At 64.6% G+C, this 57384-nt stretch carries 46 protein-coding genes, 1 pseudogene and 1 riboswitch; of the genes and pseudogenes, 32 read left to right on the top strand and 15 right to left on the bottom strand.

The annotated features are described in order from the left end of the window. The first annotated feature begins 400 nt into the window (after positions 1-400). The 6 genes from AACW18_RS01710 (at position 401) to cbl (ending at position 6380) form a co-directional block, all read left to right on the top strand. Positions 401-1402 carry a sulfate ABC transporter substrate-binding protein gene (locus AACW18_RS01710; RefSeq protein WP_042653331.1) on the top strand — a complete coding sequence of 334 codons (1002 nt, stop codon included), beginning with the start codon at positions 401-403 and terminating at the stop codon, positions 1400-1402. A gap of 39 nt (positions 1403-1441) precedes the next feature. Then, the gene (locus AACW18_RS01715; RefSeq protein ID WP_218330123.1) at positions 1442-2017 is read left to right on the top strand and encodes an RBBP9/YdeN family alpha/beta hydrolase; all 576 of its coding nucleotides are present in this window, start codon (positions 1442-1444) and stop codon (positions 2015-2017) included. A gap of 289 nt (positions 2018-2306) precedes the next feature. Then, entirely contained in the window at positions 2307-3146 is an 840-nt protein-coding gene (gene cysT / locus AACW18_RS01720; protein WP_218389979.1) for a sulfate ABC transporter permease subunit CysT, read from the top strand. Beyond that, positions 3143-4030, top strand: a complete 888-nt coding sequence (gene cysW / locus AACW18_RS01725) for a sulfate ABC transporter permease subunit CysW (protein WP_218389980.1) — start codon at positions 3143-3145, stop codon at positions 4028-4030. Before cysT ends, cysW begins: the two co-directional genes overlap by 4 nt. A 97-nt stretch (positions 4031-4127) precedes the next feature. Next, positions 4128-5195: a sulfate/molybdate ABC transporter ATP-binding protein gene (locus tag AACW18_RS01730; protein ID WP_218389981.1), complete on the top strand. Its 1068-nt coding sequence runs from the start codon at positions 4128-4130 to the stop codon at positions 5193-5195. 237 nt (positions 5196-5432) lie between these two features. After that, on the top strand, positions 5433-6380 hold the full coding sequence (gene cbl / locus AACW18_RS01735; protein WP_218389982.1) for an HTH-type transcriptional regulator Cbl: 948 nt from the start codon (positions 5433-5435) through the stop codon (positions 6378-6380). Positions 6381-6447: 67 nt separating this feature from the next. Here the strand turns inward: cbl and gbpA are convergent, their stop codons facing one another. After that, the gene (gbpA, locus tag AACW18_RS01740; RefSeq protein WP_218389983.1) at positions 6448-7872 is read right to left on the bottom strand and encodes an N-acetylglucosamine-binding protein GbpA; all 1425 of its coding nucleotides are present in this window, start codon (positions 7870-7872) and stop codon (positions 6448-6450) included. Positions 7873-7937: 65 nt separating this feature from the next. Beyond that, positions 7938-8023, bottom strand: a riboswitch (cyclic di-GMP riboswitch). Positions 8024-8488: 465 nt separating this feature from the next. Between gbpA and AACW18_RS01745 the strand changes: the two genes are divergently transcribed. The 7 genes from AACW18_RS01745 (at position 8489) to AACW18_RS01775 (ending at position 15354) form a co-directional block, all read left to right on the top strand. Continuing rightward, entirely contained in the window at positions 8489-10339 is a 1851-nt protein-coding gene (locus tag AACW18_RS01745; RefSeq protein ID WP_218389985.1) for a M3 family metallopeptidase, read from the top strand. Between the two features lie 410 nt (positions 10340-10749). After that, positions 10750-11226, top strand: a complete 477-nt coding sequence (locus AACW18_RS01750) for a L,D-transpeptidase family protein (protein ID WP_042653339.1) — start codon at positions 10750-10752, stop codon at positions 11224-11226. A gap of 121 nt (positions 11227-11347) precedes the next feature. After that, positions 11348-12061, top strand: a complete 714-nt coding sequence (locus AACW18_RS01755; RefSeq protein WP_218389986.1) for an AzlC family ABC transporter permease — start codon at positions 11348-11350, stop codon at positions 12059-12061. A 2-nt stretch (positions 12062-12063) separates the two neighbouring features. Next, positions 12064-12405, top strand: coding sequence for an AzlD domain-containing protein (locus AACW18_RS01760; RefSeq protein WP_042653341.1), 342 nt, complete (start codon positions 12064-12066; stop codon positions 12403-12405). A 116-nt stretch (positions 12406-12521) separates the two neighbouring features. Then, positions 12522-14048 (top strand): YjjI family glycine radical enzyme, encoded by a 1527-nt coding sequence (locus AACW18_RS01765; RefSeq protein WP_218389987.1) that lies wholly within the window; start codon positions 12522-12524, stop codon positions 14046-14048. Positions 14049-14058: 10 nt separating this feature from the next. After that, the gene (locus tag AACW18_RS01770) at positions 14059-14928 is read left to right on the top strand and encodes a YjjW family glycine radical enzyme activase (protein ID WP_218389988.1); all 870 of its coding nucleotides are present in this window, start codon (positions 14059-14061) and stop codon (positions 14926-14928) included. 102 nt (positions 14929-15030) lie between these two features. Continuing rightward, entirely contained in the window at positions 15031-15354 is a 324-nt protein-coding gene (locus tag AACW18_RS01775) for a DUF1820 family protein (RefSeq protein WP_218292391.1), read from the top strand. A gap of 51 nt (positions 15355-15405) precedes the next feature. Here AACW18_RS01775 and AACW18_RS01780 read toward each other — a convergent pair whose 3' ends face one another. Both AACW18_RS01780 and AACW18_RS01785 read right to left on the bottom strand, forming a co-directional pair. Further along, positions 15406-16329, bottom strand: a complete 924-nt coding sequence (locus AACW18_RS01780; RefSeq protein WP_218389989.1) for a LysR family transcriptional regulator — start codon at positions 16327-16329, stop codon at positions 15406-15408. 151 nt (positions 16330-16480) lie between these two features. Further along, the gene (locus tag AACW18_RS01785) at positions 16481-17677 is read right to left on the bottom strand and encodes an amino acid aminotransferase (protein WP_218389990.1); all 1197 of its coding nucleotides are present in this window, start codon (positions 17675-17677) and stop codon (positions 16481-16483) included. Positions 17678-18054: 377 nt separating this feature from the next. Here AACW18_RS01785 and bcsG point away from each other — a divergent pair, with 377 nt between their 5' ends. From bcsG to bcsC, 7 genes are read left to right on the top strand one after another with little or no spacing between them, the layout of a single operon-like run. Beyond that, positions 18055-19725: a cellulose biosynthesis protein BcsG gene (bcsG, locus tag AACW18_RS01790; RefSeq protein WP_256352003.1), complete on the top strand. Its 1671-nt coding sequence runs from the start codon at positions 18055-18057 to the stop codon at positions 19723-19725. A gap of 14 nt (positions 19726-19739) precedes the next feature. Next, entirely contained in the window at positions 19740-19937 is a 198-nt protein-coding gene (gene bcsR / locus AACW18_RS01795) for a cellulose biosynthesis protein BcsR (protein WP_218292395.1), read from the top strand. Then, entirely contained in the window at positions 19934-20596 is a 663-nt protein-coding gene (bcsQ, locus tag AACW18_RS01800; protein WP_218389991.1) for a cellulose biosynthesis protein BcsQ, read from the top strand. Before bcsR ends, bcsQ begins: the two co-directional genes overlap by 4 nt. After that, positions 20596-23163, top strand: coding sequence for a UDP-forming cellulose synthase catalytic subunit (bcsA, locus tag AACW18_RS01805; RefSeq protein ID WP_218389992.1), 2568 nt, complete (start codon positions 20596-20598; stop codon positions 23161-23163). The genes bcsQ and bcsA overlap by 1 nt, the downstream gene beginning before the upstream one ends. After that, a complete protein-coding gene (gene bcsB, locus AACW18_RS01810; RefSeq protein WP_256352004.1) occupies positions 23163-25385 on the top strand; it encodes a cellulose biosynthesis cyclic di-GMP-binding regulatory protein BcsB in 2223 nt (740 codons plus the stop codon). Before bcsA ends, bcsB begins: the two co-directional genes overlap by 1 nt. A 12-nt stretch (positions 25386-25397) precedes the next feature. Then, the gene (gene bcsZ / locus AACW18_RS01815) at positions 25398-26498 is read left to right on the top strand and encodes a cellulose synthase complex periplasmic endoglucanase BcsZ (RefSeq protein WP_256352005.1); all 1101 of its coding nucleotides are present in this window, start codon (positions 25398-25400) and stop codon (positions 26496-26498) included. Then, entirely contained in the window at positions 26483-29926 is a 3444-nt protein-coding gene (gene bcsC / locus AACW18_RS01820; protein WP_218389994.1) for a cellulose synthase complex outer membrane protein BcsC, read from the top strand. The genes bcsZ and bcsC overlap by 16 nt, the downstream gene beginning before the upstream one ends. Before the next feature lie 27 nt (positions 29927-29953). Here bcsC and AACW18_RS01825 read toward each other — a convergent pair whose 3' ends face one another. After that, positions 29954-30229, bottom strand: coding sequence for a metal/formaldehyde-sensitive transcriptional repressor (locus AACW18_RS01825; RefSeq protein WP_042653346.1), 276 nt, complete (start codon positions 30227-30229; stop codon positions 29954-29956). 71 nt (positions 30230-30300) lie between these two features. On the opposite strand from AACW18_RS01825, the gene dmeF reads away from it, so the two are divergent. Then, positions 30301-31233 carry a CDF family Co(II)/Ni(II) efflux transporter DmeF gene (gene dmeF, locus AACW18_RS01830; RefSeq protein WP_218389995.1) on the top strand — a complete coding sequence of 311 codons (933 nt, stop codon included), beginning with the start codon at positions 30301-30303 and terminating at the stop codon, positions 31231-31233. A 20-nt stretch (positions 31234-31253) separates the two neighbouring features. On the opposite strand, the gene AACW18_RS01835 is transcribed toward dmeF, so the two are convergent. Further along, complete coding sequence (locus AACW18_RS01835; protein WP_042653377.1) at positions 31254-31664, bottom strand: hypothetical protein; 411 nt, start codon at positions 31662-31664, stop codon at positions 31254-31256. A gap of 262 nt (positions 31665-31926) precedes the next feature. Between AACW18_RS01835 and pulA the strand changes: the two genes are divergently transcribed. Continuing rightward, entirely contained in the window at positions 31927-35961 is a 4035-nt protein-coding gene (pulA, locus tag AACW18_RS01840) for a pullulanase-type alpha-1,6-glucosidase (RefSeq protein ID WP_218389996.1), read from the top strand. Positions 35962-36180: 219 nt separating this feature from the next. On the opposite strand, the gene AACW18_RS01845 is transcribed toward pulA, so the two are convergent. Further along, the gene (locus tag AACW18_RS01845; RefSeq protein ID WP_218389997.1) at positions 36181-38631 is read right to left on the bottom strand and encodes a zinc/cadmium/mercury/lead-transporting ATPase; all 2451 of its coding nucleotides are present in this window, start codon (positions 38629-38631) and stop codon (positions 36181-36183) included. Positions 38632-38911: 280 nt separating this feature from the next. On the opposite strand from AACW18_RS01845, the gene tpx reads away from it, so the two are divergent. The 3 genes from tpx (at position 38912) to AACW18_RS01860 (ending at position 42438) form a co-directional block, all read left to right on the top strand. Continuing rightward, a complete protein-coding gene (tpx, locus tag AACW18_RS01850) occupies positions 38912-39412 on the top strand; it encodes a thiol peroxidase (protein ID WP_218292403.1) in 501 nt (166 codons plus the stop codon). 209 nt (positions 39413-39621) lie between these two features. After that, positions 39622-40842 carry a DEAD/DEAH box helicase gene (locus AACW18_RS01855; RefSeq protein WP_218330107.1) on the top strand — a complete coding sequence of 407 codons (1221 nt, stop codon included), beginning with the start codon at positions 39622-39624 and terminating at the stop codon, positions 40840-40842. 102 nt (positions 40843-40944) lie between these two features. Beyond that, positions 40945-42438 carry an alkaline phosphatase D family protein gene (locus AACW18_RS01860; RefSeq protein WP_218389998.1) on the top strand — a complete coding sequence of 498 codons (1494 nt, stop codon included), beginning with the start codon at positions 40945-40947 and terminating at the stop codon, positions 42436-42438. Positions 42439-42517: 79 nt separating this feature from the next. Here AACW18_RS01860 and AACW18_RS01865 read toward each other — a convergent pair whose 3' ends face one another. The 4 genes from AACW18_RS01865 to AACW18_RS01880 form a co-directional block, all read right to left on the bottom strand. Beyond that, a complete protein-coding gene (locus tag AACW18_RS01865) occupies positions 42518-43306 on the bottom strand; it encodes a hypothetical protein (protein WP_218389999.1) in 789 nt (262 codons plus the stop codon). After that, positions 43303-44619 (bottom strand): sphingomyelin phosphodiesterase, encoded by a 1317-nt coding sequence (locus tag AACW18_RS01870; protein ID WP_218390000.1) that lies wholly within the window; start codon positions 44617-44619, stop codon positions 43303-43305. Before AACW18_RS01870 ends, AACW18_RS01865 begins: the two co-directional genes overlap by 4 nt. A 315-nt stretch (positions 44620-44934) precedes the next feature. Then, entirely contained in the window at positions 44935-45234 is a 300-nt protein-coding gene (locus AACW18_RS01875) for a hypothetical protein (RefSeq protein WP_218390001.1), read from the bottom strand. 110 nt (positions 45235-45344) lie between these two features. Continuing rightward, a complete protein-coding gene (locus AACW18_RS01880; protein WP_218390002.1) occupies positions 45345-46949 on the bottom strand; it encodes a peptide ABC transporter substrate-binding protein in 1605 nt (534 codons plus the stop codon). 177 nt (positions 46950-47126) lie between these two features. Between AACW18_RS01880 and AACW18_RS01885 the strand changes: the two genes are divergently transcribed. Further along, positions 47127-47834 (top strand): ParB-like protein, encoded by a 708-nt coding sequence (locus AACW18_RS01885; protein ID WP_218390003.1) that lies wholly within the window; start codon positions 47127-47129, stop codon positions 47832-47834. A 48-nt stretch (positions 47835-47882) separates the two neighbouring features. Here AACW18_RS01885 and AACW18_RS01890 read toward each other — a convergent pair whose 3' ends face one another. Further along, the gene (locus tag AACW18_RS01890; protein WP_218390004.1) at positions 47883-48548 is read right to left on the bottom strand and encodes a CatB-related O-acetyltransferase; all 666 of its coding nucleotides are present in this window, start codon (positions 48546-48548) and stop codon (positions 47883-47885) included. A 293-nt stretch (positions 48549-48841) separates the two neighbouring features. On the opposite strand from AACW18_RS01890, the gene AACW18_RS01895 reads away from it, so the two are divergent. Beyond that, positions 48842-49270, top strand: coding sequence for a DUF2753 family protein (locus tag AACW18_RS01895; protein ID WP_218330101.1), 429 nt, complete (start codon positions 48842-48844; stop codon positions 49268-49270). On the opposite strand, the gene AACW18_RS01900 is transcribed toward AACW18_RS01895, so the two are convergent. Further along, positions 49263-50018 carry an enoyl-CoA hydratase-related protein gene (locus AACW18_RS01900; protein WP_218390005.1) on the bottom strand — a complete coding sequence of 252 codons (756 nt, stop codon included), beginning with the start codon at positions 50016-50018 and terminating at the stop codon, positions 49263-49265. The genes AACW18_RS01895 and AACW18_RS01900 overlap by 8 nt on opposite strands. Before the next feature lie 89 nt (positions 50019-50107). Between AACW18_RS01900 and AACW18_RS01905 the strand changes: the two genes are divergently transcribed. From AACW18_RS01905 to AACW18_RS01915, 3 genes are all read left to right on the top strand, one after another. Continuing rightward, entirely contained in the window at positions 50108-50548 is a 441-nt protein-coding gene (locus AACW18_RS01905; protein WP_218390006.1) for a copper chaperone PCu(A)C, read from the top strand. Positions 50549-50640: 92 nt separating this feature from the next. Next, positions 50641-51270, top strand: coding sequence for a TIGR04219 family outer membrane beta-barrel protein (locus tag AACW18_RS01910; RefSeq protein WP_042653378.1), 630 nt, complete (start codon positions 50641-50643; stop codon positions 51268-51270). A 54-nt stretch (positions 51271-51324) separates the two neighbouring features. After that, complete coding sequence (locus AACW18_RS01915; RefSeq protein WP_042653362.1) at positions 51325-52005, top strand: SDR family oxidoreductase; 681 nt, start codon at positions 51325-51327, stop codon at positions 52003-52005. Positions 52006-52090: 85 nt separating this feature from the next. On the opposite strand, the pseudogene AACW18_RS01920 reads toward AACW18_RS01915, so the two are convergent. The 3 genes and pseudogenes from AACW18_RS01920 to AACW18_RS01930 all read right to left on the bottom strand — a co-directional run. After that, positions 52091-52243, bottom strand: a pseudogene (locus AACW18_RS01920) (His/Gly/Thr/Pro-type tRNA ligase C-terminal domain-containing protein); the annotation flags it as partial. A gap of 254 nt (positions 52244-52497) precedes the next feature. Further along, positions 52498-53127, bottom strand: a complete 630-nt coding sequence (locus AACW18_RS01925; RefSeq protein WP_218390007.1) for a 3'-5' exonuclease — start codon at positions 53125-53127, stop codon at positions 52498-52500. Between the two features lie 194 nt (positions 53128-53321). After that, complete coding sequence (locus AACW18_RS01930; RefSeq protein WP_218390008.1) at positions 53322-55046, bottom strand: proline--tRNA ligase; 1725 nt, start codon at positions 55044-55046, stop codon at positions 53322-53324. A 250-nt stretch (positions 55047-55296) separates the two neighbouring features. Here AACW18_RS01930 and ruvA point away from each other — a divergent pair, with 250 nt between their 5' ends. Both ruvA and ruvB read left to right on the top strand, forming a co-directional pair. Beyond that, the gene (gene ruvA, locus AACW18_RS01935) at positions 55297-55911 is read left to right on the top strand and encodes a Holliday junction branch migration protein RuvA (protein ID WP_042653365.1); all 615 of its coding nucleotides are present in this window, start codon (positions 55297-55299) and stop codon (positions 55909-55911) included. Between the two features lie 60 nt (positions 55912-55971). Beyond that, positions 55972-56982 (top strand): Holliday junction branch migration DNA helicase RuvB, encoded by a 1011-nt coding sequence (gene ruvB, locus AACW18_RS01940; RefSeq protein ID WP_042653366.1) that lies wholly within the window; start codon positions 55972-55974, stop codon positions 56980-56982. Positions 56983-57384: the final 402 nt, after the last annotated feature.

Below are 57384 nucleotides of genomic sequence, written 5' to 3' on the forward strand. Positions count from 1 at the left end.
GTAGTTCAGTTGGTTAGAATACCGGCCTGTCACGCCGGGGGTCGCGGGTTCGAGTCCCGTCCGCTCCGCCAATGATTAAGAAGCCCAGTCGAAAGACTGGGCTTTTTTTCATGCCTGCAATTTGCCATCAAGGCGCCCAGTTTTGGCGCAATGCCGAGCTGCAGAGGCGCAGCTCATGGATATGGCTCGCATCCCCCCTATTTCATTCCTCTGTCAGCCTGGTTGAACTCAACCCCTTCCTGATACGCCATTAGCATGTCGCTGGGCGGCAGAGAGGCGGCTGGTAGAGTGCATTGCCGTCTTATATGTGTAAAAGAGATAAGCAAAGCGCTATTTCTTTCTTCCTGGTATATGAAGGAGGAGGCATCCTGTACTCAACCCAACGATATGGAGTATCACCATGAAACTGCGAATGACCGCCCTGACCCTGTTATCCCTGCTGGCACTCGGCCAGGCCAATGCCGCCGAGATCCGTCTGCTCAACGTCTCCTACGATCCGACCCGGGAGTTGTTCCAGGCATATAACGGCGCCTTCGCCAAGGAGTGGAAAGCCAAGACTGGCGATGATGTGGTGGTTAGCCAGTCGCACGGTGGCTCCGGCAAGCAGGCTCGCGCCGTGGTGGACGGACTGGAGGCCGATGTGGTGTCGCTGGCGCTGGCCTATGACGTCGATGCCGTGGCCAAAGCGGGTCTCACCGCCGCGGACTGGGAGAGCCGCCAAGCCAACAATGCGTCCCCCTATACCTCCACCATCGTCTTCCTGGTGCGCAAGGGCAATCCCAAGCAGATTAAGGACTGGGATGATCTGGTGCGCAAGGATGTGTCCATCGTGACCCCCAACCCCAAGACCTCCGGCGGGGCGCGCTGGAACTATCTGGCGGCCTGGGGCTATGCCCTGAAGAAGAGCGGCACTGAGGAGGGGGCCAAGCAGTTCGTCGGCGATTTGTTCAAGAACGTGAAGGTGCTGGATTCCGGCGCTCGTGGCGCGACCACCAGCTTCATCGAGCGTGGCCTCGGCGACGTCTTGCTGGCTTGGGAAAACGAGGCACTGCTGGTGCTGGGGCAGCCAGGTACCAGTGACAAGTTTGAACTCGTGGTGCCGTCTGTCTCCATCCTGGCAGAACCGCCGGTCGCCGTGGTGGACAAAGTCGCCAAGAAACACGGCACCGAAGTCGTCGCCAAGGCCTATCTCGACTACCTCTACTCCGACGAGGGTCAGCGCATCATCGCCAAGTATCACTATCGTCCCAGCAACCCGGCGATCCTGAAGGAGACCTCGGCTCAGTTCCCCACGCTGACTCTGTTCACCGTCAAGGACCTGGAAGGGGACTGGGACAAGGCGCAGAAGAAGCACTTCGCCCAGGGCGGACTGTTTGACCAGATCTACCAACCGGGCAGCTAAGCCGCGCTGGCCCCTGTGCCAGCAGATAGGAGCACCATGATGAACAAGATCCTTCTGGTTCCCGGTCTGCACAACAGTGGGCCGGATCACTGGCAGAGCCGCTGGCATCAGCACTTCCCCCACTGGCAGCGGATGGTCGGTCTGCCATGGGACAAGCCGGACCTCACCGTCTGGAGCGCCAAACTGGCGAGCAAACTCAGGAGCCGGCGCAGTCAGGTTCACCTGGTGGCGCACTCCTTCGGGGCACTGACGGCCATCGCCGCCGCCAGGCTGCAACCGGAGAAGGTCGCCTCGATCCTGATAGTGGCGCCTGCGGATCCGGCTCGCTTCGGTATCCCGGACGAGGCACTGGCAGGCTCCGTCAAGGTCTCCGCCCAGCTCATCGCCAGCCGCAACGATCCCTGGATGACGTTCGAGCGGGCCGAGTACTGGAGCCGCCAGTGGCAGGTGCCGTTGTTCGATGCCGGCGAGGTGGGTCATATCAATGCCCAGTCCGGCCATGGGGAGTGGGGTCAGGGGCTCAACCTGCTGGGTACCCTCTATCGCCGGGCCGAGATGGTGGTCGAGCCGGTGCCGGCGGAATGGGGCAAGCGGGCGGCCCTCAGTTTTCGTTAACCTTTTCACCATCAGACACGGCAAGGAGGCTCACCGCCATCAGATCATTCGTCATCTCCGTCAGCGTGCGCTCGTCGCGCTGACCTCAGGTTTCAAGGTTTCACGGCTCCGTTTGGTTAGGTCTTTTATTTATATAAAAGACCTTTTTTATTTTTATTGGGCTAAAGGCCTTGTTCCGCCGTCGTTAGACAAAAAAGTGATTAGCAAAGGCGTTATTGGTGTTTGTTGCCCCTGGCAGGAGTGAGCAGAATCGCTATATCGAAAGATATTTATAACAAATGGATGTGTTATGCGATTAAGTTCTTATTCCGTCCTGCCAGGCCTGGGCCCGACGCTGGGCTTCAGCCTGCTCTACCTGAGCATACTGGTGCTGCTGCCACTCTCGGCGCTGGTGCTGTTTGCGGTGAACCACCTGAGCGCCGCCGAGTTCTGGCAGGTCATCGGCTCTCCCCGGGTACTCGCCTCCTTTAGGCTCAGCTTCGGGGCGGCCTTCATCGCGGCCCTGCTCAACAGCCTGTTCGGCCTGATCCTGGCCTGGGTACTGGTGCGTTACACCTTCCCCGGCCGTCGCCTGGTGGATGCGCTGATCGACCTGCCGTTCGCCATGCCCACCGCGGTGTCCGGTATCGCCCTGTGCGCCATCTTCGCCCCCAACGGCTGGATCGGCCAGTGGGTCGGCCCCTTTGGCATCGAGCTCGCCTACAACCCAATCGGGGTGGTGATCGCACTCACCTTCATCGGTCTGCCCTTCGTGGTGCGCACCCTGCAACCCGTGCTGCGGGAGGCCGAGAGCGAGCAGGAGGAGGCTGCCGCCAGCCTGGGTGCCAACCGCTGGCAGACCTTCGCCAGGGTGCTCTGGCCTACTCTGATCCCGGCGCTGCTCACCGGCTTCGCGCTGGCGTTTGCCCGCGGGGTGGGGGAGTACGGCTCCGTCATCTTCATCGCCGGCAACCTGCCCATGGTGTCCGAGATAGCGCCCCTGATGATCATGAGCCACCTGGAGGAGTACGACTACGCAGGCGCTTCCGCCATCGCCGCCGTCATGCTGCTCATCTCCTTCATCCTGTTATTGCTGATCAACAAGCTACAAGCCTGGAGCTGGGCCCGCATCGGAGGGAGCCGGATATGAACACCTCTACAATCACCCTGGACACCGTTGTCCAGACGACTGCGGCGGAACGACATCAGGCCGTCACCCGCGAGCCGGTCTGGGTCAAGTGGCTGCTGATCGTACTCGGACTTGGCTGGTTCGCCGCGCTCTTGCTGTTGCCGCTGGCGACCGTCTTCATCCAGGCATTGTCACCGGGATTGGTCTTCTTCTGGCACGCCATCAGCGAGCCGGATGCACTGAGCGCGCTCGGGCTCACCGCCCTGGTGACCCTCTGCTCGGTGCCGCTCAATCTGCTGTTCGGGCTCGCCGCCGCCTGGGCAATCGCCCGTTTTCGCTTCCCGGGTCGGCAGCTGCTCATCACCATCATCGATCTGCCGTTCTCGGTCTCGCCGGTGATAGCGGGGCTGATGTTCGTGCTGATGTTCGGCAGCCGCGGCTGGTTTGGCGACTGGCTCAGCGAGCACGACATCAAGATCATCTTCGCCACCCCGGGGATCATCCTGGCGACCACCTTCATCACAGTGCCCTTCGTGGTGCGCGAGCTGCTGCCGCAGATGGAGGCCCGCGGGCCGGAAGAGGAGGAGGCCGCCATCATGCTGGGGGCGAGCGGTCTGCAGATGTTCTGGCGGGTGACCCTGCCCGGCATTCGCTGGAGCCTGATGTATGGGGTGCTGCTCTGTACCGCCAGGGCGGTGGGGGAATTTGGTGCCGTCTCAGTGGTGTCGGGCCACATTCGCGGCCAGACCAACACCCTGCCGCTGCACATCGAGATCCTCTACAACGAGTACCAGACCGGCGCCGCCTTCGCGGTGGCCAGCCTGCTGGCCCTGTTCGGGATCTTCACCCTGCTGGGGGAGACCCTGTTGGCCAGGTTGCGTGGTCAGCCCACCAAATCCCATTGATATGGATTCGGGCGTTATTGCGCGAGTGGCTCGGCGGAGTGCTCAGCCCAACCCAATCCCCCACTGATTTCGATTTAACGGTTTACGAGAGGCAGCCATGAGCATTCAGGTCCAAGGACTCAACAAGCACTTCAACCAATATGCGGCCCTTGCCGACATCAACCTCGACTTTCACGACGGTGAACTGGTGGCGCTGCTGGGGCCGTCCGGCTGCGGCAAGACCACGCTGCTGCGCATCATCGCCGGGCTGGAGCAGGCCGACAGCGGCAACGTCATCATCCGGGGGGAGGATGCCTCGGCCCTCCATGTGCGCGAGCGCAACGTCGGCTTCGTGTTTCAGCACTATGCGCTGTTCCGTCACATGACGGTGTTCGAGAACGTGGCGTTCGGCCTGAGGGTCAAGCCGAGGAGCGAGCGCCCGGCCGAGGCTGCCATCCGCAACCGGGTCAAGGAGCTGCTGGATCTGGTCCAGCTCAGCCACGTGGCAGACCGTTATCCGACCCAGCTTTCCGGTGGCCAGCGCCAGCGGGTCGCCCTGGCCCGCGCCCTGGCGGTGCAGCCCAAGGTGCTGCTGCTGGATGAGCCGTTCGGCGCCCTCGACGCCCAGGTGCGCAAGGAGTTGCGCCGCTGGCTGCGGGAACTGCACGACGAGCTGCACGTCACCAGCCTGTTCGTGACCCACGATCAGGAGGAGGCGCTGGAGGTGGCGGATCGGGTGGTGCTGATGAATGCCGGCCGGGTCGAGCAGATCGGCACCCCGGCCGAGGTCTATGACCAACCCGCCAGCTCCTTCGTGCACAGCTTCCTCGGCAGCGTGAACCTGTTCCGCGGCCGGGTGGCGGAGCAGGGGCTCGGTATCGGCGAACAGCGGCTGGGGGGATCCGCCATCTCCCATCTGGCCCAGGGCAGTGCCGCCATCGCCTATGTGCGACCCCACGAGTTGGAGATCCTGCCCGCTGATGCGCCCGGTGGCATCAGTGCCACCATCACCCGCCTGCTGCCCATGGGGCCGCGGATCCGGGTCGAGCTGCGCGGCACCGGGGAGACCCAGGGGGCGCATTTCGAGGCCGAGCTGAGCAAGGAGGCCGCGAGGGCCTTCGCGCCGGGTCAGGGGGTGCGCCTGGTGGCCAAGCAGGCGCAGCTCTATCCGGACTATCAGATCTGATGGAGCGGACTCCGTTCGTGGCTGTTAAGGCTCGGCTCTATCCCAAATCATCAGATCTGAGGGAGCCGAATTTGTAGTGGGAAGGCTTGGATCTTATCCCCGGAAGAGCGGTGGCGGCTTGCCCGTGCCGGTTACACAGTTTCAGGTTTGCGGCCCGGCATGAGCCCGGGCTGGCAATAAAACAAGAAAGCGGCGGCGGGGCAGACCCGGCGGCCGGTCAGCGCAGGAGGCGATGACGTGAATTTTCAGCAACTACGCATTATCCGGGAGGCGGCGCGGCGGGACTACAACCTGACCGAGGTTGCCAACGCCCTGTTCACCTCCCAGTCCGGGGTCAGCCGCCATATCCGCGAGCTGGAGGAGGAGCTTGGGCTGGAGCTGTTCATCCGCTACGGCAAGCGGCTGCTCGGCATGACGGAGCCGGGCAAGGAGCTGCTGGTGATCGCCGAGCGCATCCTCAACGACGCCAACAACATCCGCAAATTGGCCAGCACCTTCGCCAACCGGGATTCGGGCAGGCTGTTGGTAGCGACCACGCACACCCAGGCGCGCTACGCCCTGCCGCGGGTGGTGAAGGCCTTTCGCGAGCAGTTCCCGCTGGTGCAGCTGGAGCTGCGTCAGGGCGGGCCGGAGGAGATAGTGCGGCTGGTGCAGACCGGCGAGGTGGATATCGGCATCAGCAGCGAGCAGCTCGACAAGAGCGAAGGGGTGGTGGCCTTCCCCTACTACCGCTGGCATCACAACATAGTGGTGCCGGAGCAGCACCCCCTGACCGCCGAGCGGGAGCTGACCCTGGAAGCGCTGGCGAACTGGCCCATCATCACCTACCAGGCCGGGCTGACCGGCCGGGCGCGGGTGGATGAGGCCTTCGCCGAGGCGGGGATAGCGCCGCAGATCCTGCTGACCGCCCAGGACTCCGACGTCATCAAGACCTATGTCGAGCTGGAGATGGGGGTCGGCATACTGGCGGACATGGCGTTCGACGCCCAGCGTGACAAGGGGCTGGTGCAGCTCGATGGCAGCCGACTGTTCGCACCGCACACTGCCTGGATCGGGCTCAAGCAGGGGCAGTTCCAGCACAACTTCGCCTGGCAGTTCATCCAGCTCTGCAACCCGGATCTGGCGCTGGCCGACATCCAGGCCCGTGCCATGAGCCACGAGCCGGCCCTCGATTACCAGATCTGAATGGGCTGACATGCCATAAACAAACAGGGAGCCATCGGCTCCCTGTTTGTTTATCTGTCGACGCGCGTTATTTCAGTTCGGTCCAGGCATCCTGCCAGTTGCTGCCCACGCCGGGCTCATACTGGGTGGCCGAGCTGGACCAGATAGTGCACCAGCCGCTGTAGGGGTAGGGCTTGCACTGATACACCTTGCCGTTCTTGGGCTGCAGCACCTTGGTGCCCGCGGTGTAGGACTTCAGGCCCTCCGGGAAGCTGAACTGGTAGTCACCGCCGCTGGCCGGATCCTTGAGCATCAGATCCAGGGTCTGCTGCAGCGGCTCGCCACCCGCCTTGGGCTTGCCCTCGATCACCAGCTGATGGTGGCCCGCGCTCAGGCCGCTCACCGGCATGGTGAAGCTTTGGCTGCTGTCCTTGATGTCGGCGCCGGTCTGGCCCTTGGCGACACCGCCATGGTCATACAGGGTATTGGTGACGGCGAGGTCCCCTTGCGCCGTGACGGTGAAGGCCAGGGTGACGCTGCCGTTGTCGAGCAGGTACTCGCTCTCCAGACCGCTCACGGTGATGCCGTTGCCCACCGGCGGTTGTTGCTGTTCGAGCTGGATCTCGACCCGTTGCAGGTTGCTGCCCGCCTTCAGGTAGATGGGGTTCTGGCCGTAGACCGGGTTGAACTGGCCGCCGCCACCCTGCTGACCGGCACGGATCTGGCTCTGCTCGGCGTTGATCTTGCCCGCCAGATCGTGGGCCCAGTTGTTCTTCTGGCCCTGCTCGGCGTTGGCGATGGTCAGCACCGTCTGCAGATCGGTGCGCTCGCCGCTGGTGTCGAACACCCGGGTCCTGGCCTTGTCGCCGGCCGCGAGATCGGTGGAGGGGTAGATGGTCCCGCCCTGGCTCCAGCTCAGCGGGGGCTGGGTGCCGCCTTCGAAGCGGGCGTCGATCAGGTTGTAGAAGCTGTTAGCGGTATCGCCCACTTCCCACACTCCGAGAATGACCTGGTAGCCGGTGCGTGCCGGCAGGGTGCACTGGTGGGTGACCTGCTTGGGCGGCTGCACCATGTTGCCTTCGATCACGCAGAATGGATTGAGATCGAAGGAGTCGCGGGTCAGCGGCTGGTTCGGGTTCCAGTCCTGCTTGGTGAGGTAGTAGCGCCAGTTGCGGGTCACGTGGTTGGCGGTGAAGCTCCAGCTGATGGCGAAGGGCCCGGCCTGCACCTCGCGCTTGGTCCAGCGATCGCTGGTCTGGGCATTGAGCTCACCGAATTGCGGGTGGCCGGCCGAGGCGATCTGGCCGTCGGCGGGGCCGCCGTTGGGGAAGCCGGACGGTGCCTCCAGGCTCTGGGGCTCCCACTGGATGGCGCCACACTGGCTGTTGCCGCCGGTCTTGCACAGATAGTTGCGCCCCTCCGGCTGGTTGATATAGCCGTGGGCGAGTGCGCCGCCACTGGCCAGCAACGCCAGCGCCGCGGCGACATGATTGAGTTGAATTTTTGCTGCCATACATTCCTCTGTTCGGTGATGTGGGCAGTCAAGTTGGCAGGGGAAATCCCCGATACACACCTGGGTGTGGCAACCCCGCTATCCTGGACGACATGTCTTTAGACCGGAGGCTTTGCGTCCTGGCCTTTCAACCAGTTTGCCAAATGACTACATAAATGGTCATGGTGTCGCATTTGAAGACGACACATCATCATGACTTATTTTGATTAAATTATTAAGTGTAAATCTTTACAGTTCGACTCATCGGAGTAGTGCCATTACTTAACTTTCTGTTTTTACATGGGTATTCCCTTGGTCATGTTCACTGCCCCGGATTGTTGTTCTGATTAATATTCAGATTTCACGCATCTTATGCCGAGGCGGCATCCCCTTGCCGACCCTGGACTCCATGGCAGGGGGCGGGGACCCGAGCCGAGGGGGATCCTTCAGGGATCCGCCGGCTACCTGGGGTCGGAGTGTGCCCGCTCATGGCCCCCATGAGCAGCAGACAGACAGGCCCACTTTTGATAGCGTGGTGACGCGCATCCCGGCGCACGTTTGTCCCGGCCCCGACCGGGGAGGGACATCACCAAAAAGGAACGGATGGCCAGACGCCACCGATAACAAGAGGGAATTTATGAGTTCCATTGCCAGGAATTACCTTAACCAGCTCAACGCCGACTACCTGCGGGTGCACAGGCGCAAGGAGGATCTGTTCTGGTCCACCTACATGGGCACCAGCGACGATCAGGCCGGCTTCACCGCCGCCGAGCAGGCCTACAAGGCCTTCTGTGCCAATCCGGCGCGGCTGCCGGAGCTGAGGGAGATGCTTGCCCAGGCCGACGGGGCGGATCTCAGACGCGGCCTGGGGGGCTGGATTGCCTTCTTCGAGTGCAACGTCATCGAGGATCCGGCGGCGGCGGCCCTGATGGACGAGCTGGTGGTCGCCGAGGCGGACCTGTTCGCCCGTCGCAAGGGCTTGAAGCTGAGCCTGCTGGACGAGCAGGGCCGCCAGGTGGCCGGCAGCCTGCCGGCGGCCAGCACCAGCCTGGCCGCCAGCCCGAGCGAGGCGGTACGCCAGAGTGCGCTCGACATGTTCCACAGCCTGGAGCAGTGGGTGGTCGACCATGGCTACCTGGACGTAGTGGCGCTGCGCAACCGCTTCGCCCGCGCCATGGGCTATCGCGACTACTTCGATTACAAGGTGCGCAAGAACGAGCAGATGAGCCCGGAGCAGCTGTTTGCGGTGCTGGATGACTTCATCGAGCGCACCGAAGAGCGGGTGCACCTGAGCCTGGCCGAGCTGAAGGCGGCGAAGGGGGAGACGGCGCTCTTGCCCCACAACCTGCGCTACTTCGTCAGCGGCGACGTGACCCGCCAGCTCGATCCTTACGTGCCCTTCTCGCGGGCGCTGCAGGATTGGGTCGAGAGCTTCCGCCGGCTCGGCATCCAGTATCGGGAGGCGACCCTCACCCTGGACTTGCTGACCCGGGAGGGGAAATACGAGAACGGCTTCTGCCACGGCCCGGTGCCGAGCTTCTGGCAGGAGGGGCAATGGGTACCGGCCGTGGTCAACTTCACCAGCCTGGCCAATCCGTCCCAGGTGGGCAGCGGCTGGAGCGGTCTCAACACCCTGTTCCACGAGGGGGGCCACGCCGCCCACTTCGCGAACGTGACCGGCAACGCCCCCTGCTTCTCCCAGGAGTTCCCGCCCACCTCCATGGCCTATGCCGAGACCCAGTCCATGTTCTGCGACAGCCTGCTGGACGATGCGGACTGGCTCAAGCGCTATGCCAGGAGCGAGAGCGGGGAGCCCATCCCGGATGCGCTCATCGGGGCGATGATAGAGGCGCGCCAGCCATTTCGCGCCTTCAACGAGCGGCAGATCGCGCTGGTCTCCTACTTCGAGCGGGATCTCTACGCCATGGCCGATGGCGATCGCACCCCGGCCGCCGTGCTGGCGCTGGCGCGCCGCTGGGAGCGCAAGATCCTGGGGGTGGAGAGCCCGCGGCCGCTGCTGGCGATCCCGCACCTGCTCAACCAGGAGTCGGCCTGCGCCTACCACGGCTACCTGCTGGCGCTGATGGCGGTGGAGCAGACCCGTGCCTACTTCCTGCGGCGCGACGGTTATCTCACCGACAACCCGCGCATCGGACCGGATCTGGCCGCCCATTACTGGGGGCCGGGCAACGGCATGACCCACGATCAGACCCTGCAGAGCCTCACCGGGGAAGGCTTCAGCGCCGCTCCCCTGGCCCGGGTCTGCAACCAGAGCGTGGCCGAGGCCTGGGAGCTGGCATCGGCCAGCATGACGGCGGCGCGGCAGCGGCCACCCGCCGGCGAGGGGAGCCCGCTCAATGCCCGCATCCGGGTGGTGCACGGGGAGGCGCTCATCGCCGACAACAGCGAGTCGGAGGTGCGCATGCTGGCCGACTTCGAGGCCTGGATCCGGCGCCACTACCAGGCCGAGCCAGCTTCTATCGGCTAAGGGATCCCCACCCACCACAGAGCCCTGCCCCTTGGCAGGGCTCTGTCATTTCTGCGCGCTGGTCACGCCCTCGGTCGCGCGGCTGGACGGGGTTATCGGGGACGGCTGGCGGCGGGAAGGCGCGACGGTGCCTGCGGGGGCAGGCCGGATCCCGGGGTGGGGGCTGAATAAAGGCCCAGATGGGGCACTTCAAGCGACCGCTTGGCGCCATCTAGCTGTTTTAGCTATTAATTAATGTGATGGGGCGGTGGATGGATGGGGCGCTCGTCACGCTGGTCACAGATATGTTTCTCTGGATATATTGAGTATTGATGGCGATCCCATATCATGGCGCTCGCTCGCCACCAGAGAGTGGCGATATTCAGATGATTTGCTAACAAAAAAGCCCTGAAGGCTTGTCGAGGGATGGAATGAGAGCCGTATTACTGTGTTTGCTGGGGCTGTGGCCCGCCTTAAGTTTTGCCACCCTGTCTGCCGACATGATAGTGGTCAAGAAGTCGAGCTATAGCCTGACCCTGATGAAGGATGGCAAGGAAGTCAAACGCTACTGGATCGCCCTGGGCCCGGCCCCGAAGGGACACAAGTTGCGGGAAGGGGATCAGCGCACACCGGAAGGGCGTTACATCCTCGACTACAAGAAGACCAACTCCGGTTATTACAAGGCCATCCACATCAACTACCCGAATCTGGATGACATCAAGATGGCCAACGAGAAGGGCGTCAATCCCGGTGGCATGATCATGATCCACGGTCAGCGCAACGACATCGGCAACCGTCGTCTGCAGCCGTCCAACTGGACCAACGGCTGCATCGCCATGCTCAACCATGATCTGGACGAGGTGTGGAGCGCCATCGAACCCGGCACCCCCATCATCATCCAGCCCTGATCCCAGTTCCTCACGCCCGCCATCGCGCGGGCGTGTCATTTCCCCCTGACGATGGCGTGACATCCCCGCCTGCACCGTGCTAGTTTTTCCGGCTCGCCGTGGATGTAACAAGGATGATCCCATGATGTCAGGAACGAGCGCCCCCGCGCCCGAGAGTACCCGCGCGCTCTGGTGGCGCGCCTCCCTCGATATTTTGCCCCTCTCCATCTCCGTCATCCCCTGGGGGATACTGTGCGGTGCCCTGGCGCTGCAGGTGGGGCTGAGCCCGTTGCAGGCCCAGCTGATGTCGCTGCTGGTCTATGCCGGCGCCGCCCAGCTCTCGGCCACCACCCTGTTCGGGGCCGGCACCCCCTTGCTGCCCATAGTGGGCTCCACCTTCGTCATCACCTCCCAGCACCTGCTGTACGGCTTCACCTTTCGTCGGGACGTGCTGCCGCTCTCCCTGCGCTGGCGTGCAAGCCTCGCCTTCTTCCTGACCGACGAGATGTTCGCGGTGGCGCTCAAGGACAGGGAGCGTCATGGCCGCTTCAATCCCGGCTATGCGCTGATCGCGGGCTTCGTGTTCTACCTGTTCTGGAACCTGGCGACCCTGCTCGGCATCGCCGCCGGTCAGTACATAGAGGGGCTGGACAAGATGGGGCTGGACTTTGCCATCGCCGCCACCTTCATCGCCATGACCATACCCGCCCTCAAGAACCTGCCCATGGTGGCGGCGACTGTGGTGAGCGGCGGCACGGCGCTGCTCACCAAGCCGCTGCTGGCGGAGGTCTACATCATCATCTCGGCGCTGGCCGGCATGCTGGTGGGCTATGTGCTGCACCGGATGAGGAGATAACCATGAGCTGGCTGATGATAGGCCTGCTGGCCCTGATCACCTTCTTCAACCGCTTCGCCTTCTTCTCGCGGCTGACCCGCTATCAGCCGGGCGCCGAGATGGGGGCCTTCCTCAGCTTCTCGGCCCAGTCGGTGCTGACCGCCATCTGGCTGCCCATAGTGTTCAGCTATGAGCCGGGCAAGGGGCTGGACTGGGATCCTGACTATCTGGCCGCGACCCTGCTGGTGACGGCCCTGACCCTGCTGCGTCTGCCGACCCTGCTGGTGGTCGTGATCGGCATGGGGGGCTTCTTCCTGCTGCGCTGGCAGGGGGGGCTCGCCAGCGTGCTGCCCTGGTTGGGCTAGGGCGTGATCCTGCATAACGGATGTCTGTTTATGACATCCGTTATGTTGTGAATGTCACTTCAAAAAAGGCCTCTCAAGTGTGAGGATTTAGGGACTATCCGCCAAGGAGCTCCCCCATGTCTTTCACCGCAACCTGCCAGCGCATAGTGCGCGATCCCCTGCTCTCCCCGGCTCAGAAGAGCCATGCCCTGGCCCTGGCCGCCGAGAATGCGCTGCCTTATCCCGAGTTGCCCGCGGCGGTGGCCGAGGCGATGGCACAGGGCGTGCTCTGCGACATGTTCGAGGGGCATGCGCCTTACAAGCCGCGCTACGTGCTGCCGGATTACCAGAAGTTCCTGAGTCAGGGCTCGGCCTGGCTGGAGCTGGCGCCGCCCCGGGATTTCGACGAGGCCCTGGATGCCCTGCGCATCCTATACCACCACGTGCCCTCGGTGACCGGCATGCCGGTCTGGCTGGGGCGGCTGGATCACCTGCTGCTGCCCTTCGTCGGCGCGCTGGATGACGAGGCGATCTATCGCAAGCTGAAGGGGTTCTGGATCTATCTGGATCGGGTGCTGCCGGATGCCTTCATGCACGTCAACATAGGCCCGGATGACAACCGGCTCTGCCGCCTGATCCTGCGCATCGACGGCGAGCTCAAGCAGGTGGCGCCTAACCTCAGCCTGTTCCACGACTCCGCCTCGACCCCGGACAGCCTGCTGCTGCAGGCGGTGCAGAACATCGCCGAGTGCAGCAAGCCGCACATAGTCAACTACCCGCTGCACCGCGACACCTTCGACGAGCGCGGCTTCGGCATCGTCAGCTGTTACAACGCCCTGCCCCAGGCGGGCGGGGCCAACACCCTGGTGCGCCTCTCCCTCAAGGGGGTGGCCGAGCTGAGCACCGGCATCGACGACTTCCTGGAGTTGTGGCTGCCGCACCATTGCGAGCTGGCCTCCCGGCTCATCGCGGCGCGGGCCGCCTTCCTGCACGAGGAGTCCGGCTTCTTCGACAGCTTCCTGGTGCAGGAGGGGCTGCTCGACGAGGGGCGCTTCGTGCCCATGTTCGGCATCTACGGCATGGCGGAGGCGGTCAACATCCTGCTGGGCAAGGAGGGGCTGGTGGGGCGCTATGGCCATGACGAGGGGGCGAACCGGCTCGGCCATCGCATCTCGGCCGCGCTCTCCGACCATGTGACCGGGGCGCCGCAGCCTCACGCCTGGCGGGGACGCGCCCTGCTCCATGCCCAGGGCGGCCTCAGCCTGGATCGCGGGGTGACGCCCGGGGTGCGCATCCCCTATGGCGAGGAGCCGGATCCCGCCAGCCATGTGCTGGCGCTGGCGCCCCACCACGGCTTCTACGACTCCGGCATCAGCGAGATCCTGACCCTGGATCCCACCATTCGCCAGAACCCGCAGGCGCTGCTGCAACTGTGCAAGGGGGCCTTCGCCCTCGGCATGCGCGAGTTCAGCGCCAACGTGGCGGACAGCGATCTGGTGCGGGTCACCGGTTACATGATCCGCAAGAGCGATCTCGCCCGCTTCGCCACCGACGGCTCCCGGCTGCAGACCACCTGCCTCGGCGCCGAGGCGAGCGAGCTGACCGGCATTCGCCAGCGCGCGCCGCGGGTGGTGGGGCTCGAAGCCAGCCTCTGTGACTATTGAGTCAGGCTCGATGACTCGCACCGCCATCGTCAGCCGGTTGCTGCCCTTCTCCTGCGTGGATGGACCTGGCAACCGGCTGGTGCTGTTCCTGCAAGGCTGCAACTTTCGCTGCCCTGGCTGCCACAACCCGCACACCATAGGGCTGTGCGATCACTGCGGCGACTGTGTGCCGGGCTGCCCGAGCGGCGCCCTGAGGCTGCACCAGGGGCGGGTGAGCTGGCAGCAAGATCTTTGCACCCACTGCGATCGCTGCCTCGACGGCTGCCCGCGCCAGGCCAGCCCCAAGACCGAGTCCATGTCGGTGGCTGAGGTGCTGGCCCAGCTGCGCCGCTACGGCCCGCTGCTGAGCGGCATCACGGTCTCCGGCGGCGAGGCGACCACCCAACTGCCCTTCGTCGTGGCGCTGTTCACTGCCATCAAGCAGGCGCCGGATCTCGTTCATCTGAGCTGTCTGCTCGACAGCAACGGCTCCCTGGCCGAGACCGGCTGGCAGCGGCTGCTGCAGGTGCTGGACGGCGCCATGATCGATCTCAAGGGGTGGCGCGACTCGGCGCATCATGCCCTGACCGGCCAGGGCCGCGAGCGGGTACTGGCCTCACTGCAGCTGCTGGCAAGCCGGGGCAAGCTGAGCGAGCTGCGGCTGCTGCATGTGCCGGGACGCAGCGATTTTCTCGACGGGAGCGGCGAGCTGGACGAGGGGCTCGCCCGCTTCCTGCAGGGCCTGGGGCCCGTGCCCATCCGGCTCAATGGCTTTCGTCGGCACGGGGTACGCGGTGGAGCGCTCGACTGGCGGGAGGCGGCGCGCCCCGAGCTGGAGTCGCTCGCCAAGGCGCTGATCGCCAAGGGATTGGGCCCCATCGCTCTGCCGGCGATCTGCTGAGTCGTTTTGAGACTCGATATGACGCAACTGTGAACTTCGTCTATAGGGCGCGTGGGAAGTGGCCGCTAGAATGGGAAAACCGCCCACCATCAACAGATGCCCATGAGTGAAGCCAGCGCCTTATACCGAGTGCAGTTTATTTGCCACAACGAGCGTTACGAGGTCTATGTCAGGGAGGTGAACCAGGGTCAGCTGTTCGGTTTCATCGAGATCGCGAACTTCGTGTGGGACAACCACACGGCGCTCATCGTCGATCCCAGCCACGAGAAGCTGAAGAGCGAGTTTGCCGACGTCAATCGCACCCTGATCCCCATGCACCAGGTGCTGCGCATCGATCAGGTGCGCAAGCAGGGGGCCGCCCGCATCACAGAGCTGGGCAACAACGTCTCTCCCTTCCCCAGCCCCATCTATACCAAGAAACCCTGAGGCCGCTCATTCCGGCGCGCCCTGCCATCTGAGGGCAGGGCGTTGCCGGCATCAGGCCAACTCCTGGGCCAGCTGCAGGATCCGCTGCCGGAACCAGCGGCGGGCCGGCTCCTCCCCGGCCGGGCCGTACCACACCAGGCTGTGGGTCACGGCGCCATAGTCGAAGGGGACGGGCAGGCCGACCAGCCCCGGGAGCCTGGCCTGCTCGGCCCAGCCTTTGACGGCGGTGAGGATCAGATCGCTCTGCGCCAGCAGGGCCGCCGCGCCGCCGAAATCCGGCAGGGTGGCGCCGATCCGGCGCCTGACCTGCAGCTGGGCCAGGCTCTGCTCGAAGAAGGGATTGGCCAGCTCGGTATCGCGGATGGCGATGTGGCGCCAGCTCAGGTAGGCATCCAGATCCCAGGGCATGGCGAGGGCCGGATGGCCCTCCCGCACCAGGCAGACCAGCTGGTCCTCCCGCAGGGTCTCCCATACCAGACCGGGTTGGCGGGGCAGGGGTTGGCTCTGATCATGGGGCAGGATCAGGAAGTCGAGCCTGCCCGCCGCCAGCGCCTCAAGCCCCCGCTCATCCTTGTTCCAGACGACGGGCACCAGCCCCGGCACCTCCCGCATCAACTGACCCAGAATGGGGCCCATGGGCCAGACCATGCCGCTCTCGCGCAGGGCAAATTTAAGCTCCCCCTGCCAGCTGGCGGGATCGAAGCCGCCCTGGCTGGTGAGGCCGTTCAGCTCGCTCAATAGCCGGTGCAGACTGGGGCCGAGCCGCTCGGCGAAGGGGGTGAGCAGCAGCTGGTTGCCCTGGCGGTAGAGCAGCTGATCCCCCAGCAGATCCCGCAGCTGGTTGAGGGTCTTGCTGACGGAGGAGGGGGTGGTGCAGAGCCGTTCCGCCGTGCGGGTGACGCTCTGGCTGTCCAGCAGCAGATGCAGGGTGACCAGATGGCGTCCCCCCAGACGGGACAGTGCGATCAGATCCAAGGAACCTCCTGAGGCGAGACCAGTGCGGGCAAGGGATGCGGGGCGACCAGATGGCGTGCTCTCGGATGGGAGAGGGCGATCAGATCCATGGGAACTCCTGAGAAAAGGCTGAGAGGGAAACAAAAAGCCCCGCCGAAGCGGGGCTGAAGGCTTAGCCCTTGAGCACGGCGGCCATGGCGTCGGCCACGTACTCGACGTTGCGGCTGTTGAGGCCGGCCACGCACATGCGACCCGAGCGCACCAGATAGACGGCGAACTCCTCACGCAGGCGATCGACCTGCTCCGGGGTGAAGCCGGTGTAGCTGAACATGCCGCGCTGGCTGATGAAGTAGCCAAAATCGCGGCCCGGCACCTTGGCGCTCAGCACCTCGAACAGCTTCTGGCGCATGGCCTTGATGCGGGTGCGCATCTCGCTCACCTCGTCCACCCAGAGGGCGTGCAGCTTGGCGTCGTTCATCACGGCCGCGGCTACCTGGCCACCGTGGGTGGGGGGGCTGGAGTAGTTGCGACGCACTGTCGCCTTCATCTGGCCCAGCACCCGGCCCGCTTCCTCTGCATCTTTGCAGATCACCGACAGGCCGCCGCAGCGCTCGCCGTAGAAGGAGAGGTTCTTGGAGAAGGAGTTGCTGACGAAGAAGCTGACGCCGGCAGCCACCATGGCGCGGATGGCGTAGGCATCCTCTTCCAGCCCGTCACCGAAGCCCTGATAGGCGATGTCCATGAAGGGGATCAGGTTCTTCTCGACCACCAGCGCGATCACCTGGTCCCATTGGGCGCGGGAGAGATCCACCCCGGTCGGGTTGTGACAGCAGGGGTGCAGCAACACTATGCTCTTGGCGGGCAGGCTAGCCAGGCAGTCGAGCATGGCATCGAACTGCACGCCGCCACTGGCCTCGTCGTAGTAGGGGTAGTCGTGCACCTTGATGCCGGCCCCCTCGAACATGGCCTTGTGGTTGTCCCAGGTCGGATTGCTGACCCACACCTCTGAGCTCGGGAAGTAGCGCTTGAGCAGATCGGCGCCGATCTTCAGCGCACCCGAGCCGCCTATGGTCTGGATGGTGGCGATGCGACCGGCCTTGACCGCCTCGTGGTCGGCGCCAAACAGCAGATGCTGCACGGCGCTGCGGTAGTTGGCGGCCCCTTCCATCGGCTGGTAGGGGCGCGGCGCCGGAGCGGCGGCACGCTGGGCTTCGGCCTGCTGCACCGAGGCCAGCAGCGGAATGCGGCCCTGCTCGTCGTAATAGAGGCCGATCCCCAGGTTCACCTTCTGCTCACGGGTGTCTTTGTGGAAGGTCTCGACTAGCGTCAGTATGGGGTCGCCAGCATAGGCATCGACGTGTTCAAACATGGGGGGTCCTTGAAGTTGACTGTCCAATCAGACCGGCCGCTGGCCGGGTTCGACATCATGGCGCAATCTGGATTTGGCCTCAAGCAGTTCGGCAGCGGGCCAGGAGATGACAGCCCTTGTCGTATAAAGACCACTCTGAGCCCCTCAAAAGCGGGGGTTATTCAAGTTTAGAGACAAAAAATATCGAAAAATTTGATGACCTGAAGACGCCTGTGAATGCGCAATTCGTGTAATGTTGAGGGTTAAATGGAGCCTGTTTTCGTTCGCGTCTGGTGGTGCCGTGGAGATTTAGTGAGCGAGGCCAATTAGTTGCATAATAAATGAAGTATTTTCTTCATAACTTAATGCAGTGCGCTCTGGCCCGCTCAAGAGGCCTGATGATAACAGGTGACCCACCGCTGATGACTCGACGCGTTTCTCTTTCGTCTTCCCCCTGGCTGGCATGGCAAGGGCTAAGTGGATGGAACCTCTATTTCCTCGGCAAGTTTGCCCTGCTGTGGGCCGGCTACCTCAATTTTCATCCGTTGATCAATCTGGTGTTTGCTGCCTTCCTGATCTTCCCCCTGCCCTGGGCAGGGGCGCGGCGCGCGCGGCACTGGCTGGCACTGCCCATCGGCGCCGGGATCCTCTATCACGATACCTGGCTGCCGGGGATACAGAGCATCCTTGGCCAGGGGCGCCAGGTCTTCTCCTTCACCCCGGATTACTGGCTGGAGCTGCTCGGCCGCTTCATCAACTGGGAGATGATAGGCGTGGGCTTCGTCATGCTCACCCTCTATCTGTTCCTGGCGCAGTGGCTGCGCTTCACCCCCTGGGTCCTGCTCGCCCTGCTCTGGCTGTGGCTCTCGCCCCAGCTGGGCAATCCCTTCGCCGCTCAGGGAACCCCGACCGCCAGCACCGGCAAGAGCAGTCGGCCAGTGCCGGAGGAGAAGAGCGTCTCTGTGGAGGAGCAACTGGATCAGAGCGCGCCCCCGACCAACGAGAACCTCAACGTCTACCTCGATGACTTCTACGGGGAGGAGCGGGATCGCCTGGTGAGCTTCCCGCAACAGCTGCCGGAAGGGACCAGCCCCTTCGACGTGCTGATCATCAACATCTGCTCCCTGGCCTGGAGCGACGTGGAGGCGAGCGGCCTGGTGGACCATCCGCTCTGGCGCCACTTCGATCTCATGTTCAAGCACTTCAACTCCGCCACCTCTTACAGCGGCCCGGCCTCCATCCGGCTGTTGCGGGCCAGCTGCGGCCAGCCCAGCCACGAGGGGCTCTACGTGCCCGCCCCGAGCCAGTGCCTGCTGCTCGACAACCTGGCGCAGCTCGGCTTCGAGAAGCAGGTCGCCATGGATCACTCAGGGGCCTTCGGCAATTACCTCAAGGATCTGCGGCAGTACGCCGACCTGGATGTCACCCCGCTGGACAAGCAGGGGATGGCCCACGATCTCGCCTCCTTCGATGGTGAGCCCATCTATCGGAGCGACGCCCTGTTTGACCGCTGGCTGAGTCAGCGCAACGCGAGCAAGGCGGCGCGCAACACCACCTTCTTCAACCTGATCGCCCTGCACGACGGCAATCGCTATGCGGCCACCGGCAAGGCCGCCCCCTACAAGGATCGGCTGCGCACCCTGCTCGATCAGCTGGATCACTTCCTGACCGAGCTGAACAAGTCCGGTCGCAAGGTGGCGGTGATCATGGTGCCAGAGCACGGGGCGGCCATCGCCGGTGACAAGATGCAGATGGCCGGGCTGCGCGACATCCCGAGCCCCAGCATCACTCAGGTGCCGGTCGGGGTGGCACTGATCGGGACCAAGAGTCCCCAGGCGGCGACCCGGAATATCAATACCCCCAGCAGCTTCCTGGCGATCTCCGAACTGGTGTCGCGGCTGGTGGGCAGCCAGGCCTTCGACAGTGACGCCATCGACTGGAACAGCCTGCTGGACAATCTGCCGGAGACCGCCGACGTCGCGGAAAACCAGGGCTCGGTCGTGCTCGAATATCAGGACAAGTACCACATCAAGCTGGGGCAGGGGGACTGGGTCCCCTATCCGCAATGACGGGGGATAAGGGGATGCAGACCAGACAGCGGAGCCAGGCCCCCTTCGGGGTGCCGGTGGAGGGGGGCGTGCCGAGCGACGTGGCCATGGTACAGCAGGCGTTTGGCGTCCAGCTGCCCTATCAGGACATCAGCCTGCGGGAGCATCTTGCCTGCCTGCGGCAGCGCTTCCCTCTGCTGGCGGAGCTGGACATGCAGCGGAGGGGCGGATGAAGATCCTGGCCCTGCAGGGGATCCGCGGTGGGGTGGGGACGACCTCCATCGTCGCCGGTCTGGCACTGGCGGCCTGGGAGCAGGGGGCGCGGGTGCTGGCCATCGACCTCTGTCCCGACAACCTGCTGGGACTGCACCTCGGCCTGCCTCAGGATCATGCCAGGGGCTGGAGCCGGCTGGCCGATCCGGCACGGGAGTGGCGCTCTGCCCTCTCTGCCTATGAGAGCGGGCTGGATCTGCTGCCCCATGGCGGTCAGCCGGCCTCCCTGAGCGGCGACTGGCTGGCGGCGCTGGCGGGTTACGATCTGGTGCTGCTGGACCTGCCCCCCGGGCCGGTGCCCGCGGCCGCGTCCCGGCTGCTGACCGTCGTCAATGCCGATGCCAACTGCCACGTGCGGCTCTACCGCCATACTTGGGCGGCCAATGAACAACTGCTGGTGACCCAATTTAACAGCCGTCGGGCGTTGCAACAGGATCTGTTGGATCTCTGGGTTGCGGCAGGATTGCCACAGCTTACCCAGCGCCTGCACCGGGACGAAGCCATGGCGGAAGCGATGGCTGCCAAGCAACCCGTGGGGCGCTATGCGCCCACCAGTCTGATCGCCCATGAGCTCAGCTCGCTAGCGCTCTGGTGCCTGATGCGAGAGGCTAACGCCTGATGCTAGCCTGGCTGGTCACGCCGACGGCGGGACGCTGGTGCGGGATCCGCTACCGCTTCCTGCGTAAAGGCGGCGGCTCCAGGCTGGGGTCCGCCGGCCTGACCCTCTTCTGGCTGCTGGCCTGGGCCATCTTCCCCTTCGAGCGGCACGGGTGGCAGTGGATACGCCGCAACGGCCGCGCCCTCTTCCCCCAGGTGGGCCGAGTGAAGCTGGGCGATCCCCTGCGCATCCTGTTGCAGATGATCTGGCTGATCGTGCGCCGGCCCGTGCCCCTTCCCCTGCGCTGGCCTGCCTCATGGCAAAGGGCCTGGCAGTGGGGGACCCGTTCGCTCGGCAAGCTGCTGCAGTGGCAGGAGGAGAAGGGGCTGGCGGCGGCGCGGGCCACCCCGCGGGAGGCGCGCTGGAAGAGCGTGCTGCTCTGCGTGGCCGCCGGTATCCTCTCCCTGCTCTGCATCACCCAGCCGTTCAGCCTCAAGGCCCAGCTGGTGTTCGTCATGCTGCTGGCCGCCATGGCCTTCATCCTGCGTGCCGTGCCGGGGCGCTACCCCATGCTGATGATGATGGTGCTCTCCCTCACCGTCTCCTGCCGCTACATCTGGTGGCGCTACACCTCGACCCTGGACTGGTTCGACCCCGTCAGCCTCACCTGCGGCCTGCTGCTGCTGGCGGCCGAGACCTACGCCTGGGTGGTGCTGCTGCTCGGCTACTGGCAGACGGCCTGGCCGCTGAACCGCCCGCCGGCGCCCCTGCCGGCGGACTCGGCCGAATGGCCCACGGTGGATCTGATGATCCCCACCTACAACGAGGATCTCGCCATCGTCAAGGGCACAGTCTATGCGGCGCTGGCCCTCGACTGGCCGGCCGACAAGCTGACCATCTGGCTGCTCGATGACGGCGGGCGGGAGTCGTTTCGCGAGTTTGCCGAAGGGGTGGGGATCCGCTACGTCGCGCGGCCGACCCACGAGCACGCCAAGGCCGGCAACATCAACCATGCCCTCAAGCTGGCGAGCGGCGAGCTGGTGGCGATCTTCGACTGCGATCACCTGCCGACCCGCTCCTTTCTGCAGATGACGGTGGGCTGGTTCTACAAGGATCCCAGGCTGGGCCTGGTCCAGACCCCCCATCACTTCTTCTCCGCCGATCCGTTCGAGCACAACCTGCAGCGTTTTCGCAAGATGCCGAACGAGGGGGCGCTGTTCTACGGCCTGGTGCAGGATGGCAACGACATGTGGAATGCCAGCTTCTTCTGCGGCTCCTGCGCCGTCATCAAGCGCTCGGCCCTCGACGAGATCGGCGGCATCGCGGTCGAGACGGTGACCGAGGATGCTCACACCTCGCTGCGGCTGCACCGCCTGGGCTACACCTCGGCCTACATCCGCATTCCCCAGGCGGCGGGGCTGGCCACCGAGAGCCTCGCCGCCCACATCGGCCAGCGCATCCGCTGGGCGCGCGGCATGGTGCAGATCCTGCGCCTCGACAACCCCCTGTTCGGCAAGGGGCTCAACCTGGGGCAGCGGCTCTGCTACTTCAACGCCATGCTGCACTTCCTGTCGGGCATACCGCGGCTCATCTTCCTGACCGCCCCGCTCACCTTCCTGATCCTGCACGCCTACATCATCTATGCCCCGGCGGCGGCCATCGCGCTCTACATGCTGCCCCACATCTTCCACAGCGCCCTGACCAACTCCCGCCTGCAGGGCAAGGTGCGCCACTCCTTCTGGGGTGAGGTCTACGAGACGGTGCTGGCCTGGTACATAGCCCGGCCGACCACGGTGGCGCTGTTCGCCCCCCACAAGGGCAAGTTCAACGTGACGGCCAAGGGGGGCATGACGGAGGAGCTGTTCCTGGATCTGTCGGTCTCCAAACCCTATCTGGTACTGATCCTGCTCAACCTGTGCGGGCTGGGGTTCGGCATCTGGCGCATCGGCACAGGCCCGGCCGATGAGGTGCTGACCCTGATCCTCAGCATGCTGTGGACCCTCTACAACATGACCATCCTGGGGGGGGCGCTGGCGGTGGCCTTCGAGTCGCGCCAGGTGCGCACCAACCCCAGGGTGGAGATGGTGATGCCGGCGGCCATCAAGCTGGCCAACGGTCACCTCTATCCCTGCACCCTCAAGGATTACTCCAATGGCGGGGTCGGGGTCCTGCTCGATGCACCGCTGCCCCTGGCGGACAAGGACAGGGTCTGGCTGCTGCTGCGCCACGGCCAGCGGGAGGCCGCCTTCGCCGCCAAGGTGCAGCGCAGCTTCGGGTGCAAGTTGGGGCTGGAGCTGGAGCCCATGGACAAGGCGCAACACATCGCCTTCATCCAGTGCACCTTCGCCCGGGCCGACACCTGGTCCCTGTGGCAGCAGCGGCTCGGCAAGGATCGCCCGCTCCACAGCCTGCTCGACATAGTACAACTCGGTTGGGGGGCTTACTGGCGGCTGGCGCGCAGCTCCCCGATCGGGCCGATTTGTATCCTGCTTGAGAAGCTGGCTCGCTGGCTGCTCTCCTTTGTTCCACGTCGCGTCTCGCCGGACTTCCGGCGCCAGACTCCGACCACACAGACAGTGAAAGGATGATGAAACTACAACGCTGCCTTATTCCTCTCCTGCTGATGACCCAGAGTGCGCTGGCCGCCGATGTCAGCGGGCCTCTGCCGCCCTTGTCCGCGCCGGTGCGCAGCCTGGATCTGAGCTTCGAGCGCATGGCCTCGACCCCCGGCACCCTCTCCCTGCGCGGCAATGCGCCGGACGGTCAGGCGGACTTCACCGTGCGGCGTGACGAGGTGGTGACCCGGGCCAGTCTGGATCTCGACTTCACCCCTTCCCCCTCGCTGCTCCCGCTCATCTCCCAGGTCAAGGTGTACCTCAACGACGAGCTGATGGGGGTCACCGCCCTCACCAAGGAGCAGATGGGGGAGCGGACCCATGCCCGCATCGAGCTGGATCCGCGCTACGTCAAGGACTTCAACCGGCTCAAGGTGAGCTTCGTCGGCCATTACCAGAAGGTGTGCGAGAACCCGGCGAACGACACCCTGTGGCTCAACGTCAACCGGGACAGCAGCCTGAGCCTGCAGCTGCAGACCCTGCCGGTGCGCAACGATCTCTCCTTCTTCCCCATGCCGTTCCTCGATACCCGTGACAACGGCAAGCTGACCCTGCCCATGGTGTTTGCCGGGGAGGTGCCGCTCCTGCAGCAGCAGGCCGCGGCCGTGCTGGCCTCCTGGTTCGGGGCCAAGGCCCAGTGGCGCGGCCAGCATTTCCCCGTGCTCATCAACCGGCTGCCGGATCGCAACGGGGTGATCTTCGCCACCAACGAGGCCCGTCCCGATTTTCTGGCCGATTACCCCGAGGTGAAGGGGCCGACCATCGACATGATCAGCTCCCCCGACAACCCCTATGTGAAGCTGTTGCTGATCCTGGGGCGGAATCAGGAGGATCTGCTGACCGCCGCCAAGGGGCTGGCGCAGGGGGACGTGCTGCTGCGTGGCCAGAGCGTGCAGGTGGAGGAGCTCAAGTCGCTGGCGCCTCGTCAGCCCTACGACGCCCCCAACTGGGTGCGGCTCGATCGCAAGATGCGGTTCGACGAGCTGGTGGACTACCCGGGCCAGCTGCAGGCGACGGGCCGTAGGCTCTGGCCCATGGGGCTGACGCTGCGCCTGCCGCCGGATCTCTATCTGCTGGGGGCGAACGGGGTCAAGGTCGACCTCAAGTACCACCACACGGCCCCGGCCCTGCGGGATGGTTCCAGGCTGGACGTGGCGGTGAACGGCCAGTTCATGAAGTCCTTCCCGCTGTTGCCGGATGAGGCAAAGGGGCAGCAGTTGCTCACGCTGCCGCTCTGGTTTGCCGGCGACGAGGGCTCGCGTGCGCTGCGGATGCCCGGCCTCAAGACGACCCAGGCCAACAACCTGAGCTTCTCGTTCGAATACGCCGAGCAGTTCATGGGGGGCAACGAGGACGGCCGCTGCGATCTGCTGCTGCCCCCGGCCCACCAGGTGCGTCTCGACGACAGCGCCACCATCGACTTCAGCGGTTATCGCCACTTCATCGAGATGCCGAACCTCAGGGCCTTCGCCGGGGCCGGGTTCCCGTTCAGCCGGATGGCGGATCTGGCCGAGAGCCAGGTGGTGATGCCCGCCAAGCCGCATCCGGCCCAGCTGACGACCCTGCTCGATGCCCTGGGGGCCATCGGTGCCGAGACCGGTTATCCGGCGCTCTCCCTGCGGTTGGTGAACGACTGGGAGCAGGCGCGCGGCGCGGATCTGGACACCCTGCTCATCGGCTCCCTGCCCGAGGAGTTCAGGCGCGACCTCGAACCCGATGCCCTGCTGGCCTCGACCCGCAGCTGGGTCAACCAGCCGCACCGTGAATACCAGGGGGATCTGCTGCACAGCATGGCGGATCGCCAGCCCGAGGCGCGGGTCGGCATGCGGGGCAATGACGCCATCGCCGTCATCCTCGGCCTGCAGTCGCCCACCCATGAGCAGCGCAGCCTGGTGGCGCTGCTGGCGGACGGGCCGGCGGGGGTCAAGCTGCTCAACGAGACCCTGCAGAGTTCCAGCCTGCGGGCGCAGGTGGCGGGTTCGGTGGCCATCATCCGGGAGTCCGGGGTGAAGATCCTGGCGGTCGGGGAGCGCTACGAGGTGGGCTATCTGCCCTGGTGGGAGCGGATCTGGCACTTCTTCGCCAATTATCCACTGCGACTCGCGGGGCTGACCCTGCTGTGCATGCTGTTGCTGGGCTGGGGCCTGCGGGTGCTGCTGGCCAGCAGCAGCCGTCGCCGTCTGAAGGAAGAGTAAGAGATGAGACAGATGAAGACTGTATGGGGCGGCCTGCTGCTGTGGGCCCTCAGCGTGCTGCCGGCCTGGGGCGCCTGTGACTGGCCCGAGTGGCAGCATTTTCGCGAGCATTACATCGGCGAGGAGGGGCGGGTCATAGATCCCGCCGATGGCCGCCGCCTCACCACCTCGGAGGGGCAGAGCTATGGCCTCTTCTTCGCCCTGGTCAACGACGACAGGGAGACTTTCGCCCGGCTGCTTGACTGGACCGAGCGACAGCTCGCCCGCGGCGATCTGACCGGCTTCCTGCCGGCCTGGCAATGGGGCCAGCGCGAGGATGGCGGCTGGGGCGTGCTTGACGAGAACAGCGCCGCCGATTCGGATCTCTGGATCGCCTACAGCCTGCTCGAGGCGGGGCGACTCTGGGACAACCACAGCTACGAGTCCATCGGCACCCTGCTGCTGCGCCGCATCGCCAGGGAAGAGGTGGCCCGTCTGCCCGGCCTGGGCCCCGTGTTGCTGCCGGGGGCCCATGGCTTCGCCAGCGAGGGGCGCTGGACCCTGAACCCGAGCTACCTGCCGCCCCAGCTGCTGGCTCGCTTCGCTTCCTTGCAGGGGCCCTGGCGCGAGATGCAGGGGCTGTTGCCACGGCTGCTGCGCGAGAGCGCCCCGCAAGGGGTTGCCCCGGACTGGATTGAGTGGCAGGGCGACAAGGGCTGGCAGGTGGCGGCCGACAAGGGGCCGCAGGGGAGCTATGACGCCATCCGGGTCTATCTCTGGCTCGGCATGCTGAGCGACGAGGATCCCGCCAAGGCCGCCCTGGTGGCGCACTTTGCCCCCATGCTGGCCAGGATCACCGAGCTCGGCGCCGTGCCGGAGCGGGTCGACAGCCAGAGTGGCGAGGCTCAGGGGCAGGGGCCGGTCGGCTTCGCCGCCGCCCTGCTGCCGCTGGCGCAGGGGCAACCGAGCCTGGCGGCGCTGCGTGACAGGGTCAAGCAGCATGGCCAGGATGCGGATGCCTACTACGGCAGCGTGCTCAGCCTGTTTGGCGCCGGCTGGGATCAGGGCCGTTACCGCTTCGCCCCCGATGGCACCCTGCAGCCGCACTGGAGCGACGCATGCCAAGCAGATTGACCCTGGCCTGTCTGCTTGGCTGCCTGGCAGGCGGCAGCCTGGCGCAGGGGGCGGTGCAGCCGGTCGACTGGCTGCTCGAGCAGATCCGCATCGGGGAGGCAAGCGGGCGGGAAGATCTGGTCAGCAACAGCCTCTATTCCCTTTCCCTGGTGGATCCCAATCACCCCGAGCTGCTGGCGGCCCAGGCCCGTCAAGCGCTGCGTCAGGGCAAGATCAAGGAGGGCAGGGCGCTGCTCGCCCGGCTCGGCAAGGTAGCGCCCGACTCGCGGCTCTACCGTCAGGGCATGGCGAACCTGGCGCTCACCGACGCGGCGCAGCGCCAGCAGTTGCAGCAGGCGAGGCTGCTGGTCAGTGCGGGCCGGCTGGCAGAGGCCGAGCGCCTCTACCGCTCCCTGTTCGTGGAGGATCTGCCACCTAACCTGGAGGTGGCGGTCGAATACGCGCTGCTGCAGGCGCGCATCCCCGCCCTTCATGGCAAGGGGATCCAGGCCCTGCAGGCGCTGAACCGCCAGTACCCGGGTCAGCCGCGGGTGCGGGCGGGGCTGGCGCGTAACTACCTGGCCGACGGACGACGCCAGGAGGCCATGGCGCTGCTGCGGCAGATGGCCATGAGCGACGACAGCCGTGACGAGGCGGCCGAGATCTGGCTGGGCGCCATCACGGAGATGCCGGTGGGGCCGCAGAGCATCGCCGAGCTGAGTCGCTTCATCACGGCCTTCGGCAGCGGTGACGAGGCCGCCAAGGCCGAGTCCCTGCTCGCCGAGCAGCAGGCGAAGTGGGCCTCTCCCGCGTTTCGTGCCCGCCAGCAGGCGTTGACGGCGACGGGAGCCGGCACGGCATCGGTGGCCGAGCTGAAGCGGGCCCTCACCGCCAATCCCGGCGATCCCGACCTCATGGGGGCGCTCGGTCAGGCCTACTCGCGCAACAACCAGCGGGCCCTCGCCATCGCCCAGTTCGAGCAGGTGCTGCGTCACCCCGAGGTGACCCAGAAGGAGAAGTGGAGCAGCCTGCTGGCCAGCAACCGTTACTGGCTGCTGATCAGCCAGGCCGAACAGGCCGGCGAGCGTCAGCAGTGGGAGGCGGCGGCGAATCGCTACCGTCAGGCCACCCGGCTCGATGGCAGGGAGGCCGAGGCCTGGCTCGGGCTGGGGGACAGCGAGCTGGCCCGGGATCGGCCGGTGGAGGCCGAGCAGGCGTATCGCAAGGCGCTCGCGTTGCCCGGCGCCCATGACAGGGCCCTGTCCCGGCTGTTCGATCTCTATCGGGAGCGGGATCCCGCGCGGGCGCTGGCCCTGCTGGCGCAGAGCCGGGATCCCGCCTTGCAGGCCGAGGGCAAGCAGCTCAAGGCCGAGCAGCTGCAGGCGCAGGCCGATGTGCTCGAGCAGGCGGGCAAGCTGCCGCAGGCCCTGGCGCTGCGCCAGGAGGCCCTCGCGCTCAGGCCCGATGACGTCTGGCTCGCCTACAGGGTCGCCGGCACCTCGGCCCGCAGCGGTGATGTCGGGGGCGGGGAGCGGCTACTGCTGAGCCGGCTGGCGGCCCGGCCAGAGGACAACAGCCTGCGTTACGCCACCGCGCTCTATCTCTCGGGGCAGGATCAGACCGAGCGGGCCAGAGCCGTGCTGGCCGAGGTGCCGGCATCGCGCTGGTCGGCGGACATGCGCGAGCTGGACGTCCGCCTGGTGCGCACCCAGACCCTGGCCAGGGCCAGGCAACTGCGCGAGCAGGGCGACGAGAACGGCGCCGAGCGCCTGTTGCAGCCCCTGCTGCCGGACGACGACGTCAGCCTGATGCTGGCCGGCTGGGCCGGCGAGCGTGGCGACTGGGCCCAGGCCGAGCAGCACTATCAAAGGGTGCTGGCGCACCAGCCGCGGCAGCTGGATGCGAGCCTTGGCATGGCCGAGCTGGCGCTGGCAAGGGGCGACCGGGAGCAGGTGCGGCGCTGGTTGCCCGGCTGGCCGATCAGCCCCCAGCCCGCCGACGGCTTCAACGACTACCGCCGGGTCGCCAATCTCTATCAGGCCCTGGGGGAGGAGGCGACGGCGCAGGCCATCTTCGAGGGCTATGCCCCCGCGGTATCGGCCCAGCCCGCCTCCGAGCAGAGCGCGCTGTTCTGGCGTGACGCCGCCCGTCAGCGCTTCGCCGCCGGTGAGACGGAGGAGGCCCTGCAATGGGATCGCAAGGCCATGGTGGCCGCCGGCCTGGCCCCCCGCGAGGATCTGGACGGGGGCGATCTGACCCGGCTCGCCCGCAGCCGGGAGGGGGAGGGCTGGCTGGCATCCGGGCTGCGTAGCGATCTCGACCGGCACTATCGGCAGAGCCAGACCACAGTCTCCCTCGACAGCGACTACTGGGGCTCCAGCGGCACCGGTGGCGTCTCCGATCTGCGGGCCCTGACCCAGATGCTGCAGCTGGATACCCCGCTGGCCGGCGGCACCTTCTTCGGCCGCCTCGAGCGGGTCGACATGGATGCGGGCCACCTGCCTGCCTCCCCCTATCTGGCGGAGTTCGGCACCTGCGCCGCGCGTGGCTGTGCGGGGGACGAGCACCAGCAGTATGCCGGCACCACACTGGCGGCGGGCTGGCGCGGGGGCGCCTGGGCCTTCGATCTGGGCACCACCCCCCTCGGCTTCGAGGTGGTGGACTGGGTCGGCGGGGCCTCGGTGGAAGGGGATCTTGGGGATCTGGGCTGGGGCCTCACCCTGTCGCGGCGGCCGATCAGCAGCTCCCTGCTCTCTTACTCCGGCACCGTCGATCCCGCTACCGGGATCAGCTGGGGGGGCGTGCGGGCCAACGGTGTCCGCCTCGATCTCAGCCATGATCTGGGAGGAGCGGTCGGCTTCTGGGGCAGCGCCCAGCAACATCTGCTGACGGGCAAGAACGTGCCGGACAACTGGCGCACCCGGCTCATGGGCGGTGGCTACTACAAGGTCGTCAACGAGGCAAACCGGCGGGTCAGCCTGGGACTGAGCAGCATGCTGTGGCATTACCAGCAGGATCTGAGTGGCTACACCCTGGGGCAGGGGGGTTACTACAGCCCCCAGGGTTACTTCTCCCTGTCGCTCCCGGTCAGCTACCGGCAGCGCACCCCGGACTGGTCGTGGGAGCTGGGTGGTTCCGGCTCCTGGTCCCACTCCCGCACCGACGACAGCCGGCGCTACCCCCTGCCCGACTTGCTGCCGGAGCGCCTGCCCGACCGGAACGCCCCGGTGCAGGGCGGCAGCAGCAGCGGGTTCGGCTACACCCTCAACGCCGTGGTGGAGCACCGGCTGAGCGAGCATTGGCGCATCGGCGGGCGGATCGATATCCAGCAGGCCGACGACTATGCCCCCAGCCATGCGACCCTCTTCCTGCGCTACACCTTCAAGCCATGGCAGGGGGATCTCGACATGCCGCCCCAGCCGCTCACGCCTTACGCGGACTTCGACTGAACCGTACGCCCGACCCGTCGGGCGTACTCATTTCAGGTAGGAGCGCAGCACCCTCACCACCTGATCCAGATCCTCAAGCCGCTCTGCCTGGGTGGCCTCCTCGGCGCCGAGATGTTCGCGCATGTGACCCTCCAGCACCTCCAGCATCAGGCCGTTGACGGCGCCGCGGATGGCGGCGATCTGCTGCAAGATGGCGGCGCAGTCGGTCTCCTGCTCCAGCGCACTCTCCAGCGCGCCGGTCTGACCCTTGATGCGGCGTACCCGCGCCAGCAGCTTCTTCTTGTTGTGTACCGTGTGTGACATGCAGGATCCTCTCGCGCGATAAAACTATACTGGGGTATAGTATATTGTATTGTCGCCCTCAGGAGAAATTCATGTCATCCGTCGCTAGCTTCCACTGCCATCAACCCGTCGTGCACGAAGGGAATCCGCTGGCCGAACAGAAGACCCGCTGGGCCGTGCTGCTCACCCTCATCATGATGGTGGCGGAGATCGCGGGGGGCTGGGTGTTCAACTCCATGGCGCTGCTGGCGGATGGCTGGCACATGAGCTCCCACGCGCTGGCGCTCGGTCTCTCGGTGCTGGCCTATCGCGCCGCCCGCCACTTCGCCCGGGATCACAGATTCAGCTTCGGCACCTGGAAGATAGAGGTGCTTGGCGGCTTCACCAGCGCCCTGCTGCTGGTGGGGGTGGCCGGCCTGATGCTGTTCGAGTCGGTCACCCGGCTGCTGGATCCCAGCCCGATCCACTATCAGCAGGCGATCGGCATCGCCCTGCTCGGTCTGCTGGTGAACCTGGCCTGTGCCTGGCTGCTCAAGGATGATCATCACCACGATCATCACGGTCACCAGCACGATCACCATGATCACGACCACGGCCATGCTCATCATGATCTGAATCTGCGGGCCGCCTATCTCCATGTGCTGGCCGATGCGGCCACGTCGGTACTGGCCATCTTCGCCCTGGTGGGCGGCATGCTGTGGGGCGCCGACTGGCTGGATCCCCTGATGGGGATAGTGGGCGCGGTGCTGGTGGCCCTGTGGGCCAAGGGCCTGCTGCGCGACACCGGTCGCGTGCTGCTGGATGCCGAGATGGATACCCCCCTGGTGGCGGAGGTCCGCGAGGTGATCGCCGAGGGGCCGGCGGCGGAGATCCGCGATCTGCACGTCTGGCGGGTGGGGCAGCAGCAGTATGCCTGCGTGCTGTCGCTGCGGATGGCACAGCCGGTGCCGCCGCAGCAGATCCGCGAGCGGCTCGCCATCCACGAGGAGCTGGTCCATGTGACCATAGAGATAGCCCAGGGCTGAGGCGCGGCGGCTGCGCCGGCTCAGTGAGGCTGGCTGGTGGCTGCCGAGGACTTATCCTTCCAGATGGAGCCGATCAGCAGCTTGAGCAGCAGCCCGGGCGGGTTGTCCAGCAGGCGGCCCGACTCCAGCAGCAGATGGCCGTCGGCCCTGAATCCCAGGCTGGCATGGAGCTGCTCCTCCTCGTCGACGATCTGGATGATGCCGTGCAGGATGCCGTGTTCCCCCGGCTGGCAATGGAGCCGCAGCTCGCGCGGCTCCCCCAGCAGGGTGAAGGCCCGGATCCGCGGCGGTGTCTCCTCGTAGTCGGGCCACTTTAAGAAGCGGTACTGCTCGGCGAGCGCCCCGGCCTGCTGGCAAAACTGATCGAACAGCTGACTGATGGCCTGATACTCCTCATCCAGTCGCCTCGCTTGCTCATCGATTCGCGTCATCTGCATCACCCTCGGTATCCAGTTGATCGGAAATTGGTTTTTCCTGCGTCATGGGGTTCTCCCAAGTGATGGGGTGAATATCGCCCCAAGTCTGTGAGCTCGCTCCTATTTTCGTTATGAAAACGTTATCTTGTTGAAACTGGTTGGTTTTTTTTGCCTGCCTGCTCACATTTACAACAATCCCCGCTGACTAATATGACACCGCTCGGCTGCGACCGGGTACTCGAATATCGAGACTAACTACAGCGGGAATTATAAAAAAATGGATATGAAAAAGACCAAGGTGGCGCTGGTAACAGCCTCACTGCTCGCGCTTTTGTCTGGCTGTAATGACAACGGCTCCTCGCCCTCCACTCCACCCTCCCAGGATGGGCCCGTCGCCCGCCTCCCCAACGTACAGCCTCCGGCCGAGCAGCTGGTGGCCGGGCCCGATCAGGCGGTGATCGCCCTGGTCGACACCCAGACCGGCGCGGCGCGCGGCATCGAAGGGCCCTTCGCCGGCCACAGCCTGCACCTGTGGAACAACGATGCCTGCAATGCCACCGCCGACAGCGGCCTGAACGCGAGCTGGGATGACGCCAGCAAGACACCGGCGGCGGTGGACGGCTTCGGTCCCAGCTGGGTGGTGCCGCTCGCCAAGATGGAAGGCTGCATCAACTTCATCGCCCGCAACGGCGATATGGCGAACCTGACCGGTGCCGACATGAAGGTGATCTTCAGCGAGCACCCGGATCGCACCGTGGCCATAGTCGCGGGCAAGAGCGAGATCTTCGGCAGCCGTGCCGAGGCCTTCAGCGCCGCCTTCGGCGTGGCCGGGGCCAGCGCCCACCTGATCGACGGCAACACCCTGATCTGGCAAGGGGGCAAGGATAAACCCCATGTGCGGCTCTACTACACAGAGTCCGGCACCATCAAGGCCAATGCGGAAGGGGTGTTCGACTTCCCCTACCTCAGCCTGACCCCGACCAGCCTCAATGCCGAGCAGCAGGCCAAGTATCCGCACCTCAAGGATGCCGCCGCCTTCGCCCTGCCTGCCGGTAAGGATCTCAAGCCCCTGCTCAAGGGTGAGCTGGTTGCGATCGGTACCGATGCCGAGGGCATACTGCAGGGGGCTACCCTGGTGCAGAGCGCCGGCGCCCTGGATGCTGTCTATGCCGAGGCCGCCACCAAGCTGAGCTATGGTGCCATGGTCGAGGGTGGCAACGTCACCTTCCGGCTGTGGGCGCCGACCGCCAAGTCGGTCAAGCTGGCGCTGTTCGATGAGCAGCATCAGTCCCTCGGCGAGCGCGCCATGACACAAGACGAGGCCAGCGGCAGCTGGAGCCTGCAGGGCGGCGCGGATCTGGTGGGCAAGTACTACCGCTACGCCATCGAGGTCTATCACCCCCTCAGCCGCAAGCTGGAATCCTACCAGGTGACCGACCCCTATTCCCTGAGCCTCGCCATGAACTCCGAGTTCAGCCAGGTGGTGGACCTGGACGATCCGGCCCTCAAGCCGGCGGGCTGGGACAGCCTGAAGGCGCCCCACAGCCAGCAGAACCCGGCCGACATCACCATCTACGAGGCCCATGTCCGGGATCTGACCGGCAACGATGAGAGCACCCTGCCGGAACACAGAGGCAAGTTCCTGGGGCTGACCGACGGCGACAGCAAGCCGGTCACCCACCTGAAGGCCCTGGCCAAGAGCGGCGTCAGCCACCTGCACCTGCTGCCGGTGTTCGACATCGCCACCATCAACGAAGATCCGGCCAAGGTCGCCAACATCGGCGACGACTTCAGCAAGCTGTGCGAGGTGAATGCCGAGGTCAAGAACTCCAAGTTCGCCAGCCACTGTGGCGGCGGCCAGACCATAGAATCGGTGCTGACCGAGCTGCAGAGCGTGGACAGCAAGGATAACCCCGTGGTGCAGGAGCTGTATGGCTATCTGCGCGGGGTGGACTCCTTCAACTGGGGTTATGACCCCTATCACTACACCGCCCCGGAAGGCTCCTACGCCACCAATGCGGAGGGAACGACCCGGATCAAGGAGTTCCGCGAGATGGTGCAGGCCATCAAGCAGAACATCGGCATGAACGTGGTGATGGACGTGGTCTACAACCACACCAACGAGGCCGGGCTCGGCGCCAAGTCGGTGCTCGACAAGATAGTGCCCTGGTACTACCAGCGGCTGAACCCGGAGACCGGTTCGGTCGAGAACTCCACCTGCTGCTCCAACACGGCGCCGGAACACGCCATGTTCGCCAAGCTCGTCGACGACTCCCTGGTGACCTGGGCGCGGGACTACAAGATCGATGCCTTCCGCTTCGATCTCATGGGTCACCATCCCAAGGATCAGATAGTGCAGGCGCTGGCCGAGGTGAAGAAGGTCAACCCCGAGATGTACTTCTACGGCGAGGGCTGGAACTTCGGCGAGGTGCAGGATGACAAGCGCTTCGTGCAGGCCACCCAGAAACACCTTGGCGGCACCGGCATCGGCTCCTTCTCCGACCGGCTGCGGGATGCGGTCCGTGGCGGCAGCCCGTTTGACGGCGGCGACCTCATTCGCAAGACCCAGGGCTTCGGCAACGGCGCCTTCGTGGATCCGAACGAGGTGGACGGCGTCGATCTGGCGACCGCGCTGCACCAGTCCGATCTGGTGCGCCTCGGCATGGCCGGCAACCTCAAGGAGTTCGTGCTGACCGACAAGGACGGCATGCCGAAGAAGGGGGCGGACATCGACTACAACGGTCAGCCCGCCGGTTATGCCCAGGATCCGACCGAGATCCAGAACTATGTCTCCAAGCACGACAACCAGACCCTGTTCGACAACCTGGTCTACAAGGCGCCGGCAGGGGCCGATCTGGTGCGGATGCAGGGGGTGTCGCTCGCGACTGCCATGCTGGGGCAGGGCATTCCCTTCACCCATGCCGGCAGTGAACTGCTGCGCTCCAAGTCCATGGAGCGGGACAGCTACGACTCCGGTGACTGGTACAACCGGGTCGATTACACCCAGGCCGACAACAACTTCGACAAGGGTTTGCCGCGCAAGGACAAGGATGGTGACAACTATCCGCTGATCGAGCAGGTGCTCGGCCAGCACGTCAAGCCGAGCGGGGCTGACATGGAGCGCATGCTGGGCTTCTATCAGGAGCTGGCCGAGCTGCGTCAATCCTCCCGTCTGCTGCGTCTTGGCAGCGGTGCCGAGGTGATCAAGCGGGTCGACTTCCGCAACACCGGGCCGGATCAGATCCCGGGCCTCATCGTGATGTCGGTGGATGACGGCGCGAGCGCCGGGGCGGATCTGGACCCGGCCATCGATGGCCTGGTGGTGATGATCAACGCCACCAACGCCAGCCAGAGTATCGGCGACTTCCGTGACGGCAAGGATCAACCTGTCGATCTCTCCGGCATGGTGTTGAGCAGCGCTCATCACGCTGGTAGCAGCATCGCCAGTGGCGCCGCGTTCGACAACGGCCAGCTGACGCTGGGGGCCTGGTCGGCCGCCGTGTTCGTCAAGCCACAGGCCGGTGCCCAGGGTACGGGCCTGCCGGTGGGCAAGAAGACGGACCTGAGCACGGTGCCACCCTTCGGTGATACCGAGGTCTTCGTGCGCGGTTTCCTGAACCAGTGGGATCCGGTCAACAAGATGAACTTCGGTGGCAACTTCAGCTACGAGTTCACCACCGAAGTGACGGCGGATCAGCTGGGGATGACTCAGGTGAAGATCGCCGGTAGCGACTGGGGCGGACCGATCAACTACGGCAAGTGCAGCGATACCGATCAGTTGGCGACGGGCCAGATCAGCGGGCTCTGTGCCAACGGTGGGGATCTGCCGTTCAATGCAGACAAGGCCGGCACCTACAAGTTCGTGTTTACCGCCATGAACAAGGACAAGCCCAGCCTGAGCGTCAGCTTCACCGAGCCGGTGCAGAGCTGCAAGGTGCTGGATACCGTAGCGGGCAATCCGCTCGGCTACAACCTGTTCGTCAAGGGTGAGTTGTCCGGCTGGAACGCCCAGCCTCAGTACCAGTTGAGCTACAAGGGGATGGACGGCGCACTCGCCATCTATCAGACCGCGTTCAGCTATGCGGGCACCACAGAGTTCAAGGTCGCCAACGAAGATTGGAGCAAGGAGTACCTGCTCAATGGTGGCGGTGCCGTCCAGCCCGAAACGGGTTACCCCTTCGCCTTCTCCGAGCCGGGGAGTTCCAACAACAGCATCACCCTGCCGCAAGGCCTGTGGAGCGTGCTGGTGAAGGTTGACCCGGCAGGGGTCAGCGCCGGTACCGTGGTCATTCAGGAGTGCAGCGCCAAGTAAGGAGACCCATCGAGCCCTGGGCTGGCTCGGCAGCCCAGGGTTGAATTCCACCTCGCCAAGGGTGGGATAAGCCGAGAGAGTAATCACAAAGCGCGACTGCCAGAGGGCAGCCGCGCTTTTTCTTTGCAGGTTCTGCTTCGCCGGTGCCAGGGGAGAGGGGAAAAGAGAAAAGCCGTCACCCCGGGGTGACGGCTTTTGGTGTTTGGCTGGAGCCGAGGATCAGCGCTTGCGCAGCAGCCGCAGGGCGTTGGCGGTGACCAGGGCGGTGGCCCCGGTATCGGCCAGCACCGCTATCCAGAGCCCGGTGATGCCGAGCAGGCTGGTGACCAGGAAGATGGCCTTGAGCCCCAGCGCCAGCGCTATGTTCTGGTGGATGTTGGCGAGCGCCGAGCGCGACAGCCGGATCATGGCGGCGAGGCCGCCGAGCTGGTTGTGGGTCAGGGCCGCATCGGCGGTCTCCAGCGCCACGTCGGTGCCGCCGCCCATGGCGATGCCGATGCTGGCCCGCTTCATGGCGGGGGCGTCGTTGATGCCATCCCCTATCATGGCCACCTTGCGGTGCTCGGCCAGCTTGGCGATCTCCTCCACCTTGCCCTCCGGCAGCAGGCTGGCGCGCCAGCCCATGCCGAGCTCGGTGGCGATGGCCTCGGCGGCGCGGGGGTTGTCCCCGGTCAGCATGATGCTCTGCAGCCCCAGCGCCCTCAGCTCCTGCAGCGCCGCGGCGGCGTCTGGCCGGATCTGGTCGCGCAGCGCCAGCAGGGCGACCGGCGCCGAGCCCGCCTGACAGAGCACCACCACCGTCTTGCCCTGTGCCTCCAGGCGGCTGACTTGCTGGTTGATGGCCTCGTCGAGGCTAGGGATCCGGCTCGGGGCCAGCAGCTGCCAGAGGGCGCCGTCGATGAGTCCCTCCACCCCCATGCCCGGCAGGGCACGCAGTTCGCTTGCCGCGGCCAGGGTCAGCCCCTGCTCGCTGGCGGCGGCCACCACGGCCTTGGCCAGCGGATGGTGGGAGCCCTGCTCGATGGCGGCGGCCAGTGCCAGCAGCTCGGCCTCTGGTCGGCCATCCAGGCTTATCAGCTCGGTCAGCTGCGGCTTGCCCAGGGTCAGGGTGCCGGTCTTGTCGAAGGCGACCGTGTCCACATGGGCCAGCCGCTCCAGCGCCGCGCCCCCCTTGATCAGGGCCCCTTGCCGGGTCGCCGCCGCCAGGGCGGAGGTCACCGCCGCCGGAGTGGAGATCACCAGGGCGCAGGGGCAGCCGATGAGCAGCAGCGCCAGCCCGCGGTAGATCCACTCGTCCCAGCTCTGGCCGAAGGCGAGCGGCGGCACTATCACCACCAGCAGGGCGACCAGCATCATGGCCGGGGTGTACCAGCGGCTGAAGCGGTCGATGAAGCGCTCTATGGGCGCGCGCTGGGTCTCGGCCTCCTCGATCAGGTGCAGTATGCGGTCGATGGCGTTGTTGCCGGGCTCGGAGACCACCTCCAGGCGCAGCACCCGATCCGCCGCCAGGCTGCCGGCGGGCACCTTGTCGCCCTGACGGCGCTCCACCGGGATGGATTCACCGGTCAGGGCGCTCTCATCAAAGGCCCCGAGGGCGTCCAGCAGGCGGGCATCCGCCGGCAGGCGGGCGCCGGGGGCTATCTCTATGATGTCGCCGGGGCGCAGCTCGTCGGCCGCGACCTCCTCCCGTACTTCACTCTGTGCCTGACCTTGTAGAACAGTGCGAATGCGCAGCGCCTTGTCGGGCACCAGCGCCATCAGGGCGGTGACGCCGGCGCGGGCACGGCCGGCGGCATAGGCCTCCAGGTGCTCCCCCAGCATGAACAGCAGCAGCACCATGGCCGCCTCGGCGGTCTCGCCGAGGAAGAGGGCGCCGAGCGCCGCCACCGTCATCAGGGTCTCGATGGCGAAGGGGGAGCCGCTCCTGGTCAGGGCCCAGGCCTTGCGGGCGACGGGCCAGAGTCCCCACAGGGTCGCCAGGATAAACAACGGCTGACCGATCTGGGCCGGCAGCAGGGCGGCCACCCCCATCAGGGCCGCCAGGGACAGCGGCTGCCAATATTTGCCGAGCAGGCTCATCACCGGGCTGCGGTGGGTTTCGGCCGCCTTGCCCCGGGTCTCGCCCTTGAGCCGGAAGCCTGCGGCCAGCACGGCGGCGGTGACGGGATCGGGGGAGAGCTCGGGGGCGAGATCCACCACCAGCTTCTCGGTGGCAAACAGCACCCGCGCCTGCTGCACGCCAGGGACCCGGCTGACGGCGGTCTCTATCTTGCGGGCGCAGCTGGGGCAATCCATCCCCAGCACCTGCCAGCTGTGGCGGCGACTGTGCTGTTCCGGCGCGCTCAAGGGCTCGCTCGCCTCGGCCGCCTCGGCCGCTTCGGCATGGGCATGATGCTCATGCTCATGGTCGTGGGAGGGAGACGGGCTGCAGCAGCCCTGGCCGTGACAGCCTCCTCGGGGGGGCTCGTCATCCCCGGGCGATTCGTTCGCCCCCTTATCCTGATGATCATGGGGGGCCGGGCTGGCGCAGGCGCTGACCGGCGCGACCTGGTCGCAGCAGTGGCTGTCGTGCCGATGCTGGGCCTGGCCGGTGTCTGCCCTATTTACGGCCTTGTTGACGGCCTTGATGGGGGCTGCGGCGTGCTGATGATTGCAGCAGGATTTGCTCATGGTGAATCCCTCTTGAGTGGATCCCGTCGGTGCGGGAGCGCTGAAAACTGAGGGGAGTGTAAACCTTGGTGCTTAGTCCAAGGTCAAGCCCTAATCTCCCCTCTTGTTCGGGAGGCGGTTTGCCAGTCAGGGGATGAGGATATATCCCGCTCTTATTGTGGTGAGGGTAAGTCGACTTGAGCCGAACGGGACATATCCCTCTTATTGGCGGGTGTTTGTCCCGTCCGGCTGGGCCTATACTGGGAGCCTGGATCCCCCTTAGATAATTAGAGGACACAACATGAGCAATACCGTCACCCTGCAAGGCAACCCCGTCTCCGTTTCCGGTCACCTCCCCGTCGCCGGTGAGCAGGCCAAGGCCTTCTCCCTGGTTGCCAAAGACTTGTCCGATGTGACCCTGGCGAACTACGCCGGTCAGCGCAAGATCCTGAACATCTTCCCGAGCGTCGATACGCCGACCTGCGCCACCTCGGTGCGCAAGTTCAACGAGCAGGCCAGTGCCCTGAACAACGCCGTTGTGCTGTGCATCTCCGCCGATCTGCCGTTCGCCCAGTCCCGCTTCTGCGGCGCCGAAGGCCTGGACAAGGTCGTGAGCCTGTCCACCATGCGTGGCGTCTCCTTCCTGCAGGATTACGGCGTGGCCTTCTCCTCCGGTCCGCTGGTTGGCCTGGCCGCCCGTGCCATCGTCGTGCTGGACGAGCACAACAAGGTGCTGCACAGCGAGCTGGTAGCCGAAGTCGCCGACGAGCCGAACTACGCCGCCGCCCTGGCCGTGCTGTAATCTCGTTAGCCTGATTGCCCGACGGCCTGCCCTGTTTCATCACAGGCGCAGGCCGTTTTTATTTCTGGCGCGGGGAGTTAGCCCCCATTTCTTTATCCAGCCCCCACGACCCCTGGCGGCGCCGGAGTCGGCACCATCCTTTTACTTATCAGGGCAGTCTGGCTAGACTTCGCCTCCCACTTCTTATTCAGCCGATGCCTGCCTAGCCCATGACCTTTAACGAACTCGCCCTAGCTCCCGCCCTGCTGGCCGCCCTGCCGGCCGACTTGCATACCCCGACCCGCATCCAGCAGCTTGCAATACCAGTTGCATTGGCTGGTCAGGATCTGCTGGCGCTGGCCCAGACCGGCAGCGGCAAGACCCTGGCGTTCGGCCTGCCGTTGCTGCAACGGCTGGATCCGGCCTCCGATCGGGTGCAGGGACTGGTGTTGGTGCCGACCCGCGAGCTGGCCACCCAGGTGAGCGCCGCGCTGCAGGGCGGTGCCGAGGCGCTGGGGCTGCGTGTCCTGACCCTGTGTGGCGGGGTGGCGCAGGAGCAGCAACAGGCCGAGCTGGCGCTGGGGCCGCAACTGCTGGTGGCGACCCCGGGGCGGCTGCGCGACTTGCTGGCCCAGCGCTTGCTGGGGTTGAGCAACCTGCGCGCGCTGGTGCTGGATGAGGCGGATCGCCTGCTGGAGATGGGCTTCTGGCCCGATATCCAGTGGCTGATGAACGCCATGCCTGCGCAGCGGCAAAACCTGCTGTTCTCCGCCACCCTGCCAACCGAGCTGGAGAGCCTGGCCACCGGTCTGCTGACGAACCCGGTGCGCATCGAGGCGGATCCGCTCAACGGCCTGGTGAGCGAGATCGAGGAGCGGCTCTATCTGGTCAACAAGAGCGGCAAGGTGCCGGCGCTGATCGGCTTGCTCAAGGAGCAGGATTGGCCTCAGGTACTGGTGTTTATCAGCGCGCGGGACGATGCCGACGGCGTGGCCAGGAAGCTCGCCAAGGCGGGTATAGCGGTGGCGGCCCTGCATGGCGACAAGGATCAGGCTGTGCGGGAGCAGGCGCTTGCCGACTTCAAGGCGGGCAAGGTGCGGGTGCTGGTGGCCACGGATCTGATGGCGCGCGGCATCCATGTGGAGGCGCTGCCCGTGGTGATCAACCTGGACCTGCCCGCCAGCGCCCCCGTCTATGTGCATCGCATCGGCCGCACCGCCCGCGCCGGGCGCAAGGGGCTCGCCATGTCCCTGGTCTGCCACGGCGAGACCGAGACCCTCGCCGCCATCCGCACCCTGACCGGCCGTGAGCTGGCGCTGGCCGAACTGACCGGCTTCCCGGTGACCGACCAGCCCGCGAGCGGGGAGGGCAAGCGCGCCCCCAGAGACAAGCAGGCGAATCGCCGCACCGCCAACAAGCGCAGCGTCAAGCAGTTCAAGGGCAAGGCGTGATGCCGCTCGCTACCGCCTGAGATAGCGCGCCTCCCAGCTGGTCAGTATCAAAGGACGCCTGTTTCGCTATGCTGCATGGGTGAAATCATGGAGGGATAAGCGATGACGACTTTGGTAATGGGCCCCCTGCTGGGGCTCGAATCGGACACACAATACAGCATCTGTTTTCTGGCGGGAGCGGACTGCAAGGCGGCTGACGTCAGAGTCAATGGCAAGCTGCTGGCCGCCAGCAAGCAGGCGGATACCCCCAAAGGCGGCTTCTGGCGAGCGCTCTGGTCGGCGCCCGCCAAGGCCAAGACCGGCACCATCGGCTACGAGATCCTGCTGGATGGGGTGCCCGCCCAGGATCTGGCCGGGGCTGAGCAGTGGCAGTTTCATCTGCCGGGCCTGAAAGATCAGGTGCTGATTGGCTATGCCTCCTGCAACGGTTTCTCCGACTTCAAGCTGCTCACCTCCACCCCCCAGCCCTACGCCATGTGGGACAAGCTTGCCGCCGAACACCAGGCGCATCCCTTCTCCCTGCTGCTGATGGGCGGGGATCAGGTCTATGCCGATTCTCTCTGGACCACGGTGCCGACCCTGAAGGCCTGGAACGAGCTGGACCGGGCCGAGAAGGTCAAACGCAAGGCGACCCGCACCATGGAGGAGCAGCTCGATCGTTTCTATTGCGAGCTCTACTGCAAGCAGTGGGGCCGCCCCGAGGTGGCGCGCATGCTGGCCCGGGTGCCCAATGCCATGATGTGGGACGATCACGACATCTTCGATGGCTGGGGCAGCTACCCCGCCGACTTGCAGGGCTGCGAGGTCTATCAGGCCATCTATGCCGCCGCCGCCAAGTATTTCCGGCTGTTCCAGCTGCGCTCCGGCGCCAATGGATCCTTGCTGGATCCGGCGAACCTGAGTCACCACTCCTGGCGGCTGACCTTTAGGGGCTATCAGATCCTGGCGCTGGACAACAGGGCGACCCGCAGCCAGAGCCAGGTGATGAGCCGGGGGCAGTGGGATCAGGTCAATACAGCGCTGGCCGCTTGCAGCGAGGGGCACCTGCTGGTGATGGCGGGGGTGCCGGTGGTCTATCGGGACTTCGCCTTCACCGAGGCGGCGCTGGATGCCACCCCCTGGGAGGAGGAGCTGACCGACGATCTCAAGGATCACTGGCGCGCCAAGGCGCACGAGGGAGAGCGGGCCCGCCTCATCATGCGGCTGCTGGACAACGCCCAGCAGCGGCGCAAGGCCAACAAGGGGGCTTCCAGAACCCTGATCCTGTCGGGGGATGTGCACGTGGGTTGCCTCGGGGTCATTCAGGACAGGCGGGTGGGCAAGGGGGTGATGAATGTGCATCAGCTGGTCTCCTCCGGCATAGTGCATCCCTGCCCGACCCAGTTCCAGTGGATGGGGATCCTCGCCATGACCAACGACGAGCCCGAGTATCTCGACGAGAGCCGGCTGATCCGCACCGAGCTGATCAAGCCGTTCGGCGCCACCCTCTACCTGCGCACCCGCAACTTCGCCACCCTGCAGATGGGCAGCGATGACAAGCTGTGGGCCAACTGGCATTGCGAGAACGGGCTGGCGGCCAGCTACCCGCTGGCCTGAGGCGATTGAGCAAGAAAAGGGCCCATAGCGGGCCCTTTTTCGTGTCTGCTGCGTGCCGGAGCGTGATGTCAGCCTGGCGTCAATCCGTTCGGGGCCTGCCCTGCTCCTGGACGAAGAAGTCGCGCCTGAACTGGCCAAGCACCTGCTCCCTGTGCTGCTGCCAGCGCTCGTCGTCCATGGCCCCCTGACTGGCCGCGAGTTGCTGTTCCAGCTCGGCCAGCTGCAGCTGATAGCGGCTGCGTTGATCCAGCTGCTGCTGACGCGCCCCGGCGAAGGCCAGGCTGGCCTCGGCCCGCCCGGCAGGCAGGAAGTGGCGCGCCAGGGTCTCCAGCTCCTCATCCCCCCACAGCTGACGTGCCTGCTGCAGGCGGGCATCCGGGTTGAACAGATCAGCCGCCAGATCCGGGTATTGCGCCGCCCACTCGTCCTGCAGCCGGGTCAGGGCGGCCAGCCGCTCGGCCAGGGTCAGCTGTTCGCCATCGCTGGCCAGCTGCGCCAGCGCCTCGGCGTAGCGCCCCTGCAACAGGGTCAGGCTCTCCCCCTCGCTCAGCCACTGCGACTCCACGCCGGCCAGATTGGCCAACCGCTCGGCCAGTGGCTGGTCGCTGTCGGCGATGTCGCCGGCGAGCTGCTGGCTCATCCCCTCCGGCATGGCGCGCCAGCTCTGGGGAGCCTTGGTGGCGCCAGCGGCCGCGGTGACGTCATGTGCGGCGACCCCCGTCTGAGCTGGCTGCGGCGGGCTGGCACTCGCCGGCGGCGTCCCTGCTTGGGAGGCGGCCGCCGCCGAGCCGGACTCATCCTGCCGGCCGATAGTGAGCAGCAACAGCGAGAGGACCGCCAGCGCCAGGATCCCGTGGCGGCGTTTCATCGGGCTATCTCTCCCTTGACCGGGAAGTGATCGGAGAGGTTGCTGGCGGGCCAGAGGCTGCCATCGCTGCTGCGCGGGATCCAGACGCTGTTGAGGTTGTGGCTGGCGGCGCCGTACTCCCGGCTCACCAGCAGATAGTCCAGGTACTCGACGTTGGCACCGCCGGAGAGGGGCCCGCCGGCGTAGGGGTTGAGCCTGGGATCGAAGGTGGCCTCGGTGTAACCGCCATAGGCGGGGGCATGGGCGTTCAGATTGGCCAGCATGTTGGCGTAGTCGTCGGCGAACTTGCGCTTGTTGACGTTGAAGTCGCCGCCGTAGATGACGGTGTCCGTGGCCGGGATCTTGAGGCTGGCGGCCAGGCTGCGGATCTGGCCGAACTGGATCTGACGCAGTCGCCTCGCCTCGTCGGTGTCGAAGCTGGCGGTGTGGGTGGCGAACAGGTGCCAGGCCTTGCCGCCCTTGATCACCTCGGCGTACATCACCCCCTTGTCGGCGAAGCAGTCGGTGCCGGTGCATTGGGGGTAGACCAGTTGGGCCTCGCGCACTATGGGATAGCGGCTGACGATCACCACGCCGCCGTCGTGGATGTTGATCCCCGGCTTGTCGAGCACCTTGGTCTGGTAGGGATACTCCTTCGCCAGCGCCTGCAGGAAGCCCTCGCGCCTGCCATCGAACACCTCCTGCAGCAGCAGGGCGTCATAGCCCTTGAGATAGCCGGGCAGCAGGGTCAGCCGCTCGCCTATGCTGGAGGCGATCACCGGCAGGGCCCAGACGTTGTAGCTGGCCACCTTGAGCTTGTCCTCCGCCGGCTCCGGCTGCTCCTCTTGCCGGGCAGGCGTCAGCATATAGTGCAGATCGTCGTAACGGCCGGTGTACTTGGCGGCGAAGGCCAGCTCCTGCGGGCCCGCGGTGCGATGCAGGGCGCGATCGCTCTGCCAGCCGGAGCTGGCGGTCGGCGTCTCGCCGCCGTGCTGCAAGGTGGTATTCCACCAGGTGCCCTCCATCAGCTGGTTGAGGCGATAGGTGTCGCCGCCGGCGGTGGTGACGCGGGTCTCGAACAGATAGTTTTTGCCCGCCTTCACCCCCTCGTAGCGATTGAAGCTGAGCACCATGGCGCTCTCCCAGGGGCCCAGCTCTGTCCTGTGCTGAGTCCACTGGCTGCCCGGTTGCAACTGGCCGCTGCCGCTCTGGCGGATCTCCAGCTGCAAGGGCTCGGGGCCGTTGTTGGTGAGGTAGACGTCGGTATCGGCCAGCGCCTGCAACGGCAGCTGGCAGGCCAGCAGCAGGGCGGAGTAACTCAGGGTCTTGTGCATCATGAAGTCCTTTTGGTTGAGGCACGGTGGAAACTGACTGTTATGGCGGGCATAGAGGTCATTTCATTTACATTTTTGTTACAAGTAAATGAAAGGCCCCATATGGGTAGAGTGGAATTTATGGAGGGGAGTGAATGGTGCGGGGAGGAGCGGTGTGGTCGAGTCCGGCTGTTAGGGAGGTGAACGGCGCAGGGGGATCATGGACGCGCCGTTGGGTGCCTGCTCAGGCAGTGGCTCGGCGGCAAAAAGGGAATGCCAGCGAGCGAGGGCGGGCTGTCGCTGTCGCGACGGAGGGAACTGGTCGCGGGCCGGGGCTTAGCGCACCTGGCTGAAGTCGTGGATCTCGCCGGCCCTCGGGTTGAAACGGGGATCCCTGTCCTGATCGCGGGCGACCCAGGCCATGGCCTGGCAGAAGCTCTCCCGCTTGGCGAACTCCTCGCGCACCTGATCGATGGCACGCTCGGCCTTGCGCCGCGCCATCTTGCTGGCCTTGCGATCGCTGAACTGCTGTTGCTGATCCAGCATCCATTCGGTGAAGGCCTGTCGACATTCGGCTTCATTGGCCGCCTGGACGGGCAGGGCGCCGCACAGGGCAATAAGGAGGAGAACACGCATAGCGGATGGGGACTGGTGGTCGGCTGGAGTCAGGAGGGCGGCATTTTATGCCGAGAGCGGGGATTGGGACAATGCCGAAATGGGGCCAGTCGGGCTGGCCCCGTTCCGTATCAGTGCTTGATGAGGTAGAGCTGGCGGCTGTAGGCCACGTCTTCCGGATTGTTGATGGGGTAGCCCTTGAGCCAGGGCTTGATCAGCCGGGCATTGGTGTACTGGTAGATGGGGGCGATCGGCGCCTCATCCAGCAGTATGGTCTCGGCCTCGTCGAACAGCCGGGCCCGCTCGCGCTCATCCTGGCTCCTGGCTGCCAGGGCCAGCAGCTCGTCGTAGCGGGCATTGGCGAAGCGGGCCATGTTGCCGCTGTGGTGGGAGCCCCACAGGCCGAGGAAGGCGGAAGGATCGTTGTAATCGGCCACCCAGGAGGAGCGGATCACCTCGAACTGGCCGCTCTGGCGGCTGTCGAGATAGGTCTTCCACTCCTGATTGGTGAGCTCGACCTGGGCCCCCAGCTTCTGCTTCCACAGGCTGGCGATGGCCAGCGCCATCTTCTTGTGGATCTCCGCCGTGTTGTAGAGCAGGGTCAGCTTGAGTGGCTTGGTCGGGCCGTAGCCCGCCTCTTTCAGCAAGGCCCTGGCCTTCTCGTCCAGCTCGCGCTGGCTGCTGCTGGAGAGCAGGTTGGCGGCGGGCTCAAAGCCTGCGGTCACGTCCGGGGTGAAGTGATAGGCCGGTTTTTCGCCGGTGCCCAGCACCTTGTTGGCGATCAGCCCCCGATCGATGCTGTAGGAGAGCGCCTTGCGCACCCGCACATCGTTCAGCGGTGCCTGCTGGGTGTTGAAGGCGTAGTAGTAAGTGCCGAGCTGCTCCGGGGTATAGACCTCCCCCGGGATCTGCTTCATCAGCTTCTGGTACAGCTCCTTGGGGAAGGATTCGGTGATCTGCAGATCGCCTGCCAGGTAGCGCTTGGTGGCGGCGCTCTCCTGGTTGATGGGCACGAAGGTAACCCTGGTCAGCACTGTGTGGGCGCGATCCCAGTAGTAGGGGTTCGGGGTCAGCTCCAGCTTCTCGTTCACCACCCGGTGACTCAGCACGAAGGCACCGTTGCCGACCAGCTTGCCCGGCTGGGTCCACTTGGTGCCATATTGCTCCATGCTGGCGCGATGCAGCGGCGACAGGCTGGGGTGGGTCAGCAGGCTCAGGAAGTAGGGCACCGGCTGGGAGAGCCTGACCCTCAGGGTGTGGTCGTCGAGCGCCTCCACCCCGAGCTCCTCGGGAGCCAACTTGCCCGCCACTATCTCGTCCACGTTGGTGAAGTGGGCCAGCTGGGCGAACCAGGCGAAGGTGGCGGCCTCTTTGGGATCCACCAGCTTGCGCCAGCCGTAGACGAAGTCGGCGGCCCGCACCGGATCCCCGTTGGACCAGCGCGCATCCGGCCGCAGATGGAACGTAAACTGCTGGTTATCCTCACTCTCCCAGCGTTCGGCGACCCCGGGCAATACCTTGCCATCCGGCCCCTGGGTCAGCAACCCCTCGTAGAGATCCCGCAGCACCTGCAGCTCGGGCAGCCCGACCAGTTTGAGTGGGCTCAGGCTGGTCGGCTCGTCCTTGAGATGACGCACGACCGCCTGCTCAGCGGCGAGTTGGGTACCGGGGGGAACATCGGCGGCCTGGACACAGGCGGCGCCAAGCAGGGCCAGCAGGGGACTCCATCCTTTCATGGTTGATCCTTCAAATTGTGTGAAGCGGGGAGAAAACTCGGCGAGAAATGATCGCCGCCAGATGGGAAATTATGATATCCCCTTTGCTGGTCAGACCGCCAGCCTGAGTCCCCTGATATCCGGGGCCTCATGGCGCCTTATTTGTCCCCGCGCCGCGCGCGGGAAGAGGAGTGAACGATGAGAGCATGGATGTTGCTGGCTTGCCTACTGAGCCAGGGTGCCTGGGCGCTGGCGCCCTGCGAGCGCACCAGCCAGGTGGGCAGCTGGTGCGAGGTCAGTCTGGATCAGTTGCACCCGACCCAGGGTGGTGTGGGCCAGATCCAGGTCGACAGCACCCAGGCCGAGCTGGCCGACAAGAGTGCAGAGCAGCTCGACAAGCTGATGAAGAAGAAGGAGATCCCCGTCGTCATCGCCCCGGATGGCGGCTACTGGCTGGTGGACAGACACCACCTGACCAAGGCGCTGTGGCAGCAGGGGGTGAAGCGGGCGCGGGTCAAGGTGATCGCCCGGCTGCAGGACAAGGCCAGCTTCTGGAGCCAGATGCAGAATCACCACTGGGCCTGGCTGAAGGATGAGCAAGGCCAGCCGCTGACCCCGCAGCAGTTGCCGAGGCACATCGGCGAGCTGCCGGATTACCCCTACCGTACCCTGGCGGGCCTGCTGCAGGATGCGGGCTATTTCAGCAAGAAGGATCAGGTCTACTTCGTCGAGTTTGCCTGGGCCAGCTGGCTCGGCCAGCAGATGGACTGGCTGCCGGTCAATGCCGCCAACCTGGCGGATCGCCTCGCCCAGGCCAAGCGGCTGGCGTGCAATGACAAGGCCAAGGGCTTGCCGGGCTATCCCGGCAAGCAGTGCCGTCTCAACCCGCCGCGCAGTGGCAGCTGAATCAGGGGCAAGAATGGGACTGATGCGGGGCACCTGGGCGCCCCGCATTTATTCTCCCTGGCTGACGCCTTGCCAGCGGGCGGCGGCTTGTTCCAGCAGCGCCACCTCTCCTTGCTGGATCAGCGGCAGCAGGGCCTGCACCTGCTCATCCGGCCAATCCCACCAGGCCAGCGCCAGCAGCCGGGTTATCTCGTCCTGGGGGAAGCGCTGGCGGATCACTCTGGCGGGGGAGCCGGCCACCACGCAATAGGGCGGCACATCCCGGGTGACCAGGCTGCGGGCGGCGATGATGGCGCCATTCCCTATGGTGACGCCCGGCATGATCATGGCTTCCATGCCGATCCAGACGTCATTGCCGATGCGGGTATCGCCGGCAGGCCTATAGCTGCGTTGCAGGGCCTCCGGGGTGGCGAAGGGATAGGTGCTGATGAAGGCCGGGTTGTGGGTGTGGTTGCCGCCCATGATGATCTTCACCCCGGCCGCTATCTGCACATAGTCGCCTAGATGGAGCCGGTCTATGTGCCAGATCGGCTCCCAGCCGGTGTCGGCCGAGCGGCTCCAGCGGTCGCCGTGCAGGTAGCGCACGACTTCCTCTTCGAAGGGGCCGTCCCAGGCTCCCGAGTAGTAGCTGTGTCGCCCCTTGAGGCAGATGTTGGGATTGGTCACCGTCAGATGCAGGTATTCGACCTGCGACCAGTGTTGGCAGATGGTCATTGCTGTGTTCCTCGTTGAATGGATCGGGATTGGATGCGCGAGTCGGCGCAGCTAATAGATCCAGACCAGCAGGCGGGGCACGCACAGGGTGGAGCAGCCCAGCGCCTGGGGTGAACGGGGTTTTTGCATGAGGAAGGGGCTCCCGACAAAAGAGGCCAGATGGTAAGGGATGGGGAGGGCGATGCCAAGTCGACGGGGAAGAAGTGGTCAAAACCTGCACAAAGGGTCTGGTTGATATTTATTCTCAATTGGCCATGATACAGGCTCCACTCATGTCGGTAGAGGAGAGGAAGATGACGAATCACAACTGGCAGCGTTACATGCTGGAGGCGGAGAATGCCCTCGGCAAGGGGGCGTTGGGGGCGGCCATCTGCCTCTATCAGCAGGCCCTTGGCGAGGTGTATGAGCTGGCGTCCGGCGATCTGGACGAACTGGCCAGCATGCGGGTCGCCACCTGTCACCGGCTGGCCGATTTCTGGCGCGCCATGGAAGAGCCCGCCTACGAGCTGCGTTACCTCAAGCTCGCCTCCGAACTGGTCACCGCCCTGGTGCCGCAATGTCCCAACCGCGAGTGCGAGAGCCTGATCAGCGAGCTGGGCTGCTGTCGCGCCGCCCTGCTCTCCTTCCTCAAGCGCCACCCCAATCCCGAGATCGCCAGGCTGATCCAGCTGCAGGACAAGGTGCAGGGCTGCGAGCTGATCGGCCGCTTCCGCCTCAACTAGCGGCTGTGCGCCTGAGCTTGTGGGCGATGCGTTCCTGGGCCTCTTCCCCCTGCAGGGCGAAGGAGAAGGCGCGGGCCTCCAGATCGATGACGAAATGCACCGCCTGCTTGAGCTCCTGCCTGAGCAGGGCCTTGCTCTTCTGTAGCGCCTTCGGCGGCTTGGCCGCCAGCTTCAGCCCTTGTGCTCTGGCAAAGGGGAGCAGTTCATCCATCGCCAGCACCCGGTTGGCCAGCCCGAGCCGCAGTGCCTCCGCGGCATCGATAGCCTCCGCCAGCAGCAACAGCTCGGCCGCCTTCAGGTGGCCGACGGCCCGGGGCAGCAGCAGGCTGGAGGCAAACTCCGGTACCAGCCCCAGCTCGACGAACGGCAGCTGCAAACGGGCATTCTGTGCCAGATAGACCAGATCGCAGTGCAGCAGCAGGGTGGTGCCTATGCCGACCGCCGGGCCGGCGACGGCGGCGATGACGGGCTTGGGGAAATCCACCAGGGTGTGCAGGAATTGCAGTATGGGGTCGTCCACCGCCAGGGCCGACTTGCCGACGAAGTCGGCGAGATCGTTGCCGGCGGTGAAGCAATCCTGCTGCCCCTGCAACAGCAGCACATGGACCCGCTCATCCAGTGCCGCCTGCTGCAGCGCCTGGGTGAGGGCCAGATACATCTCGGTGTTGAGGGCATTGCGCTTGTCCGGCCGGTTGAGGGTCAGGATGAGCAAGCCATCCTGCTGCTCGGCCAGAATTGTGAGGGCCATGTCTGAATCCTTGTTGTCGGGGGCTGTCAAAGCCCTCTCTTGAGGGTAAGCTTCGCTTCGTTTGACAACATCATAAAAGGATTTCAACCATGTTTAAACGTGCGTTCTACACCATCCTGACCCTGTGTCTGGCGGCCCCCGCCCTGGCCAAGGTCGAGGCCGTCGATGGCTATGTGCGCCTGCTGCCCCCCGGCTCACCTAACACCGCCGCCTTCATGGTACTCAAGAATGATGGTGACCAGCCGGTGACCCTGACCGCCGTCTCCTCTCCCGAGGCCGCACGGGCCGAGCTGCACACCCATCTGCACGAAAACGGGGTGATGAAGATGCGCCAGGTCGATGGTATCCAGATCCCGGCCAAGGGCGAGGTTGCCCTCAAACCCGGCAGTTTCCACATCATGCTGTTCGAGGTGCACGACCTCTCGCAGGCCGTCCCTGTCCCCCTGACCCTGACGCTGGACGATGGCCAGAGCCTCACTCTGAGCCTGCCGGTGAAGCCGGTTGAGCCGACGAAAGGCATGCAGCACTGACATTAATGGACGCGTGTTCAGCTTTTTACTCTAGGTATTCCCGAAACACTGGGTAAAATGATGGCCTTTCCAGTCCATTAGGGAGCGATATGATGAAAAAGACTTTGATTGCCGGCAGCATGCTGGCCCTGTTCAGCCATGCAGCCATGGCCGCCGATGACTGGCGTTTTGCGGTTGGCGCCGACATGTGGAACTCCCAGGGGAGCGGCCAGGTCAGCGGTGTCGATGCCGATGGCAGCTATGACGACAACTACAACTGGAGCGGCTACCTGCAACTGGAGCACGGCATCATCTTGCTGCCCAATGCCAAGCTCGAGATGACCGATTTCAGCACCAGCGGCGGCGCATTCAACAACGATCTGCTGGCCTATGATCTGAGCCTCTACTACCGCCTGATGAACAACGACATGTTCCAGCTCGATCTGGGTCTGACCGGTCGTCGTTACGATGGTGACTTCAACACCCAGCACTACTCCTATGACAAAGACGTGCTGATGGCCTACACCGGTGGTGAAGTGCGCATCCCGGGGACCGGCTTTGCCGCCTTCGGCGATCTGCGCATGCAGGATGGCGACAACTACGACTACCGTCTGGGTGGTTCCTACAAGTTTACCTCCCTGCCGCTCAAGATCCGTGCGGGCTGGCGTGAAGCCGAGATGGACTTCGACAAGGTCGATCAGAACATCGACGGCTGGTTCATCGGTGGTGAATTCACCTTCTGATCGGACGGGACATGATGATGGACTCCATCATCGGCATGTGACGAGGACAATATAATGGGCCACATCATAGTGACTGGCGCAGGCTCCGGCCTCGGACGCGCGCTGACAATCGGACTGGTTGAGCGCGGTCATCGGGTCTCCATGATGGGGCGCCGTTATCAGAAGCTGCAGGAGCAGGAGCGGCTGCTTGGCCACGCCGTGGTCGGCATCGCCGCCGATCTGGCCCACCACGAAGAGGTGGAGATGGCGTTTTCCGCTGCTGTGGCCTGGGGTGGTTTGCCGGATCTGGTGATCCATTGTGCCGGCGTGGGCGAATTCGGCCCGGTCGGCGTCTACACCGCCGAGCAGGTGCGCCGGGTGGTGGAGAGCAATCTCATCTCCACCATACTGGTGGCCCAGCAGACGGTGCGCCTCATCGGCAGCAAGGGCGGCGTGCTCGCCAACGTGCTCTCCTCCGCGGCGCAGACCGGCAAGGCCAACGAGAGCCTCTATTGCGCCTCCAAATGGGGCATGCGAGGCTTCCTGGAGTCCTTGCGAGCCGAACTCAAGGGCTCGCCCCTGCGACTGGTGAACCTCTATCCGAGCGGGATCCGCAGCGAGTTCTGGGATGGATCCTCCCATGTGGATTCGAGCAACTTCATGACGCCGGAAGACGCCGCCGCCTATATGTTGGATGCGTTGGAAGCCAGAAGCAGCTGCCATGTGACCGATCTCTTCATCGGTCGCAACGAGTAAGCCCCGCCTCGCCACGCCTTCCCGGCAGGCAGACAACAAAAAGCGCGCCATTGGCGCGCTTTTTTATTGCCGCATGGCGGCGGTATTAACGACCCGGCTTGCCCTTGAGCAGGGCGACGATGTCGTCGACCGCCACTTCCTGCTTCTCGCCGGAGCGGCGGCATTTGTACTCCACCACGCCGTTGTCCAGGCCGCGATCGCCGATGATCTGGGGCATCGCCAGCGGGGCGTGGGGAATATGTTGTGCAATTGGATGTGGTAATGAGGGATATATTTTAAGGCCGACAATCCAATGTGTTAATTAAGGTGGGCATTATCAACATGTAAAAATAAATGTTTAGAGTGAAATAACAAAATCACCGATTTTTATAATTCATTATCGCAACTTACTACTCCAGCATTTAATGTTTCGAATATAACGAATGTATATCCAGCCCCATGCAGAATCATATTTAACTTCTGGTGGAGATTAGCTAATCGTACCTGAAATTATCATTTTTTAGCCGCATATCCCTGCAGGAAGGACTGAACTGCATGCTTTGATTTTTTGCCAAGGGTTAGCAGCAATTCAAAATCAGGGTTGATAATGCCATGCCGGCACTCTAATTCCTTTAACAGGGCGAGCCACAGATACGCCGTCACTTCGGCATCGGCCAAGGCGCGGTGAAATACCCCGTCATTGGGTAAGCTCTGGTATTGCACCAGGGTAGCCAACTTATGGTTCGGCGCTTCGGGGAATAACCGTCTCGACAGCAGCAAGGAGCAGGCGAACTGCCCAGGATAGTGCGCCGAAAGTCGCTCTATTTCAGCATCCAGAAAGCGCTTATCGAAGGAGGCATTATGGGCGACCAGGTTATCATCACCGATAAACTCGACGAAGTCCGCCATCACCTCGCCGCAAGGTGGCGCCTGTTTCAGCATGGTATTGCTGATCCCGGTATATTGCTCAATAAAGCTGCTGACGTTAAAGCCGGGATTCATCAACGCCGAAAAACGTTCACTGATATGGCCGTTTTCAATCCGGACGGCGCCAATTTCGATCGCTCTATCACCTTGTCCTGGTGAGAGCCCGGTAGTCTCGAAATCGAGCACGACAACGGTATTGGCTAAGGCGGTGGGCATAATCTCTCTGGCAGTCTGGATAAAGAACTCAGTCTAGGAAATCTGCTACTTCATGTACAGCGCAATATCGCGATACAACTGGAGCCTTGTGTTTGTGATGAGCAGCAGAGACGGACAACATATAAAAAGCCCCGAGTGCAATTCACACCCGGGGCCTTTTTATCGAAAACGAAAAGCAGAGTTAGCAGGCGCTATTAGCGACCCAGCTTGCCCTTGAGCAGGGCGACGATGTCGTTGATCGCCACTTCCTGCTTCTCGCCGGAGCGGCGGCACTTGTACTCCACCACACCGTTGTCCAGGCCGCGATCGCCGATGACGATGGCGTGCGGGATACCGATCAGCTCCATGTCGGCGAACATCACGCCCGGACGCTCCTTGCGGTCATCGAACAGCACGTCCACACCGGCGGCCTTCAGCTCGGCGTAGAACTGCTGCGCCTGCTCGGCGACGCGCTCGGACTTGTGCATGTTCATCGGCACTATGGCCACTTCGAACGGGGCTATGGCCTCCGGCCAGATGATGCCGTACTGATCGTTGTTCTGCTCGATGGCGGCTGCCACCAGGCGGGAGACCCCGATGCCGTAGCAACCCATCTCCATGGTGACGGACTTGCCGCCCTCGTTCAGCACGCTGGCCTTCATGGCCTCGGAGTACTTGGTACCCAGCTGGAAGATGTGGCCCACTTCGATGCCGCGCTTGAGCAGCAGCTTGCCCTGGCCGCAGGGGCTGGGGTCGCCTTCCACCACGTTGCGCAGATCGGCCACTTCATAAGTGGCGATGTCGCGATCCCAGTTGGCACCGGTCAGGTGGAAGCCGGTCTCGTTGGCGCCGCAGACAAAGTCGGCGAGATGGGCGGCGCTGCGATCGGCGATGATGCGACCATTGAAGCCGACCGGGCCGATGGAGCCTGCATCACAGCCGGCGGCGGCCTTGATCTGCTCGTCGCTCGCGAAGGTCAGCGGGTTGGCGACACCCGGCAGCTTCTCGGCCTTGATCTCGTTCAGCTCGTGGTCGCCACGCAGCACCAGCGCGATAACCGCCTGCTGGCCGTGCTCGTCCGCCTCGGCCAGCACCAGCAGGGTCTTGGCGATGACAGCCGGCGCGACACTCAGGAAGGAGGCCACTTCATCTATGGTGTGGACGGCCGGAGTCGCCACCTTGGTCAGGGCGGCAGTGGCTGCGGCGCGCACGCCGGCCGGTGCCAGCGCCTCGGCCATCTCGATGTTGGCGGCGTAATCGGAGCTGTCGGAGAAGGCGATCAGATCTTCACCGCTCTCGGCCAGCACCTGGAATTCGTGGGAGCCGGTACCGCCGATGGAGCCGGTATCGGCCTGCACCGGACGGAAATTCAGCCCCATGCGGGTGAAGGCGGTGCAGTAGGCCGCGTGCATCCGCTCGTAGGTCTCGATCAGCGAGGCCTTGTCGATATGGAAGGAGTAGGCGTCCTTCATCAGGAACTCGCGTCCACGCATCACGCCGAAACGGGGACGCACCTCATCGCGGAACTTGGTCTGGATCTGGTAGAGGTTGAGCGGCAGCTGCTTGTAGCTGTTCACTTCGTAACGGACCAGCGAGGTGATCACCTCTTCGTGGGTCGGGCCCAGCACGAAGGGACGGTTGTGGCGGTCGGTCAGACGGCACAGCTCGGGGCCGTAGTCGTCCCAGCGGCCGGACTCCTGCCACAGCTCGGCCGGTTGCACCACCGGCATGGAGACTTCGATGGCACCAGCATTGTTCATTTCTTCGCGAACAATGTTCTCGATCTTCTTCAGTACCCGCAGGCCGGACGGCAGCCAGGCATACATGCCGGAGGCCAGTTTGCGGATCATGCCGGCGCGCAGCATCAGCTGATGGCTGACGACTTCCGCATCGGAGGGGGTTTCCTTGAGAGTGGAAAGCAGATATTGGCTGGTACGCATCGCGGTAGACCTTAGCTAGTTCGGGCGCTGGACCCTGGAAAATTTCAAGGGCCGGATTTTAACATGGGTCCATATCCTAACGCGATTTTCTATCTTCAATAAGTGACTAAATGCGGCCGGGTCGTCGTCATCCTGGCCTTATATGGCGGCCAGAGGCAGACACTGTCATCAGTATGCTGGATACTTATCCAGTAATTATTTAAGCTAAGCGCTACTTTATGGCTGGCTGTGTTGGTTGAGGAGAGATGTCGTGATTGGTCGCGTGAGAGGCATTGTGATTGAGAAGAATCCCCCCGAGGTGTTGCTCGAGGTGGGTGGCGTGGGCTATGAGGTGCAGATGCCCATGAGCTGCTTCTATGATCTGCCCGAGCTCGGGAAGGAAGCGACCATTCACACTCATTTCGTGGTGCGTGAAGATGCCCAGCTGCTCTATGGCTTCAACCACAAGCAGGAGCGGGCGCTGTTTCGCGAGCTGATCAAGACCAACGGGGTCGGCCCCAAGCTGGCGCTGGCGATCCTGTCCGGCATGACCGCCACCCAGTTCGTGCTGAGCGTCGAGCGCGAGGAGATAAGCTCCCTGGTGAAGCTGCCCGGCGTGGGCAAGAAGACCGCCGAGCGGCTGGTGGTGGAGATGAAGGACCGCCTCAAGGGCTGGGTCAGCCACGATCTGTTCTCGCCTGCCACCATCAGTCTGCCCGCCCAGGAGAGCCAGCTGCGCGCCCCCGATGCGAGCGAAGAGGCCGCCAGCGCCCTGGTGGCACTCGGCTACAAGCCGCAGCAGGCGAGCCAGATTGTCAGCAAGGTGGCCAAGGAGGGGATGTCGGTTGAGTCGATCATCCGTGAATCCCTGCGTAGCCTGGTGTGAGGATGAACATGAATCAAGCGGCTCGCCCTGTCTCGATCTTCGGTGTGCGTGGGGTAATGCATGATTGAAGCGGATCGTCTTATCTCGGCCGGTGCCGCCCGCGAGGAGGAGGTCATCGATCGGGCCATCCGGCCCAAGAAGCTGGCCGATTACACCGGTCAGGATCCCGTCTGCGCCCAGATGGAGATCTTCATCGAGGCGGCGCGCCAGCGCGGGGAGGCGCTCGATCATTTGCTGATCTTCGGCCCGCCCGGCCTTGGCAAGACCACGCTCGCCAATATCGTGGCCAACGAGATGGGGGTCAACATCAAGACCACCTCGGGTCCGGTGCTGGAGAAGGCAGGGGATCTGGCGGCGCTACTCACCAACCTCGAGCCGAACGACGTGCTGTTCATCGACGAGATCCACCGTCTCAGCCCTGTGGTGGAGGAGGTGCTCTATCCGGCCATGGAGGATTACCAGCTCGACATCATGATAGGGGAAGGGCCTGCCGCTCGCTCCATCAAGCTGGATCTGCCCCCCTTCACCCTGATCGGCGCCACCACCCGGGCCGGCTCGCTGACCAGCCCGCTGCGGGACAGATTCGGTATCGTCCAGCGGCTGGAGTTCTACAACGTCAAGGATCTCACCGACATAGTCGCGCGCAGCGCCCGTTGCCTCGGGCTCGAGATGTCGGGGGATGGGGCGTTGGAAGTGGCGCGCCGCTCCCGGGGTACGCCGCGGATTGCTAACCGTTTGTTGCGGCGGGTACGGGATTTCGCCCAGGTGAAATCCGATGGCCGGATTGATGGACCCATAGCGGCCCGTGCCATGGACATGCTGGACGTGGATAATCAGGGCTTCGACTTCATGGACCGCAAGTTATTGTTGGCTGTCATCGACAAGTTTATGGGGGGCCCGGTCGGCCTCGATAACCTGGCGGCCGCGATCGGCGAAGAGAAAGACACCATAGAAGATGTGCTTGAGCCTTATCTCATCCAGCAGGGCTACCTGCAGCGCACGCCCAGAGGGCGGCTGGCGACCCCGAGAGCCTATGCTCACTTCGGCCTGCAACGGCCCGATGAGGGATAAAAACAGCTGATTGAACAAAAAACCGCCTTCAGGGGCGGTTTTTTACTATTCTGACAAAAAAAAGCCCACCGCTGAGCAGGGTGGGCAAAGACAATTCAGGATGGATGTTCACAGACAGTGAGAGTGTCCAGAGACAGACCGGAAAAACACAAAGGAGCCGTCGCGAGGCTTCAGAGTCGGTTCATTTGATAGAGCTGAACGAACGAAAGCTTGTAGTAACGAATGGTCTTGGCAACAAACTTTTTCATCTTAAATTCCAACAAACAGGTTCGAGATGTTCATCGAATACATACCGGGAACCCAGAATGACCGGCCTGTACTCAGGGGCGTACCCTCACTGCGAGGCGCATTGTAGGAGCTCTTTCCGGGCCGGACAAACAAGAAAATTTACCTGTTTCGGAT

This window comes from Aeromonas sp. sia0103, from assembly GCF_963895295.1.
Taxonomy (GTDB): domain Bacteria; phylum Pseudomonadota; class Gammaproteobacteria; order Enterobacterales; family Aeromonadaceae; genus Aeromonas; species Aeromonas encheleia.

Excerpts from the sequence above, each read along its gene's own strand:
- AACW18_RS01710 (WP_042653331.1), top strand. The coding sequence starts at position 401 with ATGAAACTGCGAATGACCGCCCTGACCCTGTTATCCCTGCTGGCACTC.
- AACW18_RS01715 (WP_218330123.1), top strand. The coding sequence starts at position 1,442 with ATGAACAAGATCCTTCTGGTTCCCGGTCTGCACAACAGTGGGCCGGAT.
- cysT (WP_218389979.1), top strand. The coding sequence starts at position 2,307 with ATGCGATTAAGTTCTTATTCCGTCCTGCCAGGCCTGGGCCCGACGCTG.
- cysW (WP_218389980.1), top strand. The coding sequence starts at position 3,143 with ATGAACACCTCTACAATCACCCTGGACACCGTTGTCCAGACGACTGCG.
- AACW18_RS01730 (WP_218389981.1), top strand. The coding sequence starts at position 4,128 with ATGAGCATTCAGGTCCAAGGACTCAACAAGCACTTCAACCAATATGCG.
- gbpA (WP_218389983.1), bottom strand. The coding sequence starts at position 7,872 with ATGGCAGCAAAAATTCAACTCAATCATGTCGCCGCGGCGCTGGCGTTG.
- AACW18_RS01745 (WP_218389985.1), top strand. The coding sequence starts at position 8,489 with ATGAGTTCCATTGCCAGGAATTACCTTAACCAGCTCAACGCCGACTAC.
- AACW18_RS01750 (WP_042653339.1), top strand. The coding sequence starts at position 10,750 with ATGAGAGCCGTATTACTGTGTTTGCTGGGGCTGTGGCCCGCCTTAAGT.
- AACW18_RS01755 (WP_218389986.1), top strand. The coding sequence starts at position 11,348 with ATGATGTCAGGAACGAGCGCCCCCGCGCCCGAGAGTACCCGCGCGCTC.
- AACW18_RS01760 (WP_042653341.1), top strand. The coding sequence starts at position 12,064 with ATGAGCTGGCTGATGATAGGCCTGCTGGCCCTGATCACCTTCTTCAAC.
- AACW18_RS01765 (WP_218389987.1), top strand. The coding sequence starts at position 12,522 with ATGTCTTTCACCGCAACCTGCCAGCGCATAGTGCGCGATCCCCTGCTC.
- AACW18_RS01770 (WP_218389988.1), top strand. The coding sequence starts at position 14,059 with ATGACTCGCACCGCCATCGTCAGCCGGTTGCTGCCCTTCTCCTGCGTG.
- AACW18_RS01775 (WP_218292391.1), top strand. The coding sequence starts at position 15,031 with ATGAGTGAAGCCAGCGCCTTATACCGAGTGCAGTTTATTTGCCACAAC.
- AACW18_RS01785 (WP_218389990.1), bottom strand. The coding sequence starts at position 17,677 with ATGTTTGAACACGTCGATGCCTATGCTGGCGACCCCATACTGACGCTA.
- bcsG (WP_256352003.1), top strand. The coding sequence starts at position 18,055 with ATGATAACAGGTGACCCACCGCTGATGACTCGACGCGTTTCTCTTTCG.
- bcsR (WP_218292395.1), top strand. The coding sequence starts at position 19,740 with ATGCAGACCAGACAGCGGAGCCAGGCCCCCTTCGGGGTGCCGGTGGAG.
- bcsQ (WP_218389991.1), top strand. The coding sequence starts at position 19,934 with ATGAAGATCCTGGCCCTGCAGGGGATCCGCGGTGGGGTGGGGACGACC.
- bcsA (WP_218389992.1), top strand. The coding sequence starts at position 20,596 with ATGCTAGCCTGGCTGGTCACGCCGACGGCGGGACGCTGGTGCGGGATC.
- bcsB (WP_256352004.1), top strand. The coding sequence starts at position 23,163 with ATGAAACTACAACGCTGCCTTATTCCTCTCCTGCTGATGACCCAGAGT.
- bcsZ (WP_256352005.1), top strand. The coding sequence starts at position 25,398 with ATGAAGACTGTATGGGGCGGCCTGCTGCTGTGGGCCCTCAGCGTGCTG.
- bcsC (WP_218389994.1), top strand. The coding sequence starts at position 26,483 with ATGCCAAGCAGATTGACCCTGGCCTGTCTGCTTGGCTGCCTGGCAGGC.
- AACW18_RS01825 (WP_042653346.1), bottom strand. The coding sequence starts at position 30,229 with ATGTCACACACGGTACACAACAAGAAGAAGCTGCTGGCGCGGGTACGC.
- dmeF (WP_218389995.1), top strand. The coding sequence starts at position 30,301 with ATGTCATCCGTCGCTAGCTTCCACTGCCATCAACCCGTCGTGCACGAA.
- AACW18_RS01835 (WP_042653377.1), bottom strand. The coding sequence starts at position 31,664 with ATGACGCGAATCGATGAGCAAGCGAGGCGACTGGATGAGGAGTATCAG.
- pulA (WP_218389996.1), top strand. The coding sequence starts at position 31,927 with ATGGATATGAAAAAGACCAAGGTGGCGCTGGTAACAGCCTCACTGCTC.
- AACW18_RS01845 (WP_218389997.1), bottom strand. The coding sequence starts at position 38,631 with ATGAGCAAATCCTGCTGCAATCATCAGCACGCCGCAGCCCCCATCAAG.
- tpx (WP_218292403.1), top strand. The coding sequence starts at position 38,912 with ATGAGCAATACCGTCACCCTGCAAGGCAACCCCGTCTCCGTTTCCGGT.
- AACW18_RS01855 (WP_218330107.1), top strand. The coding sequence starts at position 39,622 with ATGACCTTTAACGAACTCGCCCTAGCTCCCGCCCTGCTGGCCGCCCTG.
- AACW18_RS01860 (WP_218389998.1), top strand. The coding sequence starts at position 40,945 with ATGACGACTTTGGTAATGGGCCCCCTGCTGGGGCTCGAATCGGACACA.
- AACW18_RS01865 (WP_218389999.1), bottom strand. The coding sequence starts at position 43,306 with ATGAAACGCCGCCACGGGATCCTGGCGCTGGCGGTCCTCTCGCTGTTG.
- AACW18_RS01870 (WP_218390000.1), bottom strand. The coding sequence starts at position 44,619 with ATGCACAAGACCCTGAGTTACTCCGCCCTGCTGCTGGCCTGCCAGCTG.
- AACW18_RS01875 (WP_218390001.1), bottom strand. The coding sequence starts at position 45,234 with ATGCGTGTTCTCCTCCTTATTGCCCTGTGCGGCGCCCTGCCCGTCCAG.
- AACW18_RS01880 (WP_218390002.1), bottom strand. The coding sequence starts at position 46,949 with ATGAAAGGATGGAGTCCCCTGCTGGCCCTGCTTGGCGCCGCCTGTGTC.
- AACW18_RS01885 (WP_218390003.1), top strand. The coding sequence starts at position 47,127 with ATGAGAGCATGGATGTTGCTGGCTTGCCTACTGAGCCAGGGTGCCTGG.
- AACW18_RS01890 (WP_218390004.1), bottom strand. The coding sequence starts at position 48,548 with ATGACCATCTGCCAACACTGGTCGCAGGTCGAATACCTGCATCTGACG.
- AACW18_RS01895 (WP_218330101.1), top strand. The coding sequence starts at position 48,842 with ATGACGAATCACAACTGGCAGCGTTACATGCTGGAGGCGGAGAATGCC.
- AACW18_RS01900 (WP_218390005.1), bottom strand. The coding sequence starts at position 50,018 with ATGGCCCTCACAATTCTGGCCGAGCAGCAGGATGGCTTGCTCATCCTG.
- AACW18_RS01905 (WP_218390006.1), top strand. The coding sequence starts at position 50,108 with ATGTTTAAACGTGCGTTCTACACCATCCTGACCCTGTGTCTGGCGGCC.
- AACW18_RS01910 (WP_042653378.1), top strand. The coding sequence starts at position 50,641 with ATGAAAAAGACTTTGATTGCCGGCAGCATGCTGGCCCTGTTCAGCCAT.
- AACW18_RS01915 (WP_042653362.1), top strand. The coding sequence starts at position 51,325 with ATGGGCCACATCATAGTGACTGGCGCAGGCTCCGGCCTCGGACGCGCG.
- AACW18_RS01925 (WP_218390007.1), bottom strand. The coding sequence starts at position 53,127 with ATGCCCACCGCCTTAGCCAATACCGTTGTCGTGCTCGATTTCGAGACT.
- AACW18_RS01930 (WP_218390008.1), bottom strand. The coding sequence starts at position 55,046 with ATGCGTACCAGCCAATATCTGCTTTCCACTCTCAAGGAAACCCCCTCC.
- ruvB (WP_042653366.1), top strand. The coding sequence starts at position 55,972 with ATGATTGAAGCGGATCGTCTTATCTCGGCCGGTGCCGCCCGCGAGGAG.